Source organism: Kitasatospora sp. NPDC015120 (genome assembly GCF_043080305.1).
Taxonomy (GTDB): domain Bacteria; phylum Actinomycetota; class Actinomycetes; order Streptomycetales; family Streptomycetaceae; genus Kitasatospora.
Genome location: NZ_JBIBVJ010000007.1, coordinates 226,703 through 283,527, shown reverse-complemented (window position 1 = coordinate 283,527; position 56,825 = coordinate 226,703). Strand labels below are relative to the sequence as shown.

50 protein-coding genes and 1 pseudogene (2 of these 51 running past the window's edge) are annotated in these 56,825 nt (G+C 76.2%); 29 read left to right on the top strand and 22 right to left on the bottom strand.

The window, feature by feature from the left end; translation table 11 throughout:
• Positions 1 to 155 carry the start of an MFS transporter gene (locus ACF1AK_RS19470; RefSeq protein ID WP_391500014.1) on the bottom strand. It extends 1,144 nt beyond the left edge of the window, so the window shows 155 of its 1,299 coding nt (coding positions 1-155); it begins with the start codon at positions 153 to 155; its stop codon lies off the left edge, out of view.
• A 234-nt stretch (positions 156 to 389) separates the two neighbouring features.
• On the opposite strand from ACF1AK_RS19470, the gene ACF1AK_RS19465 reads away from it, so the two are divergent.
• From ACF1AK_RS19465 to ACF1AK_RS19425, 9 genes and pseudogenes are all read left to right on the top strand, one after another.
• A complete protein-coding gene (locus tag ACF1AK_RS19465) occupies positions 390 to 1,868 on the top strand; it encodes a D-alanyl-D-alanine carboxypeptidase family protein (protein ID WP_391500013.1) in 1,479 nt (492 codons plus the stop codon).
• 45 nt (positions 1,869 to 1,913) lie between these two features.
• The gene (locus tag ACF1AK_RS19460) at positions 1,914 to 2,351 is read left to right on the top strand and encodes a PPOX class F420-dependent oxidoreductase (protein ID WP_391500012.1); all 438 of its coding nucleotides are present in this window, start codon (positions 1,914 to 1,916) and stop codon (positions 2,349 to 2,351) included.
• A 174-nt stretch (positions 2,352 to 2,525) separates the two neighbouring features.
• A complete protein-coding gene (locus ACF1AK_RS19455; RefSeq protein WP_391500011.1) occupies positions 2,526 to 4,892 on the top strand; it encodes a lamin tail domain-containing protein in 2,367 nt (788 codons plus the stop codon).
• A gap of 101 nt (positions 4,893 to 4,993) precedes the next feature.
• Positions 4,994 to 5,410 (top strand): annotated as a pseudogene (locus ACF1AK_RS19450) (hypothetical protein); the annotation flags it as partial.
• A 191-nt stretch (positions 5,411 to 5,601) separates the two neighbouring features.
• Entirely contained in the window at positions 5,602 to 5,760 is a 159-nt protein-coding gene (locus tag ACF1AK_RS19445) for a hypothetical protein (RefSeq protein ID WP_380297930.1), read from the top strand.
• Positions 5,761 to 5,831: 71 nt separating this feature from the next.
• On the top strand, positions 5,832 to 8,159 hold the full coding sequence (locus ACF1AK_RS19440) for a heavy metal translocating P-type ATPase (RefSeq protein WP_391500113.1): 2,328 nt from the start codon (positions 5,832 to 5,834) through the stop codon (positions 8,157 to 8,159).
• A gap of 8 nt (positions 8,160 to 8,167) precedes the next feature.
• Positions 8,168 to 8,695, top strand: coding sequence for a copper chaperone PCu(A)C (locus ACF1AK_RS19435; RefSeq protein ID WP_391500010.1), 528 nt, complete (start codon positions 8,168 to 8,170; stop codon positions 8,693 to 8,695).
• A gap of 234 nt (positions 8,696 to 8,929) precedes the next feature.
• Positions 8,930 to 10,195 (top strand): hypothetical protein, encoded by a 1,266-nt coding sequence (locus tag ACF1AK_RS19430; protein ID WP_391500009.1) that lies wholly within the window; start codon positions 8,930 to 8,932, stop codon positions 10,193 to 10,195.
• A gap of 217 nt (positions 10,196 to 10,412) precedes the next feature.
• The gene (locus tag ACF1AK_RS19425) at positions 10,413 to 10,850 is read left to right on the top strand and encodes a hypothetical protein (RefSeq protein WP_391500008.1); all 438 of its coding nucleotides are present in this window, start codon (positions 10,413 to 10,415) and stop codon (positions 10,848 to 10,850) included.
• On the opposite strand, the gene ACF1AK_RS19420 is transcribed toward ACF1AK_RS19425, so the two are convergent.
• Entirely contained in the window at positions 10,847 to 11,884 is a 1,038-nt protein-coding gene (locus ACF1AK_RS19420; protein WP_391500007.1) for an Acg family FMN-binding oxidoreductase, read from the bottom strand. The genes ACF1AK_RS19425 and ACF1AK_RS19420 overlap by 4 nt on opposite strands.
• A 211-nt stretch (positions 11,885 to 12,095) precedes the next feature.
• Positions 12,096 to 13,052, bottom strand: coding sequence for a universal stress protein (locus ACF1AK_RS19415; protein ID WP_391500006.1), 957 nt, complete (start codon positions 13,050 to 13,052; stop codon positions 12,096 to 12,098).
• Between the two features lie 569 nt (positions 13,053 to 13,621).
• Here ACF1AK_RS19415 and ACF1AK_RS19410 point away from each other — a divergent pair.
• Positions 13,622 to 15,319: a GAF domain-containing protein gene (locus ACF1AK_RS19410; RefSeq protein ID WP_391500112.1), complete on the top strand. Its 1,698-nt coding sequence runs from the start codon at positions 13,622 to 13,624 to the stop codon at positions 15,317 to 15,319.
• 118 nt (positions 15,320 to 15,437) lie between these two features.
• Here the strand turns inward: ACF1AK_RS19410 and ACF1AK_RS19405 are convergent, their stop codons facing one another.
• From ACF1AK_RS19405 to ACF1AK_RS19380, 6 genes are all read right to left on the bottom strand, one after another.
• Complete coding sequence (locus ACF1AK_RS19405; protein ID WP_391500005.1) at positions 15,438 to 15,860, bottom strand: pyridoxamine 5'-phosphate oxidase family protein; 423 nt, start codon at positions 15,858 to 15,860, stop codon at positions 15,438 to 15,440.
• Positions 15,861 to 16,050: 190 nt separating this feature from the next.
• Complete coding sequence (locus tag ACF1AK_RS19400) at positions 16,051 to 16,785, bottom strand: response regulator (protein ID WP_391500004.1); 735 nt, start codon at positions 16,783 to 16,785, stop codon at positions 16,051 to 16,053.
• A 209-nt stretch (positions 16,786 to 16,994) separates the two neighbouring features.
• Positions 16,995 to 17,528 (bottom strand): hypothetical protein, encoded by a 534-nt coding sequence (locus tag ACF1AK_RS19395; RefSeq protein WP_391500003.1) that lies wholly within the window; start codon positions 17,526 to 17,528, stop codon positions 16,995 to 16,997.
• 102 nt (positions 17,529 to 17,630) lie between these two features.
• A complete protein-coding gene (ctaD, locus tag ACF1AK_RS19390; RefSeq protein ID WP_391500002.1) occupies positions 17,631 to 19,436 on the bottom strand; it encodes a cytochrome c oxidase subunit I in 1,806 nt (601 codons plus the stop codon).
• 384 nt (positions 19,437 to 19,820) lie between these two features.
• Entirely contained in the window at positions 19,821 to 20,309 is a 489-nt protein-coding gene (locus ACF1AK_RS19385) for a pyridoxamine 5'-phosphate oxidase family protein (protein WP_391500111.1), read from the bottom strand.
• Between the two features lie 113 nt (positions 20,310 to 20,422).
• Positions 20,423 to 21,238 (bottom strand): sigma 54 modulation/S30EA ribosomal C-terminal domain-containing protein, encoded by an 816-nt coding sequence (locus tag ACF1AK_RS19380; protein WP_391500001.1) that lies wholly within the window; start codon positions 21,236 to 21,238, stop codon positions 20,423 to 20,425.
• Positions 21,239 to 21,478: 240 nt separating this feature from the next.
• Here ACF1AK_RS19380 and ACF1AK_RS19375 point away from each other — a divergent pair, with 240 nt between their 5' ends.
• The 4 genes from ACF1AK_RS19375 to ACF1AK_RS19360 all read left to right on the top strand — a co-directional run bounded on the left by ACF1AK_RS19375 (position 21,479) and on the right by ACF1AK_RS19360 (position 29,234).
• Entirely contained in the window at positions 21,479 to 22,123 is a 645-nt protein-coding gene (locus ACF1AK_RS19375) for a class I SAM-dependent methyltransferase (RefSeq protein WP_391500000.1), read from the top strand.
• Positions 22,124 to 22,639: 516 nt separating this feature from the next.
• Complete coding sequence (locus ACF1AK_RS19370) at positions 22,640 to 25,594, top strand: type 2 lanthipeptide synthetase LanM family protein (protein ID WP_391499999.1); 2,955 nt, start codon at positions 22,640 to 22,642, stop codon at positions 25,592 to 25,594.
• A gap of 191 nt (positions 25,595 to 25,785) precedes the next feature.
• Positions 25,786 to 25,977, top strand: a complete 192-nt coding sequence (locus ACF1AK_RS19365) for a hypothetical protein (protein WP_391499998.1) — start codon at positions 25,786 to 25,788, stop codon at positions 25,975 to 25,977.
• A gap of 266 nt (positions 25,978 to 26,243) precedes the next feature.
• Complete coding sequence (locus ACF1AK_RS19360; RefSeq protein WP_391499997.1) at positions 26,244 to 29,234, top strand: AAA family ATPase; 2,991 nt, start codon at positions 26,244 to 26,246, stop codon at positions 29,232 to 29,234.
• A gap of 127 nt (positions 29,235 to 29,361) precedes the next feature.
• Here the strand turns inward: ACF1AK_RS19360 and ACF1AK_RS19355 are convergent, their stop codons facing one another.
• The 8 genes from ACF1AK_RS19355 to ACF1AK_RS19320 form a co-directional block, all read right to left on the bottom strand.
• Positions 29,362 to 30,237 (bottom strand): virginiamycin B lyase, encoded by an 876-nt coding sequence (locus tag ACF1AK_RS19355; RefSeq protein WP_391499996.1) that lies wholly within the window; start codon positions 30,235 to 30,237, stop codon positions 29,362 to 29,364.
• A 164-nt stretch (positions 30,238 to 30,401) separates the two neighbouring features.
• Positions 30,402 to 31,541: an AI-2E family transporter gene (locus tag ACF1AK_RS19350; protein WP_391499995.1), complete on the bottom strand. Its 1,140-nt coding sequence runs from the start codon at positions 31,539 to 31,541 to the stop codon at positions 30,402 to 30,404.
• A 140-nt stretch (positions 31,542 to 31,681) separates the two neighbouring features.
• Positions 31,682 to 32,113: a hypothetical protein gene (locus ACF1AK_RS19345; RefSeq protein ID WP_391499994.1), complete on the bottom strand. Its 432-nt coding sequence runs from the start codon at positions 32,111 to 32,113 to the stop codon at positions 31,682 to 31,684.
• Positions 32,114 to 32,239: 126 nt separating this feature from the next.
• Entirely contained in the window at positions 32,240 to 33,364 is a 1,125-nt protein-coding gene (locus ACF1AK_RS19340) for a winged helix DNA-binding domain-containing protein (protein ID WP_391499993.1), read from the bottom strand.
• Entirely contained in the window at positions 33,361 to 34,089 is a 729-nt protein-coding gene (locus ACF1AK_RS19335; protein ID WP_391499992.1) for a glycerophosphodiester phosphodiesterase, read from the bottom strand. The genes ACF1AK_RS19340 and ACF1AK_RS19335 overlap by 4 nt, the downstream gene beginning before the upstream one ends.
• 99 nt (positions 34,090 to 34,188) lie before the next feature.
• Entirely contained in the window at positions 34,189 to 34,638 is a 450-nt protein-coding gene (locus ACF1AK_RS19330) for a hypothetical protein (protein ID WP_391499991.1), read from the bottom strand.
• Positions 34,639 to 34,729: 91 nt separating this feature from the next.
• Complete coding sequence (locus ACF1AK_RS19325) at positions 34,730 to 35,146, bottom strand: molybdopterin-binding protein (protein ID WP_391499990.1); 417 nt, start codon at positions 35,144 to 35,146, stop codon at positions 34,730 to 34,732.
• A gap of 119 nt (positions 35,147 to 35,265) precedes the next feature.
• Positions 35,266 to 36,474, bottom strand: a complete 1,209-nt coding sequence (locus tag ACF1AK_RS19320) for an ROK family transcriptional regulator (protein ID WP_391499989.1) — start codon at positions 36,472 to 36,474, stop codon at positions 35,266 to 35,268.
• A 153-nt stretch (positions 36,475 to 36,627) separates the two neighbouring features.
• Here ACF1AK_RS19320 and ACF1AK_RS19315 point away from each other — a divergent pair, with 153 nt between their 5' ends.
• From ACF1AK_RS19315 to ACF1AK_RS19270, 10 genes are all read left to right on the top strand, one after another.
• Positions 36,628 to 37,887, top strand: coding sequence for an MFS transporter (locus ACF1AK_RS19315; RefSeq protein ID WP_391499988.1), 1,260 nt, complete (start codon positions 36,628 to 36,630; stop codon positions 37,885 to 37,887).
• 90 nt (positions 37,888 to 37,977) lie between these two features.
• Positions 37,978 to 38,775, top strand: coding sequence for a dienelactone hydrolase family protein (locus tag ACF1AK_RS19310; RefSeq protein ID WP_391499987.1), 798 nt, complete (start codon positions 37,978 to 37,980; stop codon positions 38,773 to 38,775).
• Positions 38,772 to 39,332 (top strand): RICIN domain-containing protein, encoded by a 561-nt coding sequence (locus ACF1AK_RS19305; protein ID WP_391499986.1) that lies wholly within the window; start codon positions 38,772 to 38,774, stop codon positions 39,330 to 39,332. Before ACF1AK_RS19310 ends, ACF1AK_RS19305 begins: the two co-directional genes overlap by 4 nt.
• A gap of 69 nt (positions 39,333 to 39,401) precedes the next feature.
• Complete coding sequence (locus tag ACF1AK_RS19300; RefSeq protein ID WP_391499985.1) at positions 39,402 to 39,947, top strand: RICIN domain-containing protein; 546 nt, start codon at positions 39,402 to 39,404, stop codon at positions 39,945 to 39,947.
• A 65-nt stretch (positions 39,948 to 40,012) separates the two neighbouring features.
• Complete coding sequence (locus ACF1AK_RS19295) at positions 40,013 to 40,552, top strand: RICIN domain-containing protein (RefSeq protein WP_391499984.1); 540 nt, start codon at positions 40,013 to 40,015, stop codon at positions 40,550 to 40,552.
• Entirely contained in the window at positions 40,519 to 40,776 is a 258-nt protein-coding gene (locus ACF1AK_RS19290) for an RICIN domain-containing protein (protein WP_391499983.1), read from the top strand. Before ACF1AK_RS19295 ends, ACF1AK_RS19290 begins: the two co-directional genes overlap by 34 nt.
• A gap of 67 nt (positions 40,777 to 40,843) precedes the next feature.
• Positions 40,844 to 41,557, top strand: a complete 714-nt coding sequence (locus ACF1AK_RS19285; protein WP_391499982.1) for a TVP38/TMEM64 family protein — start codon at positions 40,844 to 40,846, stop codon at positions 41,555 to 41,557.
• A 352-nt stretch (positions 41,558 to 41,909) separates the two neighbouring features.
• On the top strand, positions 41,910 to 42,302 hold the full coding sequence (locus tag ACF1AK_RS19280) for a cell division protein SepF (protein ID WP_380291666.1): 393 nt from the start codon (positions 41,910 to 41,912) through the stop codon (positions 42,300 to 42,302).
• Positions 42,303 to 42,456: 154 nt separating this feature from the next.
• Positions 42,457 to 43,011 (top strand): TetR/AcrR family transcriptional regulator, encoded by a 555-nt coding sequence (locus ACF1AK_RS19275; RefSeq protein WP_391499981.1) that lies wholly within the window; start codon positions 42,457 to 42,459, stop codon positions 43,009 to 43,011.
• A 52-nt stretch (positions 43,012 to 43,063) separates the two neighbouring features.
• On the top strand, positions 43,064 to 44,644 hold the full coding sequence (locus ACF1AK_RS19270; RefSeq protein WP_391499980.1) for an MFS transporter: 1,581 nt from the start codon (positions 43,064 to 43,066) through the stop codon (positions 44,642 to 44,644).
• Positions 44,645 to 44,713: 69 nt separating this feature from the next.
• Here ACF1AK_RS19270 and ACF1AK_RS19265 read toward each other — a convergent pair whose 3' ends face one another.
• The 3 genes from ACF1AK_RS19265 to ACF1AK_RS19255 all read right to left on the bottom strand — a co-directional run bounded on the left by ACF1AK_RS19265 (position 44,714) and on the right by ACF1AK_RS19255 (position 49,636).
• On the bottom strand, positions 44,714 to 47,179 hold the full coding sequence (locus ACF1AK_RS19265; RefSeq protein WP_391499979.1) for a SpoIIE family protein phosphatase: 2,466 nt from the start codon (positions 47,177 to 47,179) through the stop codon (positions 44,714 to 44,716).
• A gap of 198 nt (positions 47,180 to 47,377) precedes the next feature.
• On the bottom strand, positions 47,378 to 48,028 hold the full coding sequence (locus ACF1AK_RS19260) for a TetR/AcrR family transcriptional regulator (protein WP_391499978.1): 651 nt from the start codon (positions 48,026 to 48,028) through the stop codon (positions 47,378 to 47,380).
• A gap of 21 nt (positions 48,029 to 48,049) precedes the next feature.
• Positions 48,050 to 49,636, bottom strand: coding sequence for a 4-coumarate--CoA ligase family protein (locus tag ACF1AK_RS19255; RefSeq protein WP_391500110.1), 1,587 nt, complete (start codon positions 49,634 to 49,636; stop codon positions 48,050 to 48,052).
• Positions 49,637 to 50,209: 573 nt separating this feature from the next.
• Here ACF1AK_RS19255 and ACF1AK_RS19250 point away from each other — a divergent pair.
• Together ACF1AK_RS19250 and ACF1AK_RS19245 are read left to right on the top strand one after the other, a co-directional pair.
• Complete coding sequence (locus tag ACF1AK_RS19250; protein ID WP_391499977.1) at positions 50,210 to 50,974, top strand: SOS response-associated peptidase; 765 nt, start codon at positions 50,210 to 50,212, stop codon at positions 50,972 to 50,974.
• A 75-nt stretch (positions 50,975 to 51,049) separates the two neighbouring features.
• Positions 51,050 to 52,117: a hypothetical protein gene (locus ACF1AK_RS19245; protein WP_391499976.1), complete on the top strand. Its 1,068-nt coding sequence runs from the start codon at positions 51,050 to 51,052 to the stop codon at positions 52,115 to 52,117.
• Between the two features lie 45 nt (positions 52,118 to 52,162).
• Here the strand turns inward: ACF1AK_RS19245 and ACF1AK_RS19240 are convergent, their stop codons facing one another.
• Positions 52,163 to 52,672, bottom strand: coding sequence for a GNAT family N-acetyltransferase (locus ACF1AK_RS19240; RefSeq protein WP_391499975.1), 510 nt, complete (start codon positions 52,670 to 52,672; stop codon positions 52,163 to 52,165).
• Positions 52,673 to 52,819: 147 nt separating this feature from the next.
• Between ACF1AK_RS19240 and ACF1AK_RS19235 the strand changes: the two genes are divergently transcribed.
• A complete protein-coding gene (locus tag ACF1AK_RS19235) occupies positions 52,820 to 53,821 on the top strand; it encodes an aldo/keto reductase (RefSeq protein ID WP_391499974.1) in 1,002 nt (333 codons plus the stop codon).
• A gap of 114 nt (positions 53,822 to 53,935) precedes the next feature.
• Here ACF1AK_RS19235 and ACF1AK_RS19230 read toward each other — a convergent pair whose 3' ends face one another.
• The gene (locus ACF1AK_RS19230) at positions 53,936 to 54,745 is read right to left on the bottom strand and encodes a class I SAM-dependent methyltransferase (RefSeq protein ID WP_391499973.1); all 810 of its coding nucleotides are present in this window, start codon (positions 54,743 to 54,745) and stop codon (positions 53,936 to 53,938) included.
• Between the two features lie 372 nt (positions 54,746 to 55,117).
• Between ACF1AK_RS19230 and ddaH the strand changes: the two genes are divergently transcribed.
• Together ddaH and ACF1AK_RS19220 are read left to right on the top strand one after the other, a co-directional pair.
• Positions 55,118 to 55,936, top strand: coding sequence for a dimethylargininase (gene ddaH, locus ACF1AK_RS19225; protein ID WP_391499972.1), 819 nt, complete (start codon positions 55,118 to 55,120; stop codon positions 55,934 to 55,936).
• Positions 55,937 to 56,123: 187 nt separating this feature from the next.
• On the top strand, positions 56,124 to 56,825 hold the start of the coding sequence (locus ACF1AK_RS19220) for a hypothetical protein (protein ID WP_391499971.1). The gene runs 747 nt beyond the window's last position; 702 of the gene's 1,449 nt are visible here — the first part of the coding sequence; its start codon is at positions 56,124 to 56,126; its stop codon lies off the right edge, out of view.

Here is a 56,825-nt window from a genome sequence, read left to right as displayed (position 1 = left end):
ACGGCGAGCAGCAGGGCGAGCGGCACCACGCCGTAGGAGAGCCGGCCGAGCAGTGCGGCGCCGAAGGTGCGGGCGGCGTACGGGGCGCCGAGCACGGCGCGGTAGCCGGGGCGCGCGGCGGAGGCGTGCGGGGGCACGGGGGCGGAGGAGGGCATGGGTACGTTCCTCGGTGAGGACCGGCGGCGGGCGCGCGGGGCCCGGCGGCACCGGAGGCGTGCGGGGACACCGGAGGACCGCGCCGACGGCAACGGTCGGGGCGCGGTCGCGACGGGTCGCACTACACACCGGGAACGAACATGCCAGGTACCGTACCAGGCCCCGCCCGGCGCCGGGGCCCGGACGGAGCAGCGGGCAGGGCGGGGCGGCGGCGGCCCGGGTACGTTCGCGGTGTGCAGCAGAGGCCGTCCCACGTCAGCGGCCGCCGCCGGGCCGGGAGCCCGGCGGCGGCCGGCGCCCTCGCCGTGCTGCTGCTCGCCGCCGGTGCGCCCGTCGCCCGGGCCGGCCCCGCCGACGCCCCGCCCGGGGCGAGCGCCGCCCCCGCCGCGGCCGGGGCGGCGCAGGAGGCGGGCACCGTGGTCGGCGGCGAGCGGCTGGGCCGCCCGACCGTCCAGGTGGCGCCCCGGCCCGGGGCGCCGGAGCTCCCCGCGGGGCTGACCGGGCGGTCCTGGCTGGTCGCCGACGCCACGAGCGGCGAGGTGCTGGCGGCCCGCAACGCGCACCTCCCGCTGCCGCCCGCCAGCACGCTCAAGATGCTGTTCGCCGACACCGTGCTGCCCAAGTTCGACCGCTCCCTGGAGCACCGGGTGACCCCGGCCGAGCTGGCCGGGGTGGGCGCGGGCAGCAGTCTGGTCGGGATCAAGGAAAACCTCCCCTACCGGGTCGAGGACCTCTGGCGCGGGGTCTTCCTCGCCTCCGGCAACGACGCCGTGCACGTCCTGTCCCACATGAACGGCGGGCTGGCCGCGACGGTCGAGCAGATGCAGGAGCGGGCGGAGGCCCTCCAGGCCCGGGACACCCGGGTGGTCACCCCGGACGGCTACGACCAGGACGGCCAGGTCTCCTCGGCGTACGACCTCACGCTGTTCGCCCGGGCCGGGCTGCGCAACCCGGACTTCCGCGCCTACTGCGCGACCCGCACCGCGCGCTTCCCCGGCGGCCTCGACCTGACGACCGGGCAGCGCACCGCCTTCGACATCGCCAACACCGACCGGCTGCTGGGCGCGTACCCGGGCCTGATCGGGGTGAAGAACGGCTACACCACCAACGCGGGCGCCACCTTCACCGGCGCGGCCGAACGCGGCGGCCGGACCCTGCTGGTGACGGTGATGCACCCGGAGCAGCAGTCCAAGGTGTACGACGAGGCGGCGGCGCTGCTGGACTGGGGCTTCGCGGCGGCCGGCACGGTCGAACCGGTCGGCGCCCTGGTGGAGGAGGAGGGCGAGCCGGCCCCGGACGGCGCGGCCGGGGACCCGGACGCCGGGGTGCTGCCGAACGCCGCCCGGGAGGCCGACGGCGCCGGCCGGCAGGCCGGCCACGCGCCCGGCCCGGCCGGCTGGACGGCGGCCGCCCTGTGCGGGGCGCTGGCGCTCTGGGCGGCGGCCCGGATCCGGGTGCGGCGGCGGGTGCGGCCGCGCGCCGCCGGAGCCGGCCGCCCGCCGGTGGCGCCCGGCGCCGTCGCGGCCTACCGCGACCCCGCCGCGTACGGCAGCGCCGTCCCCTGCGGCGCCCCCGCCCCGCGCGGCGCCACCGCGGTCGGCGGGTCGACGGCGGTGGGCGGCCGCGGCCGGCGCCGGCTGGCGCGCCGGGCCCGGGGCCTGGCCCGCAGCGCCCGTGCCCGGCTGACGCCGCCCGGCCCGCGGCGGCGGTGACGGCGGCGCCCGGAGGCGCTCCTGCCGGGCCCTAGAATGCCCGGCATGAGCGCCCCCACCCCCGATCCCGACCCGCACCGGCAGGAGCGGCTCGAACGCCTCGTCGGCCTCTCCTCCGGAAGCTATCTGCTGGTCACCACCTTCAAGAAGGACGGCACCGCCGTGCCGACCCCGGTGTGGGTGGTGCGCGACGGCGAGGCGCTCGGCATCTGGACCGTCGCCGACTCCTGGAAGGTCAAGCGGATCCGCAACCGCCCGGACGTCCTGGTCGGCCCGTGCGACGTGCGCGGCCGTCCGACCGGCGGGTCCTTCCCGGCGACCGCCGAGATCCTCGGCCCCGAGCGCACCGCGGCCTACCGGACGCTGCTGCGCCAGAAGTACGGCCTGGTCGGCGTCCTCACCCTGCTCGGCAGCCGGCTGCGGCGCGGCGAGCGCGGCACCGTCGGCATCCGCCTCACCCTCACCGGGCCCGCCGACGACTGACCTCCCGTCTCCCCCGCCCCTTCCGTCACGGGCGGCTCGTCCGGTTCATGCCAGGCAAAACGTTCTTCCGTTGTACGCCTGGCCGTCCGCCGGAGCGCGCGGTATGGCAACGGTGGCGCTGCTACAACACACAGCGCCCCACCATCATCCGTTCGCGCGTCAGGAGGTCGCCCCATGCGGCGAACCGATCGAGTCCGGCTCCGTGTGCTGGCGGTGGCATCGGCCGCCGCCGTCGTGGGAGCGCTGACAGCCCTTCCGGCCGGCACCGCGCACGCCGTGTCGCCGGACATCGTGATCAGCCAGGTGTTCGGCGGCGGCGGCAACTCCGGTGCCCCGTACGCCAATGACTTCATCGAGCTGTACAACCGCGGCACCGCTCCGGTCTCCGTCACCGGCTGGACGGTCCAGTACGCCTCGGCGGCCGGCTCCTCGTGGTCGAAGACCACCCTGTCGGGCACCATCGCCCCCGGGAAGTACTACCTGGTGCAGGAGGCGGCCGGGGCCGGCACCGGCGCCGCCCTGCCCGCGCCCGACGCCACCGGCACCCTCGCCCTGGGCGCCAACGCCGGGAAGGTCGCGCTGGTCACCAACGCCACCGCGCTCACCTGCTCCGCCGGCTGCGCCACCCAGCCCGGGGTGAAGGACTTCGTCGGCTACGGCACGACCGCGAGCTCGGCCGAGGGCTCGCCGACCGGCAACCTCGCCAACACCACCGCCGCGCTGCGGGCGGGCGGCGGCGCCACCGACACCGACAACAACGCGGCCGACTTCGCCGTCACCGCGCCCGTCCCGCGCAACTCCTCCTCCACCGGCGGCGGGACCGGCGGCACCCGGATCCACGACGTCCAGGGCGCGGCCCGCACCTCCCCGCTGGCCGGCCAGGCGGTCAGCGCCGTCCCGGGCGTGGTCACGGCGGCCGGCCCGAGCGGCTACTGGTTCCAGGACCCGCAGCCCGACGCCGACCCGGCCACCAGCGAGGCGGTCTACGTCTACACCGCGGGCGCGCCGGGCGTGGCCGTCGGCGACTCGGTCAAGGTCGGCGGCACGGTGAGCGAGTTCCGCCCGGGCGGCACCGGCGGCACCACCAACCTCACCACCACCGAGATCACCGCTCCGGTCACCACCGTCCTCGCCCACAACGTCGCGCTGCCCGCCGCCACCGTGGTCGGCGCGGGCGGCCGGATACCCCCGGCCGCGGTGATCTCCAGCGTCACCACCGGCGACGTCGAGACGGCCGGCGGCTTCCAGCCGGCCACCGACGGCCTGGACTTCTGGGAGTCCCTGGAGGGCATGCGGGTCCAGCTGAACAACGCCGCCGTGGTCGGCCCGAGCAGCTCCTTCGGGGAGATCCCGGTCGTCCCGCAGGGCTCGGCCACCCGCACCAACCGCGGCGGCATCCTGCTGCAGGCCACCGACGGCAACCCCGAGCGGGTCCTGCTGGACGACGTGCTCGCCCCGACGCCCGCCGCCAACGTGGGCGACACCCTCTCCGGCGCCACCGTCGGCGTCCTGGACTACTCCTTCGGCAACTTCAAGCTGCTGGTCACCGCGACCCCGGCGGTGACGCCCGGCGGTCTCGCCGCCGAGACCACCGCCGCCCCGGCCGCCGGCGAGCTCGCCACCGCGACCTTCAACGTCGAGAACCTCGCCCCGGGTGACCCGCAGAGCAAGTTCGACGGCCTCGCCGCCGCCATCGTCAACAACCTCCGCTCGCCCGACCTGGTCGCCCTGGAGGAGATCCAGGACAACTCCGGCGCGACCGACAACGGCGTCACCGCCGCCGACCAGACCGTGGACAAGCTGGTCGCCGCGATCGGCGCGGCCGGCGGCCCGGCCTACTCCTACCGCCAGATCAACCCGGTGAACGACCAGGACGGCGGCCAGCCCGGCGGCAACATCCGCCAGGTCTTCCTCTACCGCACCGACCGCGGCCTGACCTTCACCGACCGCCCCGGCGCCGGCTCCACCACCGCCGACTCGGTGGTCAACAACGCCGGCACGCCCGCCCTCGCCTACTCCCCCGGCCGCATCGACCCGGCCAACTCCGCGTTCAACGCCAGCCGCAAGCCGCTCGCCGGCGAGTTCCGCTGGAACGGCCGGCCGGTGTTCGTGATCGCCAACCACTTCAACTCCAAGGGCGGCGACCAGCCCCTCTTCGGCCGCTACCAGCAGCCGTCCCGCCCCTCCGAGACCCAGCGGCACGCGCAGGCCACCGTGGTGAAGAACTTCACCGACCAGATCCTCGCCGTCGACCCGAACGCCGCGGTCATCGTCCTCGGCGACCTCAACGACTTCGAGTTCTCCGCGACCGCCGACCTCCTCACCGCCGGCGGCTCCCTGGTCGACCTCCCCCGCACCCTCCCCCTCGCCGAGCGCTACACCTACGTCTACGAGGGCAACTCCCAGGTCCTGGACCACATCCTCGTCTCCCCCGCCCTCGCCGCCAAGCCGTACAGCTACGACATCGTCCACCTCAACAGCGAGTTCGCCACCCAACTGAGCGACCACGACCCGCAGGTCGTCCGCATCCCGCTCCCGTAGCCCTCCCCCGCTGCCCCGGCGTCACCCCCGGCGCCGGGGCAGCGCCGTACCCCGGGGCCCGGACGGTCCGATTGCGCGCGTACACTCACCTCGCAATCCGGGAGATCCGGATCGAGGGCACCGTCGGCACCCTCGCGATCGCCGCCGACCTGCGGGTCGGCAAGCTGCGGACCTCCACCGAGGTCCCGGCGCCCGAGCAGGGCTACCCGTTGAGCTGGGTCAAGCGGCTGGTCCGTCAGCTCGGCGAGGCCCCGGCCGACCTGCACGTGGAGACGCTCACCGACGGCGGAGCGGCCGGCCCCCGGGGCACCCTGGAGAAGCTGCGGCCCGAGCCGGGCGACCTGCTGCCGAAGGACTCCTCGCGGCTCACCGGGTTCCGGCTCTCGCTGTCCAAGAGCATGGGGAGCACCCGGGGCAACGCCGAGAGCGGCTTCATCCGCAGTGTCGACGCCGCCGTCGAGCGGTTCCACTCGGGCGTCCTGGTCCACCTCGACCAGCGGCCGGGCGGCCGGGCGTAGCCGGACGGAACGGCGAGGGGCCGGGGCGCGTGCGGGAGACCGTGCGCGCCCCGGCCCCTCGCCGTGTCCGGGGCGGGGCGGCGGCACGGGGCGGGGGTATGTGATTCGGGTCATTCGGGGTGTTCGGGAACTCGGCGGGGTGGTGGGACGACTGGTGGGGGGTGAGCGGGATGTCGCCGGGTGGCCGGCCGTTGAGTGTGCTGGCGGGGTTCGCCCTGCTGCTGGTGGTGGTGTTCGTCGTGGCGTTCGCGGTGGGGCGCGGTGCCGGGCCGGTGACGCCCGGGCTGACGCCCGGCGGCGGGGGCGGCGGCAAGCCCGGGACGGGCCATGAGATGGGGGCGGGCCGGTGACGTCCGTGACGGAGAGCGCGGGGAGCGGGGACACCGGCGCGCTGGTGAGCACCGATCTGGCGGTCGGCGGGATGACCTGCGCGGCCTGTGTGAGCCGGGTGGAGAAGCGGCTGGCCCGGATCGAGGGCGTGACCGCCGGGGTGAACCTGGCCACCGGGCGGGCGCGGGTGCTGCACCCGGCCGCGGTGGGCGTCGAGGCGCTGGTCGCGGCGGTCGAACGCGCCGGGTACACCGCCGAGTTGGCCCCTGCCGGGGTACCGGCGGCCGGTCCGGCGGAGGAGGAGGCCGGGGACCGGTGGCGGCTGGTGGTGACGGCGCTGCTGGCGGTGCCGGTGGTGGTGCTGTCGATGGTGCCCTCGTTGCAGTTCCCGGCCTGGCAGTGGGTCTGCTTCGGGCTGGCGCTGCCGGTGGTGAGCTGGGGCTCGGCCGGGTTCCACCGCCGGGCCCGGCAGGGTCTGCGGCACGCCGCGGCGACCATGGACACCCTGGTGAGCCTCGGTGTGGTCGCGTCCTTCGGCTGGTCCGCGTACGCGCTGCTGTTCGGCGGGGCGGGCGAGGTCGGCATGCGGATGCCGTTCTCGCTGACCGCGGACGGCGGCGGCACCGCGCACGTCTACCTGGAGGCGGCCGTCGGGGTGCCGCTGTTCGTGCTGGCCGGGCGGCTGCTGGAGGGGCGGGTGCGGCGGCGCAGCGGTTCGGCGCTGCGGGCGCTGGCCGAACTCGGCGCCAAGGAGGTCTGCGTCCGCGATCCGCGGAGCGGCGAGGAGCGGCTGCTGCCGATCGAACGGCTGCTGCCGGGGCAGGAGTTCGTCGTCCGGCCGGGCGAGCGGGTGGCCACCGACGGGGTGGTGGTGGAGGGCGGTTCGGCACTCGACCTGAGCCTGCTGACCGGTGAGTCGGTGCCGGTGGAGGTCGGGCCGGGCGACCGGGTCGCGGGCGCCACGGTGAACGTCGGCGGGGCGCTGGTGGTGCGCGCGACGGCGGTCGGCGCGGACACCCAACTGGCCCGGATCACCGCGCTGGTGGCGGACGCCCAGGCGGGCAAGGCGAAGGCGCAGCGGCTCGCGGACACCGTCGCCGGGGTGTTCGTGCCCTGTGTGCTGACGGTGGCGGTCTGCGTGCTGGGCTTCTGGCTGGGTGCGGGCGCCGACCCGCAGGCGGCGGTGACGGCGGCGGTCGCCGTGCTGGTGGTCGCCTGCCCGTGCGCGCTGGGCCTGGCCACGCCGACCGCGCTGCTCGCGGCGACCGGGCGCGGCGCCGAACTGGGCGTGCTGGTGCGCGGCCCCGAGGTGCTGGAGAGCCTGCGCCGGGTGGACACCGTGGTGCTGGACAAGACGGGCACGCTGACCACCGGCCGGATGGAGCTCGCCGCGGTGACCGTGGCCGCCGGCGCGGGGGTCGACGAGGACCGGGTGCTGCGGCTCGCGGGAGCCGTCGAGCACCGGTCGGAGCACCCCGTCGGGCGGGCTGTCGTGGGGGCGGCCCGCGCCCGGTGCGGCTCCGAGCCCCTTCCGGCGGTGGCCGGCTTCACGGCCGCCGCCGGAGTGGGGGTGTCCGGCGAGGTGGAGGGCCGTCGGGTGCGGGTGGTCCGCCCGGACGCGGCGGACGGGCCGCTGCCGCCGGAGCTGGCGCGGGCGCTGGCGGACGCCTCGGCGGCGGGCCGCACGCCGGTGCTGGTGGAGCTGGACGGGCGCCCGGCGGCCGTCCTGGCGGTCGGTGACACGCTGCGCTCGGGCAGCTGGCGCGCGCTGCACCGGTTGCGCGGCATGGGCCTGGAGCCGGTGCTGCTGACCGGGGACGGGCCGGGCGCGGCGCGGGCCGTCGCGGCGGAGCTGGGCATCGAGCGGGTGCACCACTCGGCCTCGCCGGAGCGCAAGGCCGAGGTGGTCGCGGAGCTGAAGGCCGCCGGGCGGACCACGGCGGTGGTCGGCGACGGGGTCAACGACGCCGTCGCGCTGGCCTCGGCGGACCTCGGGGTGGCGCTCGCCTCAGGCAGCGACGCGGCGATCGGCGCGGCCGGGCTGACGCTGGTGCGCGGGGACATCGAGGCGGTGGTGGACGCCGTCCGGCTGGCCCGGCGCACCCTGGCCACGATCCGGGTCAATCTGCTGTGGGCGTTCGGGTACAACGTGGTGCTCATCCCGCTGGCGGCGGTGGGGCTGCTGAATCCGATGCTGGCGGCGGTGGCGATGTCGCTGAGCTCGCTGCTGGTGGTGGGCAACAGCCTGCGGCTGCGGACCTGGCGTCCCGGGCGGGGCGTCATGGACGGGCGCGGCGGGCCCGGGGACGGCGGACCGGGCGCCGGCGGACCGGGCGTCGGCGGCCCCGGCATCGGCGGTCGGGCGGGCGCCGCGCGGCGGCCGGCCCGGGCGCGGCGGTCGGCGGGTGCGGCGTGGTGAGGGGGCCGGTGAGCGGGGTGGCGGGTGCGGTGACGGGCGGCCGGTCCCGGGCGGCCGAGCGGCTGCGGGTGGCCGGGCCGCCGGTGGCGGCCGCCACGGTGGCGCTCGCGCTGCTCTCCGGGTGGACGGCGATCGGCGGGGCCGGGACGGCGCGGCCGGTCGAGGCGGGGCCGGGCTGGCTGCTGCTGCCCACGGCGGGCGGGGTGCCGGCCACCGCCGCCTTCTTCACGGTCCGCAACCCCGGCGACATCCCCGACGAGCTCACCGGCGCCGACTGGGAGTTCGGCGGCCGGGTGACGCTGAAGCGGCATCTGCACCAGGGCGCCGCGGGCCGGTGGGAGCCGGTCGCGGCGCTGCCGGTGCCGGAGCGCGGCGAGCTGGCGATGTCCCCGGAGGACGCCGATCTGATGATCATCGATCCGCCTCCGCTGAAGGTCGGACAGTGGGTGGAGTTCACGCTCAGCTTCCGCCACAGTCCCCAACTGCGGGTCAAGGCGGAGGTCCGGCCGCCCGGCGGACGGCGCGGCAGCCGCTGAGGCGGACCGCCCCGCGCCGGCCCCCCGGACGCCCGGGGGTCCGCGCGGGACTGTCGGCCCCGTCCGGTAGTTTGTGCCCGTCCTGAGGAGGGCGCCGGGAAATCGGGTGTCCGAACCAGGGTTCCTGTGCTTGTCTGTGTCAGGCCGTCATACCGGCGGGTCGTACACGGACACACACCCGTACCCGCCGCACCGGCACCCGCCGACCGCACCCAGGAGCACCCCATCAACACCGTGATACGCCGGTCCGCCCGCACCACTCTGGTCGCGGCCGCCTGCAGCGCCGTCCTCGCCACCGGGCTCGCCGCGTGCGGCACCGTGCAGCAGCTCAGCGCCGCCGACAAGGTGTCGACGGCCTTCGACAAGCTCGGCCGGAGCAAGTCCCTGAGCGCCAAGGTGTCGGTCGACGCCACCGTCGAGCAGATCGAGGCGTTCGGCGCGGCCACCGGCGCGAAGATCGACAAGGAGAGCGCCTCCGCGCTGGCCGCCGTGAGCCTGTCCGTCGCGTTCAGCGCGGACAAGCCGCTGAAGGACGTCCAGCCGTCCAAGGGCGCCGGCAACGGCGAGGCCCCGAAGCCGGACGCCTCGCTCTCCTCGTCCGTCGCGCTCACCGGCAAGGACGGCGCGTCGCTGGTCGAGCTGCGCCAGGTCGGCGAGCGGGCCTTCGCCCGGGCCGACCTCGCCGCCTTCGGCAGCCTCTTCGGCGAGGACCCCGCCGAACTCGACGCCTTCACCAAGGACCTGCCCGCCGCCCTGCAGGGCGCGCTGAAGGGCAAGTGGATCGGCTTCGACGCCAAGGACCTCACGGAGACCGGCGGGCCGGCCGGCGCCGGGGCCTCCCCCGCCCCGACGCTCGCCCCCGGGGTCGAGGACGGCCTGGCCGCGTCGCTGAAGGACATCCTCACCCATGACCTGTCCTTCGAGGACAAGGGGAAGCAGGACGGCAAGGAGCGGATCACCGTCACCGCCCCGGCCCGCAAGGTGGCGGACGACCTGCTGAAGGCCTTCGAGCCGCTCACCAAGGACATCCCGAACCTCGGCAAGCTGCCGAAGTCGGCCCCGTCGGACGTGCCGGACCGCAACCTGTCCCTGGACGTCCTCCTCGACGGCGGCGCGCTGTCCGCGGTGACCTTCGACCTCGCCCAGCTGGACGCCAAGGCCGGCACGGCGACCCCCCTGCCGCTGCGGATCGCGTTCGCCAAGGACGCCCCGGCCGTCCAGGCCCCGGCCGACGCCGCCACGATCAGCGCGGAGGAGCTCGGCAGCGCCTTCGGCGACTTCGCCACCGGGTTCACCGAGGGCCTGCTGGGCTCCGGGGCCGAGGGCGCGGGCGCCTCGGACGGCTCCGACGGCCCGGGCGGGGCGGGCGCCCCGCTCACCGATGCCCAGGTGAAGGAGCTGACCGCCGGCGGCGCCCTGAACGAGGAGCAGGTCCGGCTCTACAACAAGCTGGGCATGAGCTACCAGGACATCAAGGACCTCGCCGCCATGGGGTCCTGACCCCGCGCTCCGCGCACCGTGCGGGCCGTACACCGGGCCGGCCGTACACCGTGCGGGCCGTCCGGCGCACGACATCCGCCCCGCCGTGCCCGAAGGGGCGCCGCGGGGCGGACGTGTCGTCCACGGGTGAACCCGCCGGCTCCGGACTCCCGTGTCCCCGGGCGAGGGGCCGCCCGGCCGGCGGGCGGTCCCGGTCGGGACCGACTGAGGAGTGTCCGTGCAGAAGATCAAGACGGCGGTGGCCGCCGCCGTTCTCGCCGGTGCCGCGATGACCGCGGCGCCCTCCACCGCCTCGGCGGCGACCGCCGTGGCGGCCCAGCCGATGCACTGCGTCAGCCCGGTCTGGGGCGGGGAGTACCTCTGCGGCGGCGAGTACGGCGACCCCGGCCTCGCCGAGTACGACTACCGGGACGGCCGGCGGCAGGTGTTCGTCATCGGCACCGACCACGCCGTGTGGACGCGTTCGAGCAGCGCGTCCGGCAAGAAGGGCTCCTGGTCGTCCCTGGGCGGCTACCTGACCGGCGGGGTCGGCATCACCGCCTCCGACACGGGCGGCGGCCGGTTCGAGATCGCCGCCCGGGGCACCGACGGCAACCTGTGGGCCCGGCGCCACGGCACGGACGGCAGCTGGACCGCCTGGGCCCGGATCTCCTAGCGCCCCGCCCCCGCCCGCCGCTCCGCCGTCGGCGGATCCAGGACGTCCTCCACCGGGCGGCGCGGCGTGGCGGCTCCGGGCGGGCCGTAACCGGCCCGCAGGACCAGCTGGACGTGCCCGGGCCCCTCCGCGGGGTCGCGCAGCCGCCAGCGGAGGTCGGGCCACTCGACCGCCTGGTGCCACACCGTCAGCCGCAGCCCGTGCAGGGTGGCCAGCAGCCAGACCCGCTCCAGCGCCTGCCCGGTGCGCAGCCAGTCCGCGGGGCCGTCGCCCGCGGTCGCGAGGGTGCACAGCTGGGGCAGTGCCTCGAAGCGCCGGGACGGCTGCGGCGGCCCCTCGTGGTGCGGCGGACGCCCGGCGAACTCGCGCATCGGCACCCGGGCGTCGTGGTCCTGCGGGCCGAGCACGGCGTACGGCAGGCCGTCGGTGGCGGCGGTGCCCCCGTCCGGCCGCAGCCAGGAGCGGGTCTCGGCCTGCCGGGCGGCGTCGTGGGCGATCCGGTCCTCGGCCTCGGCGGTGACCTCCAGCACCCGGCGCACCCCGGCTTCCTCCAGCACCGCGAGGGCCACGCCCTCGTCCCGGGCGGCCTCGGTCAGCTCGGCGGCGACCGCCTCGGGGACGTCCCGGTTGGTGAAGGGCAGACGGCTGGAACGGCGCTCGGCGATCGCCGGGTAGAGGTCCCGTCCGAACGGCCCGCCCGTCGGGGAGTCCTCGGCGGCGGGGACGGAGAGGTCCAGGACGGCGAGCAGCCGCGGGTCGGCCGGGTCCGGGAGCAGCCGGACGGCGGCCTCCCGGCCCAGCCGGGCGGCGGCGACCCGGAGGTTGAACAGCGCGGCGCCGGCCGCGATGTGCGCGGCGGCACCGCCGGAGTCCGCGAGCGGGACGGAGCGCTCCGGGTCGGCGAGCACCTCCACCCCGCCCCCGTCCGGGGTGGGGCGGAACCGCCAGGGCTGGCTGTTGTGCAGCGAGGGCGCCGCGCCGCCGGCGGCGGCGAGCAGCCGCAGGCCGGCCGGAGTGAGGGCTGACCGGGTCATGGTGATCCTCTCCTTGCCTCGACGCTCCGGAGCCGGTCGCCACGGCCGGCCCGGCCACGTGTCCCGCTACTCCCGAGGGTGCGCCGGGCCGGTCACCGCCGACAGGGTCCAACGGCCCGGATGCCGGTCGGCGGCGGTCCCGGCGCCTCCTGGCAGCCCTCCCGGCAGCCGTCCCGGTGGCCGGCGGCGGGAGGTCACCGGCCACGGGCGGTCAGTCGTGCGGGACGACCGCCACCGGGGCCTGGGCGTGGTGCAGCACGGCGTGGGCGATCCGGCCCAGCCGGGGTCCGAGGTCGTGCGGGCGGCGACGGCGGCCGACCACGACCAGGTCGGCGCCCGCGGAGTCCTCGACCAGCGTGCGGGCGGCGCCGAGGCGGGCCTGCTCGACGACCTCGGTGCCGGGGTGGCGCTCGCGGTGGGCGGCCAGGGCGGCCGCGAGGGCCTTCTCCTCCGCCGCCTGGAGCTGGGCCACCTCGGTGCCGGAGGGCAGGAAGCCGACGACCGCGAAGGCGGGCGGCAGGTCCCAGCCGTGGACGGCTCGGATCCGGGCGCCGCGCAGCGCGGCCTCGTGGAAGGCGAAGTCGAGCACCGCGTCGTCGGGGGCGGTGGCGTCCACGCCGACCACCACCTCGGGCACCGCGGGCCGCCCGGCCGTCCCGTCGGCCGGCTCGTCCACCGGCTCGTCCACCGGCCCGTCCACCGGCCCGTCCACCGGCCCGTCCACCGGCCCGTGCGAAGGCTCCTCGACCGGTTCCGCCGGCCGGACGACCACCACGGGCACGGGCGCGCGCCCGGCCACCGCCATGCTCACCGAGCCCACCAGCAGCCCCTTGAAGCCACCCAGGCCGCGCGAGCCGAGGACCAGCAGGCCCGCGTCCCCGGCGGCGGCGACCAGGCCGTCCACCGCGGCGTCCAGCACCGCGTCGGTCTCGACGCTCAGGCCGGGGTGGCGGGCCCGGACGTCCTCGGCCGCGGCGGCCAGCATCCGCTGGGCGGCGGCCGGGAGGTCCTGGGTGTCGGCGAACGCGGCGCGGCCGTCGGTCAGCCAGGGCCAGGCGTGCACCAGCCGCAGCGGGGCCCCGCGCCGCAGTGCCTCCTCGGCGGCCCAGTGGGCGGCGGCGGTGCTCTCGGGCGATCCGTCGACTCCGGCCAGGACTGCGGGGGTCATGGGCGTTTCCTTCCGCTGCGGGCCCGCCGCGCGGGGGCGGGTCTCGGGGTGGCTCTCCGGTGGGGCGCCCGGTGCGCGCTGACGCTCCGTCGGCCCCGGTTCCCACCCTGGTCCCGGGCCGGTCCGCCCGCCAGAGGCCGCAGGGCCCCCCGGCCGGGGGCCGTTGGTCCCGTGGGCCGTCCGCGCGCGTGGCGCGAACAGCGCGCTGTCGGCGCGCGAGTGGCCGCTTGCGCACCGTCCGCCGCGTGCATGACCGACCCCGGCGTTCCGCGCACATGCCAGCGGCACTAACGTGAATCAGGCAATCCGCCCGGTCTCCCGACCGGGGCACGGACCCGGACCAGCAGCATGTGAACACGAGGAGGACGCCGGTGGGCGGCGCGGAGGACACGCGGGCGGGCACCGGCGGAGACCAGCGCGAACGGGCGGACGACGCACCGCCGCCGGGCTGCCCCGCCCACGCGGCAGCGCCCCGGGCGACCCCGGCCCCGGCCGCGCCGGCGCGCTCCCCCGGCGGCCCCGCCGCCCCGCCCGCCCCGCCCTCCTCGGCCGCCCCCGGCGGTCCGCGGATCCCTCAGCTGCGGCTGGACGAGCTGCTGGAGGAGCTCCAGTGGCGGATCGACGCGGCGCGCGGCACCCGGGACCGGGTGCACAGCCTGCTGGAGGCGGTGCTCGCGGTCGGCCGCGAGCTGGACCTCTCCCAGGCCCTGCACCGCATCGTGGAGGCCGCCGCCGACCTGGTCGACGCCCGCTACGCGGCGCTCGGCGTGATCGGCGCGGACGGCCACACCCTCGCGCAGTTCCTGACCGTCGGCCTCACCCAGGAGGAGACCGACGCGATCGGACCGCAGCCGACCGGCCGCGGCATCCTCGGCGAGCTGATCCGCGACCCGCAGCCGCTGCGCTGCCCGGTGCTCTCCGAACACCCCGCCTCGGTGGGCTTCCCGCCGAACCACCCCCCGATGCACACCTTCCTCGGGGTGCCGGTGCGGGTGCGCGGCGAGGTGTTCGGCAACCTCTACCTGACCGACAAGCGCAGCGGCCTGGACTTCGACGCCGACGACGAGGCGGTCATCTCGACCCTGGCGGTGGCCGCCGGGGTCGCGATCGACAACGCCCGGCTGTACGAGGAGGCGCACCGACAGCAGCGGTGGCTGCGGGCGAGCGCGGAGATCACCCGCAGCCTGCTGTCGGGCGCGCCCCGGCTGGAGGTCGTGGAGCTGATCGCGCGCCGGGCCCGGGAGATCGCGGGCGCCGAGCTGGCCGACGTGTCGGTGGCGCTGGCCGAGCCGGGCGAGCGGGCCGCCGAGCTGACCGTGGAGGTGGCGCTGGGCGGGCGGCCGGAGGCCCGGCTCGGCGTGACGGTGCCGGTGGACGGCACGCTGTCCGGCGCCGCGTACGCCGCGGGCTCGCCGGCGACCAGCGACGAGCTGGAGCGCGACGCCCGCTTCCCCGCCGGTCCGCCCGGGCGGTTCACCGGGCTGGGGCCGGCCGTGGCGGTGCCGCTGGGCACCGGTGAGGGCTTCGGGCGCGGCGTGCTGCTGCTGGCCCGGGAGAGCGGGCGCCCGCCGTTCACGGCCGAGGAGACGGGCCCCCTGCTGGGCTTCGCCGATCAGGCCGCACTCGCCCTGGAGCTCGCCGAACGGCGCCGGGACGCCGAGCAGTTGACGCTCCTGGAGGACCGAGACCGGATCGCCCGGGACCTCCATGACCTGGCCATCCAGCGGCTGTTCGCGACCGGCATGACGCTGCAGAGCGCGGGCCGGCTGATCGAGAGCCAGAGCGCCGCCGACCGGGTCAGCCGGGCCGTCGCGGACCTGGACGAGACCATCAAGATCATCCGCTCGACCATCTTCGGCCTGCGCGCCCACAGCGAGCCGGACCGGGGGCTGCGGGCCCGCGCCACCCGGGTCGTCGGCGAGGCGCAGGCCACCCTCGGCTTCGCGCCGCGGCTCAGCATGGAGGGCCTGCTGGACACCGACGTGCCGCAGGAGCTGGCCGAGCACGTGATGGCCGTGCTCGGCGAGGCGCTCAGCAACGCCGCCCGGCACGCCCGCGCGAGCCGCGTCGAGGTGGCGCTGCGCGCGGCCGGGGGCACCGTCACGCTCACCGTGACCGACGACGGCGTGGGCGTCCCGGCCGGCGGCCGCCGCAGCGGCCTGCGCAACCTCGCCGAACGCGCCGAGCGGGCGGGCGGCACCTTCGAGCTGCTCCCGGCCGACGGCGGCGGCACCCGCCTGGTGTGGCAGGCCCCGCTGGGCGTGTGACCCGGAGCGGGGCCCGGGGGGCCCGACGCGACCCGCCGGCCGGTGGTCCACCGGCCGGCGGGTCCGCCTCAGGACGGTTCCGCCCCAGGACGGGCCGGGCCCCAGGACGGGCCGGGCCTCAGGGCAGGTCGGGCGTCAGCTCGCGGCCGACGACCAGTTCGGGTGCGATGCGGATCTCGACCCGGGCGCCGGGGGCCGGGGACGGCCGGCGGACCTCCGCGCGGCCGAGGACGGTGACGCACCAGCCGGTGCCGTCGGTGCCGTCCACCTCGTCCGCCTCGAAGGCGATCACCGCGTTGTCGACGGCGCGGGCCAGTTCGGAGCCGGCCTCCGCGGAGAGCAGGACGCCGCCGAGCGCGTCCAGCCGGAAGCGCAGCGGGAGGACGGCGGGCAGCGCGCCGACGGTGTAGACCACGCGGCCCACCCCGGCACGGCCCAGCAGCTCCAGCGCCCTGGTCTCGTCGAGTTCCCGCGTGCGGCGGGGCTGCGGCCGGACCCGTGGCTCGACCTGCACGGACGCGGCTTCAGGATCGGCGTTCATGGCACCGATCGTCGCCCGCGGGGCCGGGCCGGGGCGAGGGCCGATGGTCCCGCCGAGGGGCCCGGCAGGCCTACGGCGAACGTCCCGGGGGCGAACGGGAGGTGCCGGTCGGCGCCGGCGCGCGGACGGCGAGCGGCCCCGGTCGCCGCAGGCGGGCGGGCGACCGGGGCCGGCTGAGGGGTCGGCGGCGTCAGCCGCGCGGGCCGTGGCCGAGGATGCGCGGGTGGTGGGCCGAGCGGTCGGCGGCGGCCGACTGGCGCAGCTCGGTGGCGATCAGCGCCGCCTGCACCCGCCGTTCCACGCCGAGCTTGGCGAGCAGCCGGGAGACGTGGTTCTTGACGGTCTTCTCGGCGAGGAAGAGCCGCTCACCGATCTGCCGGTTGGTCAGGCCCTCGCCGATCAGCGCGAGCACCTCCTGCTCGCGCGTGGTCAGCTCCGGGCCGCCGCCGCTCGGCTGCTGGGGCTCGGCCTCGCTGCGCAGCCGGTTGAGCAGGCGGGTCGCGGCGCCGGGGTCGAGCATCGAGCGGCCGGAGGCGACCGTCCGCACGGCGGCGATCAGGTCGGTGCCGCTGATCTGCTTGAGCACATAGCCGGCGGCGCCCGCCATCACGGCGTCGAGCAGGGCCTCCTCGTCGTCGAAGGAGGTGAGCATCAGGCAGGCGAGGTCGGGCATCCGGGAGCGCAGCTCGCGGCAGACGGCCACGCCGTCGCCGTCGCCGAGGCGCACGTCCAGGACGGCGACGTCCGGGCGCAGCGCGGGGATCCGGACCAGGGCCTGCTCGGCGGTGCCGGCCTCGCCGACCACCTCCAGGTCGGGCTCGCCGTCCAGCAGGTCGTGCACGCCGCGGCGCACCACCTCGTGGTCGTCCAGCAGGAACACCCGGACCGGTGCCGGTGTCCCGCTCCCGGTCGTCTCGCTCGCCATGTCGTGGCTCCACCCTCTTCTCGCCCGGCACACCGCACGCCGGGTCCCTGGCATCATGCCGCACCACCCGGCCTCCGCCCAGGGCCGAACGGCCCCATTCCGGCCCGGCCGCGGGGTCCGCCGGCAGGCCCGCGCCGGCGGCCCGCGTCGTCCGCCCGCGTCGTCCGCCCGGGGAGGGCGGGGCCGGGTGGCGCCCCCGCGCGGGCGCGTCAGGCGCGGTGCCGGCGGGCGTTGCCGAGGCCGATGAGCAGGAAGGCGGTGGAGACCGCGACCGCGCTGCCCGCGGCGGCGGCCAGGCGTGGGGCGAGCGGGCCGCCGCCGGAGAGCAGGATGGAGGCGGCGCCGAGCGAGGCGACCGCCAGGCCGACGAGCAGCCAGCCGAGCAGGGCGCGCGGCGAGGGGCGCGCCGGCAGGGGCGCGGGGGCCGGGTCGATGAGCGCCCAGCCGACGGCCGCCTCGCGCCGTTCGGTCCGGCCCTGGAGGTGGGCGCGGAGCCGCAGCAGGACCCCGGCGACCAGCCCGGCCAGCGCGATCTGGGCGGCGGGCTGCCAGGCGGGGACGGTCAGCAGCAGGCCGCCGGCCAGGGCCAGGCAGGCCCACCAGGTCACGCAGGCGGCCGCGGCGGTGCGGGCCGAGCGGGGGCGGTCGTCGCCGGCCTGGAGGTCGGCGATGGCGGGCAGGTACCAGACGCAGCCGGACGCGGTGATCGCGGCGGTGCCGATGGCCAGGACGATGTGGGACATGGTGCCGTGCACTCCTCAAGCCCGGTGCGGTTCGGAAGGGAGCCGCTCCCGCCCGCCCGGGGGCGACGCGCGGGCGGGAGCGGCGTTCTGGGGGCCGGGCCGTCAGCCGTCGCCGTCCGGACGGCCGGAGCCGGCGCCGCCGTCGAGCGCGCGGGCGCGGCGCGGCGCGGGCACGTCGTACGCGGCGGGGGTGACGCCGGCCAGGTGCTTGGCGGGCACGCCGTTGTGCTCCAGGTAGTCGCGGGCGGCGATCTCCGGGTGGTGCAGGTCGAACGCCGGGGACTCGGTGCGGATCCGCGGCAGGGTGACGAAGTTGTGGCGCGGCGGCGGGCAGGAGGTGGCCCACTCCAGGGAGCGGCCCCAGCCCCACGGGTCGTCGACGGTGACCTTCTCGCCGTACTTGGCGGTCTTCCAGACGTTGTAGAGGAACGGCAGGAGCGACAGGCCCAGCAGGAAGGAGCCGATGGTGGACACCGTGTTGAGGGTGGTGAAGCCGTCGGAGGCCAGGTAGTCGGCGTAGCGGCGGGGCATGCCCTCGGCGCCGAGCCAGTGCTGCACCAGGAAGGTGGTGTGGAAGCCCACGGTGAGCGTCCAGAAGCAGATCCGGCCGAGCCGCTCGTCGAGCATCTTGCCGGTCATCTTGGGCCACCAGAAGTGGAAGCCGGCGAACATCGCGTACACCACGGTGCCGAACAGGGTGTAGTGGAAGTGCGCGACGACGAAGTAGGAGTCGGAGACGTGGAAGTCGATCGGCGGGGCCGCGAGCAGCACGCCGGTCAGGCCGCCGAACAGGAAGGTGACCAGGAAGCCGACGGTCCACAGCATCGGGGTCTCGAAGCTCAGTGAGCCCTTCCACATGGTGCCGACCCAGTTGAAGAACTTCACGCCGGTGGGCACGGCGATGAGGAAGGTCATGAAGGAGAAGAACGGCAGCAGCACTTGTCCGGTGACGTACATGTGGTGCGCCCACACCGTGACCGAGAGTCCGGCGATGGCGACGGTCGCCGCGATCAGGCCGCCGTAGCCGAACATCGGCTTGCGGCTGAAGACCGGGATGACCTCGGAGACGATGCCGAAGAACGGCAGCGCCAGGATGTACACCTCGGGATGGCCGAAGAACCAGAACAGGTGTTGCCAGAGCATCGCCCCGCCGGAGGCCGGGTCGAAGACGTGCGAGCCGAACTTGCGGTCGCACTCCAGGGCCAGCAGCGCGGCGGCCAGCACCGGGAAGACCAGCAGCACCAGGACCGAGGTGAGCAGCACGTTCCAGCAGAAGATGGACATCCGGAACATGGTCAGGCCCGGGGCCCGCATGCAGATGATCGTGGTGATGAAGTTGACCGCGCCGAGGATGGACCCGAAGCCGGAGAGCGTCACGCCCATGATCCACATGTCGGCGCCGACGCCGGGCGAGTGGATCGCGTCGGACAGCGGCGCGTAGAGGAACCAGCCGAAGTCGGCGGCGCCCTGCGGGGTGGCGAAGCCGGCGGCCGCGATCAGCGAGCCGAACATGAACAGCCAGTAGGCCAGCATGTTCAGGCGCGGGAAGGCGACGTCGGGGGCGCCGATCTGCAGCGGCATGATCCAGTTGGCGAAGCCGGTGAACAGCGGCATCGCGAAGAGCAGCAGCATCACCGAACCGTGCATGGTGAAGGCCTGGTTGAACTGCTCGTTGGAGAGGATCTGCGTCCCCGGCCGGGCGAGTTCGGCGCGCATGACCAGGGCGAGGATGCCGCCGATCAGGAAGAAACCGAACGACGACACCAGGTACATGGTGCCGATCGTCTTGTGGTCGGTGGTCGTCAGCAGCCGGACCAGGGACGAGCCGGGTCGCTTGACCCGTGCCTGTCCCGGTCGGGCGGCCGACGGCGGCAGCGCGCTGTCGCCCTGTGCCTCGATGGCGCTCAAGGACGCACTCCTTCGAAAACTTCTGCGGATGGATGGCGATCCATGATCGGAACGCACCACCCGTGCGCCCTAGGGCCGTTGGACCCAGCGGCCCCGGGCCGGTGGGCCTCGGATCCGGGCCCCCGGACGGGACCACTGTCCGCCGGGCCGCCCGGAGCGGCTCGCCGGCTCCGGGGAACGACGAAAAACCGGCGCGGCCAGGAGAGTTGACGCTCTCCCGGCCGCGCCGGCGGGGCGCGGAAGGGTCCTTCCGCGCCGGGGTTCCGGCCTGCCGGACGTCCCGCCCGGGAAGGGGGCGTACGGCGCTGCCGGGACCGGGCCGGGGCCCGCGTCGGGGCGGATCGCGGACCCCGGGTCCAGGGGTCCGGGGCCTGGGCCCCGGGGTCAGGAGGCGGCGGCGTCCTCGCCCGCGACGAGCCGGTAGCCGGCCACCAGGTCGGGCTGGATGGCCACCGTGTGGTCCATCGAGGCGTCCACCCAGGGGCTCAACAGGGCGCGGTAGCGCGCCAGTCGGACGGGGTCGGTGACGGGGCGGGCGAAGCCGGTGACGACCACGCTCCAGCCGAGCCTGGTCACCGGGTCGATCGCGTCCGCCTCGTAGGCGACCACCACACCGGCCTCCTCGCTGCCCAGCGCCGCGCTCAGCGCGGCACCGTCGTGCGTGCGGATCACGATAGTGTCGTCGACCAGGAGGTGGTTGACCGGGCGGATCGCCGGCAGCGCCCGGACCGTGAACACGATCCGGCCGAACGGGGCGCCGCCCAGCAGCCGCAGCGCCTCGGCCCGGTCCAGCGGCACGAGTTCGCGCGGCGGGGCGGGCGGGCGCCGCGCCGGCTCGGCGGGCGCCTGCGCACGCTGCGCCGGTTCGCGCAACGGCGGCTCGACGGGCGTGCGGGGGCGGACCACCGACGCGGAGCGGCGGGCCTGCGGCTGCGACCCGCGGGAGCGGCGCCGCTCGCGCAGCCGGCGGCGCACGGAGTCGTCGCTCACGAGGCGGCCGCTATCAGGCCGAGGCCGCCGTCGAAGCGCCGGTAGAGCACCCGGCCGCGGCCCGAGCCGGGCTGGGCGAAGAACAGGTAGGGCAGTTCGGCGGCGGCCAGCCGGCCGACGGCCTGATCCTCCGTCAGCTCGGGTGCGCCGCAGGGGCTCAGGGTCAGCGGGACGGCCGGGCGGGTGGGCGGTCCGGCCGCCACCGTGCGGGCCAGCCGGTAGCCGGTCGGACCGACCCGGTAGACCACCGCGTCGGTCTCGGTGGCCGGGTCGGTGAACAGGTGGATGTCGTAGTCCATCGCGTCCATGGTGCGGGCCGCGGCGTCCGGCGAGCACCACACCAGCTGGGCCTGCTTGCGCCGGACGATGCGCGGCGGCCGGGCCGGGTACGGGAGTCCGGCACGCGCGACGGCGGCGGGCCGCCGGTCCTCCGGCAGCCCGGGCCCGCCGGCCGTCGGCAGGGCGCGGGTGCGGACCCGGCGCGGCCACGGCCGCGGCGCCCAGCCCGCGGTGACGGCGGTCATCCGGGCCCGCAGTCCGTCGGCGAGCCGGTCCAGCGCCTCGCCGAGGTCGGCGGCGGCCTCCTGGACGCGGATCCGCCGGCCGTCCACCTCGGCGTTGACCTGGGCCAGGACACCCGTGCGGTCCGCCCCGTCCGGGCAGCCCGGCGCGCCGATGGTCCCGACCCGGACCCGCAACGATTCCACCAGGGCGTCCGCCCCGCCCACCACGGCGGCGATCCGGGCCCGCGCATCGGCCGCGAAGCCCCGCGAAATCCCCTCGCACACCCGTACCGTGACCAACTCGACCACCTCAGGCCTCTTCCCGTTCCACCGCGCTCCGTTCCTGCCGCGCCGATCCGCCCCGGCGGCCCCCCGCACTGCGGCGCGGCGATCACCCTCCCGCCGCCGCCCTCCGCTCACAAGGGCCGAACGGCCCCATCGGCCCGCGCCCACCGGCCCCTTCGTCCCCGGAACACCCCGGAACACCCCGGTCCGCCCCGGCGCACCCCGGGCGCACGGCCCCGTGTTCACCCGTGGCATCATCGGCCCATGCCGGCCTCTGACGACCAGTCCGCGTACTGGAGTTCCACCGGAACCACCAAGACCTTCGGTCACCCCCTGCACGCCGCCTGGACGGACCGCCTCCCCCGGGACGCCGCCCTGCTCGACTACGGCTGCGGCTACGGGCGCCTCGCCGGGGAGCTCACCGCACTCGGGTTCACCGACGTCGAGGGGGTGGACGTCTCACCCGAGCTGATCGCCCGCGCCCGCGCCGAACAGCCCGCCGCCCGCTTCACCGTGCTGGACCGCCCGCCGCGGCTCGACCGGCCGGACGGCGCCTGTGCTGCGGCCTTCCTGTTCGCCGTACTCACCTGCGTCCCGGGCGACGCGGCGCAGCGGGCCCTGGTCGCCGAACTGCACCGGGTGCTGCGCCCGGGCGGCCTGCTCCAGGTCAGCGACTACCTGCTCCAGCCCGACGCGCGCAACCAGGAGCGCTACCGGCGCTCCGAGGAGCGCCACGGCCGGTTCGGGGTGTTCACGACGAGCGACGGCGCGGTCTGCCGCCATCACACCCGGGAGTGGCTGGACGAGCTGTTCGCCGGGTTCGAGCCGGCCGGTGAACGCGAGCTCGCGGTGCGCACCATGAACGGGCGTCCCGCGGTGGCGACACAGCTGCTGCTCGCGCGGCGGTAGTCCTGCGGTACCGGACCGACCCCGCCGATGGGCGGGGGCGCGGCGGATCGTGCGGGCCCGCCGTCACAAAGATGGGGGCCCGTCCCCCATGCCCCGACGGCCACCGCGGCGACAGGATCAGCAGCGAGGGCGGCGCCTTCGACGGCAGCGCCGCCCTCTCCCGGCATCGGAGGTGCGGTGGTGGCAGAGGTGGACGCCGTGTGCAGCACGCGCCTCGACGGGGGCGCCGGACCGGTTCAGGGCCCGGTCGCAGCGGCGGTCCCCTCGGCCACACCGTTCCCGCACACTCCGATGCCCGGCGACTTCCCCGTACCACCGACCGCAGGAGGGACCGCAGCACCGGTCGCGTCACCCGCACAGACTCCCCGCTCCCACCCCGGTCGGCTCCGGTCCCCCCGTGCCGGAGGCCCCCCATGGTGGGAGCGGGGCCTGACGCCGGGCCGCCCGGTCCCGGCCGCCCGCCCGGACTGGGCCGCCTTCACCGAGGCCGCGGTGGCCGCCGCTCCGGTGCGCCCGATGGTGCCGCGTGCGGCCTACCCGGGCCTGAGCGGCTTCGCGCTCGTCCTGCAGCCCTTCGCCGAACGCGCGCAGGTGCGGCTGCTGACCTCGCTGTCCCCCGCCGTGCGCGCCGCCGACCAGCTGGGCCGCATCGATCTGGCCGCCCTGCGCGCCGAGTTCACCGCCCGGCTGACCGAACGGCTGGCCCGGACCGCCGCGCGCACCCTGGTCCTGGAGCTCCACACCGCCCGCGCCGCCGGGCGGCTGGCCGGCGGCACCCCGCAGGAGCGGTTCCGCTCGTTCCTCGCGCTGACCGCCCGCCGTGAGGGCCTGGCCGCGCTGCTGCGCACGTACCCGGTGCTGGCCCGGCTGCTCGCCCGGGCCTGCCTGGACGCCGCCGACGCCCAGGCGGAACTGCTCGACCGGTTCACCACCGACCGGGCGCTGCTGGTCGCCGGGCTGCTGCGCGGCCGCGACCCGGGCACGCTGGTCGCCGTCACCGCCGACGCGGGCGACCGCCACCGGCGCGGGCGGGCCGTCGCCGTGCTGCACTTCGCCAACGGCACCGCCGTGGTCCACCGGCCCCGGCCGCCCGCCGCGCACCGGCACTTCAACGCACTGCTCGGCTGGTACAGCGGGCGACCCGGGGTGCCCCGGCTGCGCGCGCTGGGCCTGCTCGACCGGGGCTCGCACGGCTGGACCGAGTACGCCGAGGCCCGCCCCTGCCTGACGCGCTACGACGTCGAGCGCTTCTACCGGCGCCAGGGCGCGCTGCTCGCCCTGCTGCACGTCCTGGACGGCACCGACCTGCACTTCGAGAACCTGGTCGCCTGCGGGGACCACCCGGTGCTGGTGGACGTCGAGACGCTGTTCCATCCGCCGGCCGGCGATTCCGGCACCGGTCCCGCCTCCGGCGCCGGTGCCGCCGAGGACCCGGCGGCCCGCGCGCTCGCCGAGTCCGTCCACCGGGTCGGCCTGCTGCCGCAGTTGCTGATCGGCGACGACGGTGCCGTGGACGTCTCCGGCATCGGCGGCGGCTGCACCGGCCGGCGGCTGTCCCCCGTCGACGGGGTGGACTGGGCCGCCGCCGGCACCGACGAGATGCGCCTGGTGCGCCGCCCCCGCCCGTTCGGCGAGGCGCACAACCGGCCCCGGCTGGGCGGCGCGCCCGTCGACCCCGCCGAGCACACCGGGGCACTGGTGGACGGCTTCCGCGCCGGGTACGCCGCGCTCGCCGCCGGCCGCGACGAACTCACCGGCCCGCGCGGGCTGCTGCGCTGCTTCGCGGACGCCGAGGTGCGGGTGGTGCCCCGGGCCACCCGGGTCTACGCCCGGCTGCTCGACGAGTCCACCCACCCGGACGTACTGCGCGAGGCGGGCGCCCGGCAGGCGGTCCTGGACCTGCTGCGCACCGACGCGGTCGACGACCCGGGCCGCCCCGGGCTGGCCGGCCACGAGGTCGCCGACCTGTGGACCGGCGACATCCCGTTCTTCACCGCCCGCCCCGGCTCGCGCGACCTGTGGACCTCCGACGGCCGCCGGCTGCCCGGCGAACTCGCCGCCACCGGACTGGCCCGGGCCGAGGCCAAGCTCGCCGCGCTCGGCTCCGTCGACCGCAAGGACCAGGAGTGGATCGTCCGCGCGGCCATGGCGGGCGCCGCCGGCACCCCCGCCCACCGGCCCGGCCGCCCGGTCCCCGAGAACGTCTGGGCCACCGCCCCCGAGCCCGAACAGCTGCTGGCCGCCGCCCGGGGCCTCGGCGACCAGCTCGTCGCCGCCGCCTACCAGGGCCGCTCCCGCACCAACTGGCTCGGGCTGGAACTGCTCGCCGACCGCTACTGGCGGGTGCGGCCGCTCGGCGCGGACCTGGCCGGCGGCTACACCGGCACGGCGCTGTTCCTCGCCCAGCTCGCCGCGCTCACCGGAACCGACCGCTACGCCGAGGTCGCCCGCCGGTCGCTGACGCCCGTCCCCGGGCTGCTCGACTCGCTCGCCGCCCACCCCGGCCACCCGGCCGCCGTCGGCTCCGGAGCCTTCGCCGGCCTCGGCGGGATCGCCTACGCACTCGCCGAACTCGCCCGGCTGCTCGGCGATCCGCTGGTCGCGGCCTGGACCGGCCCGGCGGTGGCGCTCACCGCGGCCGCGGCCGCGGGCGAGGACGACCCCGGCGTGCACAGCGGCACCGCCGGCGGACTCGCCGCGCTGCTCGCCGTGCACGCGGCGGACGCCGCCGGGCCCGCGTCCGCCGCCGCCCTGGCCGCCGCCGGCCGCTGCGCCGAGCGGCTCGCCGCCCGGCCCGCCCCCGCCGCCGCCGGGTTCGCGCACGGCTCGGCCGGCGTCGGCTGGGCCCTGCTGCGCTACGCGGAGGCCGTCGGCGAGCCCGCCACGGGCCCCCACCACCGGGCCGGCCTGGCCGCCCTGCACACCGCCACCGCCGTCCGCTCCCGCGAGGGCTCCTGGTGCCGGGGGCGCCCGGGCGTCGCGCTCGCCGTGGTGGACAGCCCGCTCGCGCTCGCCGACCGCCGGCTCGCCGACTGGGCCCAGCGCGCCGTACGGAACACCGCCCGCGCCGCGCCGCTCGGCGACCACAGTCTCTGCCACGGCGAACTGGGCGTGCTGGAACTGCTCGGCCGGCACGGCCCCGCCGCCGGCCGCACCCCGTGGGTCCGGCGGGCCGGGGCGCTGCTGGCCGCCGTCGACCAGGACGGGCCGCGCTCCGGCACCCCCGACCACGTCGCCCACCCCGGGCTGCTCACCGGTCTCGCCGGGATCGGCCACGGACTGCTCCGCCTCGGCTTCCCCGAGCAGGTGCCGCCCGCCCTGCTGCTGCGCCCCCGGGTGCCGGCGGCGTCCCGCTCCGCCCCGCGCGCGGGAGCCGGGCCGCACACCGCCACCGCAGCGCATGCCGCCGGACCACTCGCAGGAGCCGGACCGCACGCCGCCGGACCGCGCAGCCCGGCCGCGCTCGGCTGACCGCCCGAGCCGACCCGCCCGCCCCCACGCCCCCACGCACCACGGCCCGCGCCCCCACACGCGGCCCGCACCACCCGTCCCTGTCGTCCCGACCGAACCGGCGCCACCCGTGCGGCGTCCTCGTCAGCGGACATCCGCACGGTCCGCACCATCCGCACCGACGTCCACGACCCGAAACGGAGCGAAGACCCATGCACGACCACGACGAGCGGCTCACCCCGCCGCAATCCGCCGCCCGCCCCGGCGAGACGGCCGAGCACCCGGCGGGCGAGATCCGCCTGCGCACGGGGAGCGGCCTGGGCCTGCGTTCGCGTCTGCTCGCCGGCACCGGCGGGGCCATCCCGCCGATCGTCGAGTTCCCGACGATGACCACGCCCTTCTGAGAACGGCCCGCACCACCCCGGCCGCGACCAGCCGGACCTCCGCCGCCGAGGAACGGGCAGCCCCTCGGCGGCGGACCCGCCCGACGACCGGCCGAGCCGGACGCCCGACCGCCTCACGGACCTCACGAAGGACCCCGCCGACGCCGCCCGCGAGGCCCGCGCTCCGCATGTGGTCGTACGGCAACCACCCGGTGGTGGTGCCGTGTCCGCTCCGTGTCCGACCCACCACTCTTCAGAACCGATACCCTGTCAAGTAGCCTGCGGCCATGCGGACCACGTCGTCGATCACCGTCGGCCGTGCCACCGAGCTGGCCATGCTCGGCGGCGCGCTGGCCACCGCCCGGCAGCAGGGCGGCGGGGCGGTCTTCCTGCTCGGCGAGGCCGGCATCGGAAAGAGCCGGCTCGCCGGCGAATGCGCCTACCAGGCGTACGGGCTGGGCCTCCCGGTGCTGCGCGGGCGGGGCAGCTCCACCGGCACGGTGACGCCGTTCCGGCCGCTGATCGAGGCACTCTCCTCCCGGTTCCGGGCCGCCGGCCCGCCCACCGACCCCGAACTCGCCCCCTACCGCCCGGCGCTGGCCCGGCTGGTCCCCGAGTGGCGGGACAGCGCGGCGGCACCCGGCGCGGGCGGCTACCCGGAGACGGTGGTCGAGCTCGCCGAGGCGCTGCTGCGGCTGCTCGCGGTGCTCGGCCGCGAACAGGGCTGCGTGCTGCTCCTGGAGGACCTGCACGACACCGACGCGGAGACCGTCGCCGTCCTGGAGTACCTGGTCGACAACCTGGCCGGCCTGCCGGTGCTGCTGCTCGCCACCCTGCGCGCCGAACCGGGCCCGGCGCTGGAGCTGGTGCGGGCCGCCGAGCGCCGCCGCGCCGCCACCGTCACCGAACTGCGGCCGCTGCCGCCCGCCGAGGTCGCCGCGCTGGCCGCCGCGATCCTGGAGGGCGAGCGCGCCGATCTGCCGGCCGCGCTGGTCGAGCACCTCACCGAACGCGGCGACGGCTGCCCGTACCTGGTCGAGGAACTGCTCGCCGACCTGCTGGACTCGGGCGCGCTGCGCCGGGCCGAGGACGGCCGCTGGGCGCTCGCCGACGGCTCGCGCCCCGGCGTGCCCAGCACCATCGTCCGCAGCTGGGGCCACCGGATCGGCCAACTCGACCCGCAGGTGCGGGACCTGCTGCTGACCGCGGCCACCCTGGGCAGCCGCTTCTCGGTGACCACCGTGCAGCTGATCACCGGCTACGACGACCGCACCCTGTTCAGCCATCTGCGCTCGGCCTCCGAGGCCAATGTGATCGTGCCGGACGGCGCCGCCCCGGACCGCTACGCCTTCCGGCACGCGCTGACCGCCGACGCGGTGACGGCCGCCCTGGCCCCCGCCGAACGCGCCGCGCTGGCCCGCCGGGCGGCCCGCGCCATCCTCCGCGCCGATCCCGAACTCGCCGACGAACGCCGCCAGCTGGTCGCCTCGCTGCTGCTGGCCGGCGGCGACCGGGCGGGCGCGGCGGTGCACTTCGCGGAGGCCGGCCGACGGGTGCTGGAGGCGGGCGCGGCCGGGTCCGCGGTGGTGCTGCTGGAGCGCGCGCACGAACTCGCCGGGGACGCCGAACGGGCCGGCATCACCGAGCGGCTGCTGCCCGCCCTGGCCGAGTCCGGGCAGCTGGACCGCGCCTTCGACCTGGTCCGCACCCTGCCGCCGGTCGCGCCCGCGCCCGCCGGCGGTGCTCCGGCCGTCGAGCGCCGGATCGAGCTGCACACCCGGCTCGCCTGGGCGGCCGTGATGGCCGAACGCTCCGCCGACGCGGCCGCCCAGGTGGCCGCCGTGCGCACGCTCACCGCCGGGCGGCCCCGCCCCGAGCAGGACGCCGCGCTGGCCGTCGTCGAGGGACACCTCGCCCTGCTGCCGGACCACGCTCCGCCGGCCCCCGACGGCGGCCCGGACGGCGAGCCGAACGCCCCGGACGCCGCCGCCCGGCTCGCCGGGGCCGAACACCGCGCCCGCCGCGCCGCCGAGGTGGCCGAACGCGCCGGCCTCCCGGTGGTCGCCTGCCAGGCCTGGCAGCTGCTCGCCCTGCTCGCCCGCGAACGCGGCTTCGACGCCGCCGACGCCTGCCTGGAACGGATGCTGGCCGTCGCCGAGGCGCACGCCCTGCCGGTCTGGCGGGTCGAGGCGATGCTGCGGCTGGGCGCCAACGCCTTCATGCGCACCGGCGACGGCACCCGCCTGGAGCGGGCCAGGGAGGCCGCGGCCGGGCTCGGCGCGATCGTGCTCACCCAGACCCTCGACGGCCTGCTCGCGATGAACGCGGTGATGCGCGGCGAGTGGCAGACCGCCCGCACCACCGTCGACCGCTGCCTGGACGCCACCGCCCGGCTGCACAACCTCGCCACCCACCGCTATCTGCTGCTCACCTCCGCCACCCTCGCCGCCCACCTCGGCCGCACCCGGGAGATGGAGCGCGAACTGACCCGGTTCCGCCGGGCCGGGGGCGAGGAGTCCTTCCTGACGCCGCTGCGCTACGGGCTCTGCCGGGCGGTCGGCGCGCTGCTCGCCGAGGACCGCACCGCCGCCCGCGCCGAACTGGACGCGGGGCTGGCCTGGGAGGAGGAGCACCCCAGCGTGTTCTACCTGGCCGGGCGCCACGGCCTGCACCCGCTGCTGGAGGTGGTCGAGGGCCGCTGGGGCCGCGCCGAACTGGACCGGGCCGCGGCCGTGCCCGCCGCCGAACTGGCCTGGAACCGCCAGTTCCTGCGCTTCGCCGACGCGGTGCTGCTGGGCCGCGAGGGCCGCCCGGAGCAGGCCGCCCGCGCCCTCGCCGGGGCCCGGCCGGGCGCCGCGGCCTTCCCGCTCGCGCACCACCTGGCGCTGCGGCTCGCCGCCGAGGCCGCGCTCACCGACGGCTGGGGCGAGCCGGTGGCCTGGCTGCGCACCGCCGAGGAGTACTTCCACCAGCTGGAGGTCCAGCCGGTGGCCGCCGCCTGCCGCACCCTGCTGCGCCGGGCGGGCGCGAGCGTCGCCCAGCACCGCGGCGGCCGCGACGCCCTGCCGGCGGGCCTGCGCACCTGCGGGGTGACGGTCCGCGAGTACGAGGTGCTGGTCCTGCTCGCCGACCGCCCGGGCAACCAGGAGCTGGCCCGCAAGCTGTCCATCTCCCCCCGCACGGTGGAGAAGCACCTCGCCAACCTCCTCGCCAAGACCGGCCGCCCCGACCGCGCCGCCCTGTGCGCCCTCGCCACCGAACTCTGCGCCGCCCCGTGACCGCCCCGCCCCGGGGCGCACGCTCACACGCTGCGCCGTACAGCGTCCGCGGCGTCGGCGGCGTCCGCGGCGGGTCCGGTGGCCGCGCGGGCGGCCAGGGTGCGGACCCGCCCACCACCGGTGGGTGTCAGGCGACCAGGCGGACGATCTCGCCGGTCTCCAGCGCCGCGTGCACGGTGCCGTCGGCCGTGACGGCGATGCCGTGCGGCTCGGCGCTCCCGGCCGGCAGCGGGTGGCCGGTGTAGCCGCCGTCGGGCGTGAGGCAGCCGATCCGGCCGGCCGCCCACTCGGTGAACCAGAGCCTCCCGTCCGGGCCGGCGGCCACGGCGTGCGGGCGGGCGTCGCGATCGGGCAGCGGATGCTCCGTCACTTCGCCGTCCACCGTGATGCGCCCGATCCGGCCGGCGCCGATCTCGGCGAACCAGAGCGCCCCGCCGCCCCGGGCGATGCCGACGGGGGCGGCGCCCCGGGTGGGCAGCGGGTGCAGCGCGACCTCGCCGTCGACCGTGATCCGGCCGATCGCGTGGGCCTGGTTGAGGGTGAACCAGAGGGCGCCGTCCGGCCCGGCCGTGATCATCGACGGGTAGCCGCCGTCGACCGGCAGCGGGTACTCGCTCACCTCGCCCTCCACGGTGATCCGCCCGATCCGGCCGGCGTTCAGCTCGGTGAACCAGAGGGCGCCGTCGGGGCCCGCCGCGATGCCGTACGGCCCGCAGTCCCCGGTCGGCAGGGCGAAGGAACCGGCCTCGCCGTCGACGGTGATCCGCCCGATCCGGTGATCACGCATCCGGGTGAACCAGAGCGCGCCGTCGGGGCCGGGCGTGATCACCGCGGGCCCGCACCCGGGCGCGCCGAGCCCGTACCGGGTGACGCTCCCGTCGGCCGCCAGCCGCCCGGCCTCCCCGGCGTGCACCAGGGTGAACCAGAGGCCGCCGTCCGGTCCCACGGTGATCCCGTACGGCCCGGCCGCCGCGTCCGCCACCACGATCCGTTCCATCGTCATGTTCGGTTCCGCCCCTCTCCGCACCAGCGGCACTCTCCCCCACCCGCCCCGTCCGGGCAACCGGGTTTCCCCGGCCGGTGGACGCAGGAGCTGGACGTCGCCTTCGGCACCGCGCTCCTCCTGCGCGCCGCGGAGTACGCGCTGCGGCGCGGCCGCCCGCTGACCTACTGCCGAGCCGCCTCCGCGAGACCGGCGTCCCCGCCGGCGTCGTGGTCGGCGCGCCGCCGCCGGCCGGGGTCTCCGCGCAGCACGGAGACGACCCCGAGCCCGGCGGCGCAGACCGGGACGGCCAGCAGTGCGCCGATGATCCCGGCGATTCCGGAGCCGGCCACCACCGCGACCATGATGGTGGCCGGGTGGAGCTCGACCGTCCGGCTCTGGATCAGCGGCTGGAGGATGTTGCCCTCGACGACCTGGACGGCGACCACCACGCCGAGCGCCCAGAGGGCCGTGCCCAGGCCGCCGTCGGCGAGGGCGACCAGCACGGCGACGGTGCCGGACAGGAAGGCGCCGACGAACGGGATGTAGGCCCCCATGAAGACCAGCGCACCGAGGCCGGGCGCACCGGGGACACCGAGCACGAGCAGTCCGACGGTGATGAAGAAGGCGTCGATCAGGGCGATCAGGGTGGTGCCGCGCATGAACCCGGCCATCGCCTCGAAGGCCCGCTCCCCGCAGGCCACCACCGTCTCGGCGGTGCGTTCGGGCAGGTAGGAGCGGATGACGTCGCCGGTGCGGTGCCCGTCGCGCAGGAAGAAGAAGACCAGGGCGAGGGCCAGCACGCCGCCGGTGGCGATCTGGGTGGCGAGGCCGAGACCGGAGAGCACGCTGTCGGTGAGGGTGGTGACGAGCGTGTTGGTCTCGCCCTGGGCGTTGTCCAGCACGTGCCGGATCTTCTCGCCGAACGGGCCGAGCCATTCGGCGAGCCGGTCCCCGGCCTCCTGGAGCGCGGCGGCGATCTGCGGGGCGCTGTGCACCAGGGAGTTGACCAGCAGGGCGATGACCACGCCGACGGCGGCCACCAGCACGGCGCAGGTGAGGCCGGCGGCCGTCGACCGGCTGACGCCGCGTCGGACCATCCACGGCATCACCGGCTGGAGCAGCGAGGTGCCGAGCAGGGCCAGGATCACCGGGACGGTGGCGGCCCGCAGTTCGACCAGAGCGAAGACGACCAGCGAGGCGACGGTGATGAGCAGCACCAGGGCCGCGGACCAGGCGGCGGCGGCCCGGACCGGGGCGGGCAGCATGAGGTAGGGGCGGCGGTGGTCGGCGGGCCGCCGTTCGGGCGGAGTCTGACCCGGCATCCGTTCCTCCGTCCGGTCGATCGGTCCTGATCTGCCCCATCTCAGCAGACAATACGATCATGTGCACACTATGTGCACCTTTGGGCGCGTCCCGCCCCGGCGCTCGCGGCACCACCGGGCCGGGGCGGGCGCGCCGTCACTCACTCGTGGGCCTCGAACAGCCAGGCCTGTCGCTGGTCGCGGACCTCCAGCGGTCGCAGCGCGGTGCGCTGCGGGAAGATGTCGAGCACGCTCAGGTCCAGCGCCAGTTCCTGGCCGCCGACCGGGCCTCCGGGCAGGACGACGTGGAAGGAGGACGGTTCGGCGGCCTGGTAGAGCGCCCACTCGAACGCCTCGTCGGTGCCCCGGACCTGCTGGTTCTCCTCCGGCGGACCGTCCAGGCCGACGTAGTCGCCGTGCCGGAGGTTCCTGATGACGACGTTTCCGTTGTCGAGGCCGCTCACCTCCCATTCCTGCTCCCCGGGCTCGCCGGTCGGGGGCAGGACGACCACGAACTCCTTGGACGCCTGGAGGGTGAGCAGTTGCTCATCGGGCTTGGTGATCGCGTAGACACCGCTCTTGACAGGGGCCACAGCCGACTCCACTTCAGTAGGGGTGGGTCGATTCAAGCCAGCCGTGGCGGTACGGACACGGAGCATCGCCGTGGGGCCACCCCAAGGAGTCACGGCGCCCGCACGCCCGTGCGGGCGCCGAACGCGCTACCGGTCCGCCTCGAAGCGGACCTCGCCGCCCCCGCCCGCGAAGGCGAGCACCCGTTCGGCCTCGGCCCGCGCCGCGTCGCGGTCGGCCCGGCCGAGCGGGGCGAACGGGCGGACCGTCACCGACGGCGCCCCGGTGCCCTCGCCGGCCAGCTGCCAGCTCCCCGCGACCAGGCCGTCGACCAGCACACTGCCGAGCACGATGCCGTTCCGGGTCATCACCCGCGGCCGGTACTCCTCGGGCAGCACCCGGGTGCGGTCGGCGTGCGAGAGCAGCAGGTTGTCGAACGGCGCGACCAGCCGGACCGGCGCTGGGGTGTCCGGGTCGGGCCGGGGCGCGTCGGGCAGGTCGTGGAGCAGCCGGCCCTGCTCGTCGCGGAAGGCGACCAGCCGCGGGGCGAGCCGTTGCAGCACCGGGGCGAGCCGGCTGAGGCCGCACCACTTCTGCAGGTCGGCGGCGGTGGCCGGGCCGAAGGCGGCGAGGTAGCGCAGCACCAGGCCGTCGGGCGTCGGCGCCGGGTCGAGCGGCCGGCCGAGCCAGGCCTCGGCGGTGGTGTGCGCGGCCGGGCCGCTGCGTCCCCACAGGCCGCGCGGCGGGACCTGCACCAGCGGCAGCAGGCAGCGGGCCGCCTGGGCGAGCGCGGCCGGGTCGCGGTCGGGGCGGGTGGCGGCCAGCTCGGCGCCCAGCCGCTGGAAGGTGCGCGGCTGCGCCTCCACGAGGGCGCGGGCCTCGGCGGCGAGCGCGTCGAGGTCGAGGCCGGCCAGCCGCTTGCCGAAGGTGGTGCGCAGCTGCTGGTCCAGCAGCGGCTGCACCAGGGGCCGCAGGGTCAGGCAGTCCTCGGCGGTGACCAGGTGGATGGTGCCGCGCTGGAGGGCGATCCGCACGGCGCGCCGGCTCTCGATCAGCTCGGTGAGCGCCTCGGGGGTGAAGCCGTCGAGCCGGGAGAGCAGGCCGAGGTAGGGCGGCTGCGGGGCGGCCTGGGCCTGGAGGCCGCCGAGGTGCCCGATCATCGCGGCCGGAGCGGCGTCACTGCGCTCCAGCAGGTGCTGACGGGCCAGCAGCGCACGGCCGAGCGCCCGCGGGCCCAGCACCCCGGCGTCGTCCCCCCGCGGGCCGCCGGTCACCGGCGGCCGTCCAGGACGGCGCGCAGCAGGGCGATCCGGTTGCTGGTGATCGAGTCCACGCCGGCCTCGCTCAGCTTGCGCATGGTGCGGCGCAGGTCGGCGGTCCAGGTGGAGACGGACAGCCCGGCCTGGTGGGCGGCGGCGGTGAAGGCGGGGGTGGCCAGGCCGAACGGCGGGTTGATGTAGGCCGGGCGCAGGTCGTCGAGCAGGGCGCGCACGGGCAGCCGGGGCTGCTTCCAGGTGAGGGCGATCTCGGCCTCGGGGGCGAGCGCGCGCACGGCCAGCATGGCGGAGGCGGGGCCGCAGAAGCCGACCCGCTGCTCGGCTCCGAGGCCGGTGACGACCTCCCAGGCGGCGGCGGCCGGGCCGGCGTCGTCGAGGTCGATCAGGAGGGTGGCGCCGGGCGCGGCGGCGGCGGTGGCCTTGAGCGCCTCGGCGAGGGTGGGGACGCGGTGCCGGCCGTCGTCGAGGGCGTCGAGCTGCTCGGAGGTGAGCCGGGAGAGCGGGCGGGGGTCGCCCCAGAGGCGTTCGAGGGTTGCGTCGTGCAGCAGGACCGGGACCCGGTCGCGGGTCAGCCGGACGTCCACCTCGACGGCGTCGGCGCCGGCGGCGAACGCGGACTCGACGGAGGGCAGGGTGTTCTCGCGGTACCGGTACGGGTCGCCGCGGTGGGCGACGGCGAGGACGGGGCGGCGGGCGGCGGAGGCGGTCATCGGTCCGTTCATCGGTCCGTTCATCGGTCCGTTCATCGGTCGGAGCGGCAGGTTCGGCGGAGACGGCGTGCACGGCGGACTTCTGCGGGCGGCCGGGCGGACGGCCCGGGGTCAGCGGATCCGGCCGGCCAGCCACGGGGTCAGGGTGTACAGGGTCACGGCCTCACGGTAGCTCCGCTCTCCCGGCACGGTAACGATCATGGTGCAGGAGGGCGGGAAGACCCGTTGCCTGAGGTGGACCAGGCCGGTCCAGACGGAGTTCAGGAACGCCGGGACGCTGTCGCGCGGCACGTCGAAGGCGATGGCGTCGACGGTGACCACGGCCTCGTCGTGGACGAAGAGGCGGACGGTCACCTCGGGCGGGCCGGAGATCTCGATCAGCGCCTCGTGCGGTATCGCGGCGAGTTCGTCCCGGTCGCCGCCGTCGGTGCCGACCAGGCCGGCGAAGGTCCGGTCGGCCCCGATGTCGTGGCTGGTGCGCACCGAGCGGCCGTGCCGGGCGGCCATCGCCTCGACGGCGAAGACGGCGCTCTGGGTGGACGGCAGTGGGTCGTGGGGCATCGGGCGTCCTCTCCTCGGCGCTCGGCCGGTGCGGCCGGCTGGTCGGGTGGGGCGGCTGGGCAGCGGGGCGGGGTGGTCGGCCGGGCGGCGCTCAGCGTCGTTCGATCATCACATTGGTCGACTTGATGACGGCCGTGGCGGGTGCCCCGGGCACCAGTTCCAGCTCCTCCGCCGACTCCCGGCTGATCAGCGAGACCACCCGGAACGGCCCGGCCTGGATCTCCACCTGGGCGGCGACGTCACCGAGCACCACGTCGGTGACGATGCCCGGGAAGCGGTTGCGCGCCGAGGAGGGGCGGCCCTCGGCGGCGGCGGTCTCGGGGCGGGCCAGTTCCCGCGCGAACGCGGCCAGCTCGGCGCCGGCGATGATCCGGTGGCCGTTCTCGTCGCGCTCGGCGGCGATCCGGCCGGCGTCCACCCAGCGCCGCATGGTGTCGGCGCTCACGCCGAGCAGCGCCGCGGCCTCGCCGATGCGGTACGGGTTGGCCGGTGCCCCGGGCTGGCCCATGGTTGCGACTCCTGACGGTGGTGCGGACGGTCGGCCGGGAGACGGCCGCGGTTCGCCCCCGCCCGGCCCCGGCTCCGCGGCCCATCCTGCCGTACCGGCCGACGGCCGGCGCACAGGGCCTACGGTTCCCCGAAGAGGTCCCGGCGCACGGCGTCGCCGGCGGTGAGCACAGCGCCGGCGAGCACCGCGCCGCCGCCGGCCTCGCCGGGGCGGACCTCGGTGCGCAGCGGGGAGAGCCCGGCGAGCCGCCGTTCCACCCGGGCCGCGAGTTCGGCGCCGCCGGCCCGGCCGATCTCGCCGCCGAGCACGACGCAGCCGGGGTCGAGGACCACGCAGACCGCGGAGGCGCCGAGGGCGATCCGCCCGGCCAGCTCGTCCAGGAACGGCCCGCCGGGCTGCCCGTCGCCGAGCGCGTCCAGGGCGGCCCGGACGGCGGCCTCGGCGGCGGGGGCGTCGTCGGCCGGACCGACGGGCAGCCCGTGGGCACGGGCCAGCCCGCAGACGGCGGCGCTGCCGGCCAGACTGTGGAAGCCGCCCTCGCAGCTGGTGTCGGTCGGCAGCGCGACGGTGCCGGGGACGGGCAGGAAGCAGATCTCGCCGGTGCCTCCGGTGGCGCCGCGGCGCAGTCGGCCGCCGAGGACGACGGCGGCGCCGACGCTGTGGCCGAGCCAGACGAGGACGAAGTCGTCGCGGCCGCGGGCGGCGCCGATCCGGTGCTCGGCCCGCCCGGCGAGGTTGACCTCGTTCTCCAGGATCACGTCGGTGCCCGGCAGGTCGTGCAGGGCGGTGAGGAGTTCGGCGTGCCAGGCGGGCAGCTCGCCGGTGGACTGGAGCCGGCCGGTGGCGGGGTCGACCAGGCCGGGGGCGCCGACGGCCACGGTGTGCAGGTGCTCGACCCCGGCCCGGCGGGCGGTGTCGAGCAGGGTGCGGACGATCCGCCCGGCGGCGGCGCGGTGGGCGGCGGCGTCGGTGCCGATTCCGGCCACGGCGATCTCGGTGCCGCCCAGGGTCTGCCCGGCCAGGTCGGCGACGACCAGGGTGACGCCGCCGGAGCGGACGTCGACGGCGGCGAGGTGGGCGCGGGAGGCGACCAGCGCGTAGAGCCGGGCGTTGGGGCCGCGCCGCTGCTCGCCGCGTTCGCCGACGACGGCGACCAGGCCGGTCCGCTGGAGCCGGTCGAGCAGGTCGGCGACCGTGGGCCGGGACAGGCCGGTGAGGTCACGCAGCTCGGTCGCCGTCAGCGGCCCCCGGTCGAGCAGGAGGTTGAGCGCCAACCGGTCGTTGATCGCCCGGGCGGTGCTCGGCGTGGCCGTACGCGCGGTGGTCATGGCCGGACATCCTTCCAGAGTGTTTCTATCAGGGTCCCTTCCTGATAATTTATCGAACCGACGCCGCACTGCCACGTCGACGGGCACCACCCCACCCACCACACCACCCCCAGGGCACCGCCGCACCGACCGCGACGGGGAGGGAAGAGCCGGATGACCACCAGCCTCACCCCAGCAGGACCACCCTTCGGCCGCACGGGCGGCGCGGGGCGCGCACGCCTCGCCGTCGCGCTCGTCTTCGCCGTGCACGGCGCCGTCGGCGGCACCTTCGTCAGCCGGATCCCGTGGATCAAGGACCACCTCGGCCTCTCCCCCGGCCAGCTCGGCCTGGCCCTGGTGATGCCGGCGATCGGCTCCTCCCTCGCGATGCCGCTGGCCGGGCGGGTGGTCCACCGCTACGGCGGACGGGCGTCGGTCGCCGGGCTGCTGTCGCTGTGCTGCCTGGCCCTGGCCCTGCCGGTGCTCGCCCCCTCGCTGCCGGTGCTCTGCCTGTTCCTGCTGGCGTACGGCGCGACGGCGGGCATGTCGGACGTGGCGATGAACGCCCAGGGCGTGGAGATCGAGCAGCGGCTCGGCCGCTCCATCATGTCGAGCCTGCACGGGATGTGGAGCGCGGGCGGACTGGTCGCGGCCGGGATCGGCATCCTGGCGGTCCATCAGGACGTCGACCCCCGGATCCAGATCGGTGTCACCGCCTTCGTCCTGCTGCTCATCGCCCAGCCGGTCTGCGGCGCGCTGCCGGACGTCCGCGCGGCCGAGCACGCCGAGGCACCGCCGCGCTTCGCGCTGCCGCCGCGCAGCTCGCTGGTGATCGGCCTGGTCGGCTTCTGCGCGGTGTTCGCCGAGGGCGCCTCGATGGACTGGAGCGGCGTCTACCTGCGCGAGGTCACCGGCGCCTCGCCCGCCGTGGCGGCGGCCGCCTACACCGCGTTCTCCCTCACCATGGCGATCAGCCGACTGGCCGGCGACGTGGTGATCCGCCGGCTCGGCGCGGTCCGGGCCGCCCGGCTGAGCGGGGCGATCGCCACCGGCGGCGGGCTGCTGGTGGTCGCCGCCGACCGCCCGGCGCTCGCCGTCCCCGGGTTCGCGCTGATCGGGGTCGGCGTCGCGGTGGTGGTCCCGCTGGCCTTCGCCGCGGCGGGCCGGATCGGCAGCAACCCCAGCCAGGCCATCGCCGGTGTCGCCACCGTCACCTACACCTCGGGGCTGATCGCCCCGGCGATCATCGGCGGCCTCGCCCAGGCCACGTCGCTCACCGTCTCCTTCGGCGTGGTCACCGCGCTCGCCGCGGCCCTGATGCTGAGCGCGGGGGCGCTGCGCCGGGCCGAGGACCACGCGCCCGGCACGGAGCCGGTGAACGTGATCACTCCGGAATCGAAGAAGCCTTTCGAAAAAAACACCCCTGCGATATGATGGGAAATTCTCCGGGGAATTCTCGCTAGCATTCCGGAACGCCGGGCGCACACCGCGCGCCCGGCGTTCCGCTGTCGCGAAGGAATTCCCGTGTGCTATGAGGCCGATGCCGCCCCGCCCGTCTTCACCCCCGCCACCCACGCCCTCGCCGAGGCCGCCGACCTCACCCTGACCTCGGTCGACGGCACCGCGTTCGGCGCCTTCCTGGCCCGCCCGGCCCACCCCGCGGGGCCAGGTGTGCTCGTCCTGCCGGACAACAAGGGCCTTTCCGGATTCTACCGGCAGACCGCCGTCCGGCTCGCCGGACAGGGATTCCCGGCGCTCGTCCTCGACTATTACGGCCGCACGGCCGGCGCCGTCCCGCAGGACCGCGCGGCGGAATTCGGCGAGCTGCCGGACCTGCTGCCGCACCTGCTCGCCCTCACCCCCGAGGGCCTGGACGCCGACCTCACCGCGGGCATCCGCCACCTGCGCGCGCTCGGTGCCGCGGAGGTCGTCGCGCTCGGCTTCTGCTTCGGCGGCCGCCAGGCCTTCCGCGCCGCCGCACCGCGCTTCGGCCTGGCCGGTGTGGTCGGCTTCTACGGCTACCCCGACACCATCAACGGCGCCCCCGGGCCGACCCAGCTCGCCGCCGGCCTGAGCGCTCCGGTCCTCGCCTTCTGGGGCGGCGCCGACGAGCACATCCCGCCGAGCGCGGTCGCCGCCTTCGACGCCGCACTGACCGAAGCGGGCTGTGCGCACGAGTTCATGACTTTTCCTCAGGCTCCGCACAACTATTTCGCATGCACGGCCGTCCAACACCGCGACGCCGCAAGGGAGTCGTGGTTCCGACTCCTCGGCTTCCTGTCCGAGCGCACCACCCGTCGCCCCTCAGGAGGACATCCGTGACCCCCACCGCCCCCGCCCGAAGAGGCCGGCTCGGCGCCGCCCTGGGCGCAGCCCTCACCACCGCGGCAGCCGTCCTGGCCGCACCCGGCACCGCCCATGCCGGATACGTCATCGGATACACACCCGCCTTCGAACTCCGCAACACCGCCACGGGCAAGTGCCTGGAGGTCGCCGACTGGCGCACCGACGTCGGCGCCCCCGTCCGGCAGTGGACCTGCACCGGAGGCGCCAACCAGCAGTGGAAGGCCAGCAACAGCGGCTTCATGGTCAACCAGCACAGCCAGCTGTGCCTGGACGTCCCCGGCGCAAGCACCGCGTGGGGCACCCAGCCGATCCAGTACACGTGCAGCACCGGCTGGCCGGCCAACCAGCGGTGGCAGGTGCCCGGCGCCAGCAGGCCCTCGACCGGTCCCATGACCAGCTTCCTCGGGACGGTCCTCGACGTGTACGGCTTCGACCCCTCCGACGGTGCTCCGGTCGTCACCTGGGGCGCCAACGGCGGCGACAACCAGATCTGGACCGGGCCCGTGCCCCAGGTCTCCCTGCCCCCCTTCTGACAGCCGGCCACCGGTGCCGGGACGCCCGCCGTCCCGGCCCCGGGACCCGATCACCCACGAGGAGTCCCCATGTCCCTGCGCCCCGCCGCCGCGCTGCTCGCCCTCACCGCGGCCCTCGCCCTCACCGCCCCGGCCGCACACGCCGCGACCGGTGCCCCCGACCCGCTGAGCAAGCCCTTCAGCATCACCAACCTCGGCTCCGAGAAGTGCCTGGAGGTCGCCGACTGGCGCACCGACGACGGCGCCCCCGTCCGGCAGTGGACCTGCACCGGCGGCGCCAACCAGCAGTGGTACTGGGCCGCCGACCGTGTCCTGGTCAACGCCCACAGCGGGACGTGCCTGGACGTCCCGGGGTTCAGCACCGCGCCCGGCACCCGGCCCGTGGTGTGGACCTGCAACCGCGGCACCAACCAGCAGTGGACCGAGCAGCCGATGCACTCGGGGACCCGTCGCTACGCCAACGTGAACAGCGCGCTCGTCCTCGACGTCGCCTTCGCCAACACGGCCGACGGCGCGCCCGTGATCCAGTGGAACCCGATCGACACGCCCGTCGCCTACAACCAGATCTGGTTCCCCTCGGACTTCACCCCGGGCCCGACCGGCCCGGCCTCCTGATCCCCCGCTCCCGGCCGGCTGACCGCGCAGCGGGCCTCCCGCCCGTACGCATCGAGGGGAACCCCATGACCCGTCGTCGCCCCACCCGCCGCCGCGTCGCCGCGGCCGCGGTCCTCACCGCGGCCGCAGCGCTCGGCCTCGTCTCCCCCGCCGCCGCGCAGGCCGGCCCCGGCCGGCCGTTCGCGCTCATCACCGTCAACACGTCCCCGGTCCAGCAGTGCCTGGACGTCACCGACCGGCGCACCGACGACGGCGCACCCGTCGAACAGTGGCCCTGCAACGACGGCGACAACCAGGGCTGGTACTGGACCGACGCCCACGAGCTGGTCGGCGTCGGAAGCGGCAAGTGCCTGGACATCCCCTTCGGCAGCACCGAGGAGGGCGTGCGGGCCATCATCTGGCCGTGCCACGGCGGCGCCAACCAGCAGTGGACCGCCGAGCTGGTGCACCACGTCGGGCTGTACACCCTGACCAACGTCAACAGCGGGCTCCTGCTGGACGTCCGCGGCGAGGACCCGACGCCCGGCACCCCGGTGATCCAGTGGCACGCGGATCACGGGTTCAACCAGAAGTGGCTCTACTCGTCCAGGTCGGCCGGCCCCTAGGCATCCAGGAGTTCACCGAGCCCGGCACCCCGATCGTCCAGTGGACCTGCAACCGGGGCCTCAACCAGGCGTGGCAGACGCTGCACCACACCTGGCACGCGGAGTGGACGGGGGTGAACCGGAGCAACGGGCTCGTCCTGGACGTGTTCGAGGCCGGCCCGGCCGACGGCACGCCGGTGATCCAGTGGCGAGGGGGCTTCGCGTACAACCAGCGCTGGTCCTGAGTCCGCCCGCCCGCTCCGCCCGGCACCCGTGTGCCGGGCGGAGCGGGCGCCCGGTTAGGCTCGGGCCGTGCCCGGACCCGTGACCTCCCCGCCCCCGCCCGGCCCCGCTCCGGCCGACCGGCCGGAGCGTTCGCCGTGGCCGCGGTTCGCCCTGCTGGTGGTGATCCTCGCCGCGGTGACCGGCGCGCTGCTGGTGTGGAACCCGACCGCCCTGTTCGACGGCAGCCTGTTCACCGGCACGCCCTGGTACTGGCGCGCCCCGCTGTTCACCGCCGTGTACGCGCTCGGCACCGTCGCGTTCTTCCCCCGCCCGGCCCTGAACGCGGCCGCCGGGCTGCTGCTGGGCGTGCAGCAGGGGCTGCTGCTGGCCGTGCTGGGCACGACGGTCGGGGCGGCGGCCGCCTTCGGGCTGGCCCGCTGGCTGGGCCGGGACGCGCTGCGGCACTTCCTGCGCGGACGGGTGCTGCTGGCGATGGACCGGCGCCTCACCGACCAGGGGTTCCGCAGCATCCTGCTGCTGCGGCTCCTCCCCGGCCTGCCGTTCCAGGCGGCCACCTACGGCGCGGCGGTCTCCGGGGTCCGGTTCCCGCCGTTCATCCTCGCCACCGCGCTCGGCGTGATCCCGGTCACCGCGGTCTACGTCGCGGCGGCGGCCACCGCGCGCGAGCCGGGGTCGACGGGCTTCCTGCTCTCGGCCGGACTGATCGGGGTGATCGCCCTCACGAGCCTGGTCCCGCTGGTGCGGGCGGCGCTCCGGCGACGGCGCGCGGTCCAGGCCTGAGCGCCGGGCGCCCGGGCGGCACGCCGGGCGCGGGACACGCCGATGCGCTCGGCCGACCGGGGGCGTTGTCGGTGGCGTGTGAAATCGTTCCCGCATTGTTGACAGAAGGTCAATTGCGCGGCGACCGCGACCGATATCTTCTACGCGCGCAACCGCACGTCCCTCTGCCGCGTCGCTCCTGATGCCCGGGTCCGCCCGGGCCGTCGGCGCGGCGCGACTCGTACGGACGGCGCGAGCGGGCACGAGACCGGTGATCAGTGCGATACTCGGACAGTTCCGACGAGTGGATGACGTGTCAAAAGGGCACGCGCACCGGGGGACCTGTATCGGAACAGAGGCAGGGAGGCGCGGCATGGGAGCACTTCGCGACGAGCACCACAACGGGTGGCTGATGCCCTCCGGGAGCTACCCGGCCGCGGTGTACGAGGACGAGTGGGTCGAGCAGGAGACGGTACCGTCCTCCCCCGCTCCCGCGAAGATCGTCTCCCTGCGGCCGACCGGATTCGAGGCGGCCCGCACGGTCGGCGAGCACATCCGGGCGGCCACCCCGGTGGTCATGGACCTCACCGAGATGGAGGAGGCCGAGGCCAAGCGGATGGTGGACTTCGCCTCCGGTCTGATCTTCGGCACCCGCGGCGGCATCGAGCGGATCGCCCGCCGGGTGTTCCTGCTCACCCCGGCGGACGTCGAGGTGATGGTCATCGACCGCCCGCTCGACGACACCGGCTTCTACAACCAGAGCTGACCGGCCACGACCGGCCGGCAGGAGGACGGAGAACCGGGGACGGCAACCGCCGCCCCCGGTTTTTTGCCGCCCGGGCGCCGGGCGGCCGCGCCTCGGGTGAGACGCCCGGATCAATTCTGAGACATCCACGTCTCAGGTGACGTACACTCGTCCCATGGCCACCGACCGTGACTCCGTGCTCGAAGCCGCCGTCGGCGTGCTCTCCCGCCGCCCGACCGCCCACCTCGACGAGATCGCCCGCGCCGCGGGCATCAGCCGCGCCACCCTGCACCGGCTCTTCCCGGGCCGGGACGCACTGATCCGCGAGGTCGGCATGCTCGCGCTCCAGCGGCTGGCCGCCGCACTGGACACCGCCGCGGTCGAGGAGGGGGACGCGCACGCCGCGCTGCGCCGGCTGATCGACGAGATCGTCCCGGACGCCATGCTGTGCGCCTACCTGACCGGCGAGAGCCAGCTCTACGACGACGAGGCGGTCAACGACCTCTGGGAGGCCCAGATGGCCCGGCTGCACGCGCTCTTCCTGCGCGGGCAGCAGCAGGGGGTCTTCCGCATCGAGCTCTCCGCGGCCTGGCTCAGCGAGGCGTTCTTCGACCTGCTCGCCGGGATCGGCTGGGCCGTCCAGGACGGCCGGCTGGCCCCGCGCGACGCGGCCTTCTCGCTCGCCGAGCTCCTCCTCGGCGGCGCCCTGCGCACCCCGCGCCCGCACTGACCCCGACTCCCCCACCCGTCGCACCCGGACCGGAAACCGGACACCGATACCCATGAGCAGCACCGTCCACCTCCAGCCCCGCCTGCGCTGGACCGGCCTCGCCGTCCTCGTGCTGGCCGTCACCCTGGTCGCCGTCGACGCGACCGTCCTGTCCCTGGCCATCCCCTCGATCAGCGAGACCCTGCGCCCCAGCGGCACCCAGCTGCTGTGGATCGGTGACGCCTACTCCTTCGTGCTGGCCGGCCTGCTGGTCTCGATGGGTTCGCTCAGCGACCGGATCGGCCGCAAACGACTGCTGCTGGCCGGTTCCACCGCGTTCGGCGCCGCCTCGCTGCTCGCCGCGTACGCGCCCACCGCCGGCTGGCTGATCCTGGCCCGCGTGCTGCTCGGCGTGGCCGGGGCGACCATCATGCCCTCCACCCTCTCGCTGATCCGCACGCTCTTCCCGGACGACCGCGAGCGGGCCACCGCGATCGGTGTCTGGGGCGCCGCCGCGTCCGCCGGTGCCGCGCTCGGCCCGGTGGTCGGCGGTGTGCTGCTGGAGCACTTCTGGTGGGGTTCGGTGTTCCTGCTGAACATCCCGGTGCTCCTGCTGCTGCTGGTCTTCGGCGCCTGGCTGCTGCCGGAGTCCAGGGACCCGGAGCCGGGCCGCTGGGACGTGCTGAGCGTGCTGCTGTCGCTGGCCGGCGTGATCGGCGTGGTCTACGCGATCAAGGAGGCCGCGGCGCACGGCGTCGCCCGCTGGGACGTGCCGGCCGCGGGCCTGCTGGGCGCGCTGGCGCTGATCGTCTTCGTCCGCCGCCAGCTGCGCCTGGAGACCCCGCTGCTGGACGTCCGGCTCTTCGGCGACCGCCGCTTCACCGCCGCCGTGCTGGCCTCGCTGATCGCGCTGATCGGGCTCTCCGGCATCGTCTTCGTCACCTCGCAGTACCTCCAGCTGGTCCGCGGCTACCCGCCGCTGAAGGCCGGGCTGGCCGAGCTGCCGGCCTTCGCCGGCGCGATGGCCGGTGGCCTGCTGACCGCCCGGCTGGTGCGCCGCACCGGCGCCCGGACGGCGCTCACCCTCGGGCTGCTGGCGATGGGCGCCGGGATCGGCCTGCTCGGCTGGATCCAGCAGGACACCACCTACCTGGTGCTGGCCGCCGCCTTCCTGCTGGTCGGCACGGCGGAGGGCGTGGTCTACACGCTCGGTGCGGACCTGGTGCTGAAGGCCGCGCCCGGCGACAAGGCCGGCGCCGCCTCGGCGGTCTCCGAGACGGCCTACGAGCTGGGCACCGCGCTCGGCATCGCCCTGGTCGGCTCGGTGGTCGGCTCGCTGTACGCCGGCCGGCTGGCCGTCCCGGGCGGCACCGGCCCGGCGGCGGCCGCGCAGGCCGGCGAGTCGCTGGGCGGCGCGGTGGAGGCGGCCCACGGCCTGCCGGACGCCCTGGCCGGGCCGCTGCTGGCGAGCGCCAAGGACGCGTTCGTGCACGGCGTGAACGTGGCCGGAATGCTGGCGGCGGCGCTGCTGCTGGGCGCGGCGGTGCTGGCCTGGCGGCTGCTGCGGGGGGCGGGCCACGGGACCGACCGACCGGCCCGTGCACCGGAGCAGGAGCCGGAGCAGGAGCGCACGCCCGAGAAGGCGCACGTCTGAGACCGCGGTTCCCCGTCCCCCTGGCCGCCGGGGGGACGGGGAACGCTGGTGTGCGGCGGGCCCGGAGGGTCAGACCGTGCCGAAGGGCAGTTCCAGCTCCGCCCAGACCACCTTGCCGTCCCGGGTCAGCCGGCTGCCCCAGCGCTGGGCGAGCTCACTGACCAGGAACATCCCCCGGCCGCCCTCGTCCTGCTCGGCGAAGGGCCGCAGCTGGGGCGTCTGGCCGCCCGCGTCGGCGACCTCGACGGTGAGCACCCGGTCGCGGAAGAGCCGCAGCCGGCGCGGGGCGTCGGCGTGCAGCAGGGCGTTCGTGACCAGCTCGCTGACCAGCAGCTCGGCGTAGTCGGAGAGCGCGCCCAGGCCCCAGGCGTCCAGCGTGGCGCGGGTGAAGCGGCGGGCCTTGCCGGGCAGCCGTCCGCCGCCGGTGAGCGGAAGGGTGGCGACCCGGTCGGCGGGCAGCGGCAGCACCCGGGCCATGATCATCGCGATGTCGTCGTCGCTGCCGCCGCTGACCAGCGCGCCGAGAACGGCGTCGCAGCTCTCCTCCAGGGTCCGGCCGGGGCCGGACAGGGTGCGGGCGAGCAGGTCGATGCCGTCGTCGAGGTCCTGGCCGCGCCGCTCCACCAGGCCGTCGGTGTAGAGGGCCACCATGCCGCCCTCGGGCAGCGTGAACTCGACCGACTCGAAGCCCACCCCGCCGACGCCCAGCGGCACCCCGGGCGGCATCTCGACCCGCCGGGGCGTGCCGTCGGGGGCGACCCAGACCGGCGGGAGGTGTCCCGCCGAGGCGACCTGGAGGGTGCGCTCCAGCGGGTCGTAGACGGCGCAGATGCAGGTGGCGAACTGGCCCTCGCCGATTCCGGAGGCGGTCTCGTCGAGCCGGGTGAGCACCTGCTCGGGCGGCATGTCGAGGGTGGCCAGGGTGCGGGCGACGGTGCGCAGCTGGCCCATCGTGGCGGCGGCCCGGATGCCGTGGCCCATCACGTCGCCGACGACCAGCGCGACCCGCCCGCAGGAGAGCGGGACGACGTCGAACCAGTCGCCGCCGACCTCGCTGGTGACGCTGGACGGCAGGTAGCGGTAGGCGATCTCCAGGCCGAGGGTGCGGTGGATCTCCTGGGGCAGCAGGCTGCGCTGGAGGGTGAGCGCGGTCTCCCGCTCACGCCGGTAGAGGCGGGCGTTGTCGATCGCCAGGGCGGTGCGGGCGACGAGTTCCTCCGCCAGCGCGACGTCGGAGGCGGTGAACGGCTCGGGGTTGCGCATCCGGATGAACTCGGCGCCGCCGAGGACCATGCCCCGGGCGATGACCGGCAGCATCAGGTAGGAGTGGATGCCGGCCGCGAGACCGGGGGCGACCCGGTCCGGACTGGCGACCAGGCCGCGCAGCACCTCCGCGTCGACATGGGCGCGCAGCAGCGGGCGCCCACTGCGCAGGCACTGGGTGTAGCTGCGCCCGGGGGCGTACTCGGAGACCTCGCCGACGACGTCGACGGCGCTCGCCAGACCGGTCTCGTAGGCCTCGCCGACCGCGACGGCGCGCAGCAGCGCGCCGCGGTCCTCCGGGATGGGGGTGGGTTCGGCGCCGCGCAGCACGGTTTCCAGCAGGTCGACGGTGGCGAAGTCGGCGAACCGGGGGACGACGGCCTCGATCAGCTCCTCGGCGGTGCGCTGGAGGTCGAGGGTGGTGCCGATCCGGGCGGTGGCCTCGGCGATGGTGGCCAGCCGTTCCTGGGCACGGGCGGCCCGGGCCTCGGCCTGGAAGCGCTCGGTGACGTCGATGATCGAGGAACAGACCCCGAAGACCCGGCCGGTGGAGTCCTCCAGCCGGAAGTAGGAGGCGGACCAGGCGCGGTCGCGGCGCGGGTCGCCGGGGACGCGGCCGTGCGAGCGGGCGTCGACCACGGGTCTGCCGGTGGCCAGCACCTGCTTCATGATCTGTTCTATCTCGGTGCTGTTGATGCCCGGCAGGATGCTGCTGATCCGCCGTCCGAGGTGGTCGGCGACGGGCAGGCCGTTCATCCGGGCCAGCGACTCGTTGAGCCGGACGTACCGCAGGTCGGTGTCGTAGACGGCCATGCCGATCGGGGACTGGCCGAAGATGCCGTCGAGGACGGCGAGGTCGGCCTCGACCCGGTGCAGGGCGGCGAGGTCGGAGGCGGTGGCGAGCAGCAGCAGGGTGCCGCCGGGGCCGGCGATCGGGTAGGTGCGGAACTCCAGCTCGACGGTGTGGCCGTCGCGGTGGCGGACCGGGTGGACCCCGGACCAGCCCTTGCCGCCGAGGATCCGCTCGAAGAGTTCGAGGACCTCGGGCCGGTCGCTGTCGTCGGTGAGCAGCCGGGCGGCGTGGCTGCCGACGGCCTCCTCGGCGGTCCAGCCGAGCAGGGCCTCGGCGTCCTCACTCCAGTGCAGGATCAGACCGTCGTCCTGGAGCAGGGCGGTGGCGAGCGGGACCAGGCGATGGCCGTCCAGGCGGGCGGGGCCGGCGTCGGCTCCGGGGCCGGTGGCGTTCGTGGCGTCCCACTCGTCTCTCCGCATGATCAGACTGCACCCCGGTTCGGCTTCGTGCCCGGCCGGGCGGTCCTCGTGGTTCCTGCGGCCGGGGTTCTTCTCCAGACTGCACGGACATCGGCCGCCCGGCGACCCCTTGGTGAGGGGCAGCGGTCGTCCAGGTGTACGGGCGTCATGGGCCTACCGGCCGCAGCGTACTCTCCAGAAGGCGCGCCCACTGCCGGATCACCCCGGATCGCCGGGCGCCGTCGCCGGTGAGCAGGTCGGCGGGGCCGGGGCCGCGGGCCATGCCGAGGGTGGCCTGCACGGTTCGCGTACGCCGGGCCGGGTCCCGTCGGCGCCGAGGAACTCGACGGCGGCGCGGTGCGCCTGGCGGCCGGCGTGGCCCTCCAGGCCGGTGATCCGCTCGCGCGGCGGTTCCTCGGTGACGGTGGCGGCCCACAGGTGGAGGGCGGCGCGGAGGAGCGGGCCGGTGCAGCGGCGGACGACCCTGTCGAGGACGGCCTCGGGGCGGGCGGGGCCGGCGTCCGGCAACGCGTCCGCGTGGGCCCGCACGGCGCTCGGCCGCTCGGCGGTGAGGTCGACGGCGGCGGTGTCCTCGCGGGTCGGGACGTGGTGCCGGGCGGTGCCCCGGGAGACGCCGGCCCGTCCGGCGACGACGGCGCCGGTCGAGCCGTTCCAGCCGAGTGCGGCGAGGCGGCCGACCGCCGCCGCGGGCAGCCGGGCCCGGGTGGCGCGGCTGCGGTCCTGCTGGGGGTGCGGGCGGCCGGGTGGGTGGTCATCGGCGGCGGCGGTCCTGTCCGGGCGGGGCCGGCGGCGGGAAGGTCCTCGCGGACGGCGGCGGGGGCGGTGCGGCCGGTCGGGGGGCGGCCGCACCGGTGGACGGCGGCGGCCGGTTCAGCGGGCGGCGGCCTCGCGCTCGCGCAGCTCGCGGCGGAGGATCTTGCCCGCCGGGGACTTCGGGACGGCGTCCAGGAACTCCACCGCACGTACCTTCTTGTACGGCGCGACCTGGCCGGCCACGAAGGCGGCGACCTCCTGCTCGGTCAGCGCGCTGCCCGGGGCGCGGACCACGAAGGCCTTGGGGCACTCGGTGCCCTCGGCGTCGCAGACCCCGATCACGGCGGCGTCGGCGATCTGCGGGTGGCTGAGCAGCAGCGCCTCCAGCTCGGCGGGGGCGACCTGGTAGCCCTTGTACTTGATCAGTTCCTTGACCCGGTCGACGATGTGCAGGTAGCCGCGCTCGTCGACGAAGCCGATGTCGCCGGTGTGCAGCCAGCCGTCGGCGTCGACGATGGCGGCGGTGTCGGAGGGGCGGCCGAAGTAGCCCTTCATCACCTGCGGCCCGCGGATCAGCAGTTCTCCGCGCTCGCCGGGGCCGAGGTCGCCGCCGGTGCCGTCGAGGGCGGTGACCCGCAGCTCGGTGGAGGGCACCATCCGGCCGACCGAGCCCGGGGAGGGGTCCGGGTCGGTGGGGTCCATCACATGGCTGACCGGGGAGAGCTCGGTCATGCCGTAGCCCTGGAGGATGTGCGGCAGGCCGAGCCGGCGGGCGCAGGCCTCGGCGAGTTCGGGGTCCAGCGGGGCGGCGGCGCACAGCAGGTACTCCACCGAGGAGAGGTCGTACTGCTCGACGACCGGGTGCTTGGCGAGGGCGAGGACGATCGGGGGGGCCGCGAGCACGGACTGCACCCGCTGGTCCTGGACGGTGCGGCAGAACTGCTCCAGGTCGAAGCGGGGCAGCACGACGACGGTGGCGCCGCAGCGCAGGGGCTGGTGGAGCAGCGCGGCCAGACCGTAGATGTGGAAGAAGGGCAGCACGGCGAGGACGCGCTCGCCGGGCTTGGGGCGGAAGACGGCGTCGGTCTGGGCCAGGTTGGTGGCGATCGAGCGGTGGGTGAGCATCACGCCCTTGGGCAGCCCGGTGGTGCCGCTGGAGTAGGGCAGCACGGCGATGGCCTCGGCCGGGTCGAGCGCGATCTCGGGCGCGGGGCCGGTGGCGGCGAGCAGGTCGGCGAGCGAGAGGTGGCCCTCGGCGCCGTCCAGGACGACGGTCCCGGCGAGCGGGCGGCCCTCGGCGGCGAGCTTGTCGGCGGCGGCGCGGGCGGTGGGCAGGAACGGCGAGACGGTGATCAGCCAGCGGGCGCCGCTGTCGGCGAGCTGGCCGGCGAGTTCGGCCGCGGTGGTGAGCGAGGGCACCGGGGTGACGGTGGCGCCGGCCCGGGTCGCGCCGAAGAAGGCCATCGGGTAGCGGATGCTGTTGGGGCTGAACAGGGCCGCCACGTCCCCCTGCCGGACGCCCGCCTCGGCGAGGCCGGCGGCCACCCGCTGGACGGCATGGGCGAGTTGCGCATAGCTGACGGTCTCGCCGGTGATCCCGTCGATCAGGGCGGGCCGGTCGCCGTGGCGCTCGGCCTCGCCGAGGACGGCGTCGTGCAGGGCGAGGTCGACGATGCCGACGTCCGGGAACTCGCTGTGGAACACCAAGGCGTGCCTCCTGTGCGGTTGTTGGCGCGGGGCGGGACGGCCGGCTGGAGGTCGTGGCGACCGGCCGTGCGGCGTGCGGGACAGGAGCATACGGACAGTGGGCGCCCGGTGCGCCCCAGTGACGGACGTTTGGCGGAGCGCGCGGGGCGCAGGGGTGGCGCGGGCTGGCGAATTCCGAGGTGGGGAGGGGTCGGTGAGGTCCCCGGCCGGGGGACCCGGTCAGATGTCAGAACGATGATGCGACGATCCGTTCGAGGTCGGAGCGGCCGTCGGGGTTCCGCGGGACTCCGGCAGGATTCGCTCACGGGCGCTGCCGTGTCCCGGCACCCGCGTGCCGGTCGGGAGCCGGTTCCTCGCCGTCCTCGGTCCGGCGGGTGCCGGCACCACCGGCCTCCAGAAGCCGCTCCGGGCCCCCGATCCGGGGACGGGCACCAACGGCGGTGCCTGCCGCGGGCCGTCCTGGACCAGGTGTCTCCCGTGCACGTGCTCGACGCCGTCCTTCCTCCGCCGTGCCCGCAGGTTCCGTGAGGTGCGTGACGGGCGGCGGGGCGGGCGGGCAGGATGGGGCGCATGTGCGGTCGCTTCGTCTCCACCACCACCCCGTCCGATCTGGCCGACCTGCTGCGCGCCACCGTGTGGCCGGTGGCGGAGGCGTTGGCGCCGTCCTGGAACGTGGCGCCGACGGATCCGGTGGCGAGCGTGCTGGAACGGGTCGACCGCGAGACCGGGGAGCTCACCCGGCAGGTGCGGTCGCTGCGGTGGGGGCTGGTGCCGTCCTGGGCCAAGGGCCCGGGCTCCGGGGCGCGGATGATCAACGCCCGGGTGGAGACCGCGCACGAGAAGCCCGCGTTCCGCAAGGCGTTCAAGGAACGGCGGTGCGTCGTCCCGGCGGACGGGTACTTCGAGTGGCGGACGGTCCCGGCGGCCGACGGGCGCAAGGCGTACAAGCAGCCGTACTACCTGCACCGGCCCGACGGCGGACTGCTGCTCATGGCCGGGCTGTACGAGTTCTGGCGCGACCGCTCGGTGGAGCACGACGACGACCCGGCCGCGTGGCTGGTCACCTGCACCGTGCTGACCACCGCGGCCACGGACGCCGCCGGGCGGATCCACGACCGGATGCCGGTCACCCTCGCCCCCGACGCCCTGGACGCCTGGCTGGACCCCGCCACCACCGACCCCGGCGAGGTGCGCGGCCTGCTGCACGCCCCGGCCGGCGAACTGCTGGTGCGGCCGGTGGCCACCACGGTCAACAGCGTCCGCAACGACGGCCCGCACCTGCTGGACCCCGTCGAGGACCCGCTGCCGGAGGTCACCGGGGGCCACTACACCTGAGCCGGCGGGGGCCGCCTCCTCCTCGTACGCCGGCGGACGGGCTGGTTGTCAGTGCCGTGCGCTACGTTTCGGGGCATGTCGATCACCGCACACCTGCGCGCCTCGGTGCAACTGCCGGGTGGCGCCGCCCTGGTCAGCGGCTTCGCCCTGGAGCGGCGCGGGGACGGCTCGCACCGCGCACTGCTCCGGCGCGGGCACGGGCTGGAGGTCCACGAGCTGGACGAGCTCCTCGCCGGGGAGCGCGCACCCGCCGCCGTCTTCCCGCTGCCCCGGCCGGGCGGGCAGCACGGCGGCCGGTCGGTGAGCCCCGACGGCGAGTTCGCGGTGTTCGCCGGCCCGCGCGCCGTCCGGGCCGTGGCGCAGGACGGGACGACGCGGTGGGAGTACCCGCACGGGTGCTGGGGGTGCGGACAGAGCCGTCCGCACGGCGCCGACGGACAGCAGGGGTGCGACGGACCGGTGAGCGGCTCGTGCCGGGTCTCCGACGACGGCCGCCTCGTCTGGGCGCACGTCGCCTCCGTGTCGGCGGCGCAGCACCGCGGGGAGCACTGGGCCGTCCTGGACGCCCGGGACGGCCGGGAGTTGGCCCGGCTTCCGCTCAAGCACCCGGACAGCGCGGGCTCGCGCCAGCTCGCCCACCCGGACGGCGCGCACATCGGCCTCAGCATCGGCATGGGCCAGGACGGCGTCCTGCTCCACTGGGCGCGCTGGGACGGCGCCGAGCTCAGCAGCTGGGGCGTCGACCGGGGCCTGGACCGCATCCTGGCCGACGTCCACCCCGGCCACCCGGGCTTCCTGACGGTGGAGCACGGCGGCGAGGACCTCCAGTTGCACGCGCTGGACGGCACCGTGCTCGCCCGGCGCGAGCCCCAGCAGGGCGAGGACGAGGACCCGCCCTGCTGGGACCACGACTGCGGCTTCGTCGACGCCGACACCGTCCTCGCCTCGACGATCGACGCCGACGGCGATCCGGAGCTCGGACGGCACTGGCTGCTGGACGCCCGCACCCTGGAGATCCGCGGCACGGTCGGCTATCCCGGCGGCCCCGTCGACAGCTACGCGCGCCCGCTCGGGGACGGCACCTGGCTGACCTACGACGACGCCGACGGGACGCTCAACCGCTGGAGCGTGGCCGGGAGGTGAGCACGGTGGAGAGGTGAGCACGGCCGAGAGGCGAGCCCGGCCGGGTCAGGCCAGCGGGAGGACCATCTCCAGCTCGCGGGCGGCCGGGTCGAGCGGGTACGGCTTCTCGCCGCCGGTGAAGGCGAAGCCGCGGCGCTGGTAGTAGGCGATGGCGCGGGCGTTGTCCTCGTGCACGGTGAGCACCACGTGCTGCGCCCCGGCCTCGTCGCGGGCCCAGGCCAGAACGGCGTCCAGCAGCGCGTCCGTCACCCCGCGCCCGCGGCCGCGGTGCTCCGGGGCGACCCAGACGCCGAGCAGCAGCACCGTCCCGGGCGCGGGCGTGAGGCCGACCATCGTCCCGACCCACTCCCCCGGCGTCCCGGTGACCGCGACCAGGCCGACGCTGCCGGGCTCGTTCACCCGGCGCACCCGGTCCTTCCACTCCGCGTCGTCGTGGGCGAGGGCCGTCTCGTACGTCTCCAGGAACGCCTTCGGGGCATCGAGCAGTTGAGCGAGGCGCACCTCACGAAGGCGCTCCCAGTCCTCCAGGCCGATCCGTTCGATCCGGTACGTCATCACCGTATCTCCCTGTTGTGGACACATCACTGCAACGACTCACCAACATAGGTCACGCCTCTCGGGCTTCGGCAGGGTACAAAAGGGGCGGGCACGCACCGCCTGCGCGCCCCGCCCGCACGCCCCCGCCACCCAAGGATCCCGACCGTGCCGACCGCCCCCGCCGCCGGAGCCGCCGAAGCCCCCGGACCGTCGATCGCACGGTTCGGGCTGGGCACCGCGGCCGTCGGCCGGCCGGGGTACATCACCCTCGGCCGCGACCTCGACCTGCCCGCCGAGCGCACCGCCGACGCCCTGCGCGAGCGCACCCACGCGCTGCTCGACGCCGCCTTCGCGGCCGGCGTGCGCTACGTCGACACCGCCCGCTCCTACGGGCGCGCGGAGGAGTTCCTCGGCGCCTGGCTCGCCGCCCGCCCGCGCGAGGCCGCGGAGGTGACGGTCGGCAGCAAGTGGGGCTACACCTACACCGCCGGCTGGCGGGTCTCCGGCGTACCGGTGCACGAGGTCAAGGAGCACTCGACGGAGGTGTTCGACCGCCAGCTGGAGGAGACCCGGGCGCTGCTCGGCGGGCTGCCGGACATCTACCTGGTGCACTCGGTCACGCCGGACAGCCCCGCGCTCACCGATCCCGCGCTGCACGCCCGGCTCGCCGCGCTGGCCGCCGAGGGCGTCCGGGTGGGACTGTCCACCAGCGGGCCCGAGCAGGCCGCGACGGTGCGGGCGGCCCTGGAGGTGACGGTCGACGGGCGGCCGCTGTTCGCCGCCGTGCAGTCCACCTGGAACCTGCTGGAGCCCTCGGCGGGGCCGGCCCTCGCCGAGGCCCACGAGGCCGGGTGGCGGGTGGTGGTCAAGGAGGGCATGGCCAACGGCCGGCTCGCCGACCGCAACGCCACCGGCCCGGACACCGCCGCGCTGCGGGCGCTCGCGGCCCGCACCGGCGCGACCTGCGACGCCCTCGCGCTGGCCGCCGTCGCCGCGCAGCCCTGGGCGGACGTGGTGCTCTCCGGCGCGGCCACCACCGCCCAGCTGGCCTCCAACCTGGAGGCCGTCGGGCTCGCCGTGGACGCCGACGCGTCGGCCGGACTCGCCGTGCTCGCCGAGCCGGCCGGGGAGTACTGGCGCACCCGCGCCGCCCTGCCCTGGGCCTGATCGCCCGGACCGGACCGGACCGGACTGGACTGCGCGGGCCGTGCCGGGGCGGGCCGCACCGGGGCAGGACCGGGCACGGGGCAGGGGCGCACCCGCCCCCGTGACCGGCCCGCGTCAGCGCGGCGACCGGCGGACCGTCAGCATGTCCTGGGTGTGCCCGATGGCGTAGCCGCCGTCCGGCCGGGCGAAGTGGCGCTCGACGTACGCGGCCAGCTCCGCGCGCTCGGGCAGCGGGTCCACGGTGGCCAGGTCGGCCACGTTGATCATGAACTCGGCGACGTCCACCGCCTCGTCCAGCCGGTCGGTCCGGTAGTGCAGGTCGAGGGCTTCGAGCGCGCAGGTGACCTGCGGGGCCGCCCGGTCCGGCCCCGGGGCGGCCAGCTGCCCGGCCAGCGGCCGCAGGTCGTAGCGCACGCCCGTGAAGTGCGCGGCCATCCGCATGCACGGGCTCTCCGGGTTCTGCAGCACCACCAGCAGCGTCCCGCCGGGCGCCACCCAGTCCAGCACCCGGCGCACGGTGCGCAGCCAGTCGGCCGGCGGCACGTAGTACAGCACGTGCGAGAGGTGGACCAGGTCCGCCGGGCCGGGCGGCTCGGCCGTGTCCACCGGTTCGGGCAGGACGAGCGCCTCGGGGCAGGCCAGCCGCAGCTTCTCGCGCATGGCCGCGCTGGGCTCGACGGCCACCGTCCGCTCGAAGTGCCGTGCCAGGTAGGCGGTGGTCCGTCCCTCCCCCGCGCCCACGTCCAGCAGCATCCGGCGGCGGTCCAGCCCGGCGACCACCTCGCCCAGCCGGGCGTGGGTGAGCGGCTTCTCGTCGGTGCCGGCGAGGAACAGCTCGAACGCCCGGCGGTACTCCGCGCCGGTGACGTCCAGCACCCGGACCGGACCGGCTCCGGGCGCCTTCGTCCCCGTCTCCGTCCCCATGCGACGACCTCCTCCTCGACGGCGTGCTCCGCCGGGCCAGTGCACCCCGGCGCGGTGCGGCGCCGGTGCAGGCACGTTCCTGCCCGCGTGTCGCCTCGCCCCCACGGGCCGCCCGCCCCGGAACCGGCCCCGTCCCGCGCCCCGGTGCCCCGGTGCCCCGGTCGTCCAATCGCCCGGCCGCCCGGCCGCCCGCACGCCCGCACGCCCGCGACGCCGCCGACCCTCGCTGGACCTCCGGCGTCCGACGGCCGTGCACGCCGCGGCCATGTCCACGATCGCCGCGCCCGGCACGCTCGGGGCAGCCGGCGCCACCGCGCCGAGCGCACCGCGCCGCCCCTCCGCACCACCCCGCCGGAAGGAAGACCACCGCCCGTGTCCCGTACCGCCCGTCCCCGCCACTACCTGATGTGCCGTCCGGAGCACTTCACGGTCGACTACTCGATCAATCCGTGGATGGAGCCGGAGAAGCCGACCGACGCCGCCCGCGCCCTCGCCCAGTGGGAGCAGCTGTACGCGCTGTTCCGGGAACTCGGCCACACCGTCGAGCTGATCGCACCGGTCCCCGGGCTGCCCGACATGGTGTTCGCGGCCAACGGCGCCACCGTCGTCGACGGCACCGCCCTGGTGGCCCGGTTCCGGCACCGCGAGCGCGCCGACGAGGCCGCGGCGTACCGGGAGTGGTTCGGCGCCCGCGGCTACCGGGCGGTGGTGCAGGCCGAGTACACCAACGAGGGCGAGGGCGACTACCTGCTCGTCGGCGGCCGGATCCTGGCCGGGACGGGCTTCCGCACCGACCGCCGGGCGCACGCCGAGACGCAGCGGGTGCTCGGCCGCCCGGTGGTGACCCTGGAGCTGGTCGACCCGCGCTACTACCACCTGGACACCGCGCTCGCGGTGCTCGGCGACGACGAGATCATGTACTACCCCGCCGCGTTCTCGCCGCAGAGCCGGGCCACCCTCGCCGCGCTGTACCCGGACGCCGTGCTCGCCTCCGACGAGGACGCCGCCGTCTTCGGCCTCAACGCCGTCTCGGACGGCCTGCGGGTGGTCCTGCCGGAGGCGGCGGCCGGGCTGGCGGCGCAGCTGCGCGCACGCGGCTTCGAGCCGGTCGGGATCGACGTCACCGAGCTGCTCAAGGCGGGCGGCAGCGTGAAGTGCTGCACCCTGGAACTGCGCGGCGCACCCGCCTGACCTGCTGTTCCGCCGGACCGCGGGGAAACCGGATGCGCTCCCGCGGCCGGCCGGTGCTACGCTCGCCCGGCCGGCCGCGGGACTCCGGTGCGACTTCCGGATAGTGCCCCTACCGCAATGATTCGCAGTTCGTGCCCCCATTCCCCGGCCGGCCCCGGGACATGACGCGTGCGGAGGGGGCGGGCCGGTGGAGACGTACGGGGACCTGGTCGCCGCCGAGGACGTGCTGCTGTTCGTCAACGCCGCGATCACCGGCACCGGCCAGCGCGAGTTCCACACCGGGGCGGCCGAGCAGCAGCTCTCGCTGGACTTCCTGCACACCTACATGTGCGTCAACTACCGCGGACCGTACGCCGCCGCGCTCGCGCTGGACATCAACGACCACAACGCCGCCCTGATCGTCCGCCGGCTGCTGGAGACCTCCCGCGACGCCACCGGCGAGCAGCGCCGCACCGAGGGGCGGCTGATCGCCCGCCGGCTGGAGCTGCTGCCGCCGCAGCGGGTCTACCGGCTGTTCGGCGAGCTGCGCCGCGCCAAGGTCAACAACCGCCGCACCCGCGCCATCCTGCGCGACTGGCTGGCCGCGCGCCCCGACCAGACCCTGGACGCCGTGAAGTACCGCGCCGGGCTGAAGCGGGCGCTGCGCCACGCCCATCTGCGCCCGGCCGAGGCGGAGACCGGCGACTTCCTGTACGCCCCCGCCCGGCGCGCGAAGTACCGGGCGCCGCTGCTGGACGCCTGGCGGCGCGCCCACCACCAGCAGGCCGCCGTCTTCGAACTCCCCTACACCGTCGCGGAGTCCTTCGCCCGGCGGCACGGCATCCCGCGGGCCGCCTTCCTGGAGCGCATCGCTCCCCGGCTGACCGCCCTGGAGCGGCTGCGGCTGCAG

Excerpts from the sequence above, each read along its gene's own strand:
- ACF1AK_RS19460 (WP_391500012.1), top strand. The coding sequence starts at position 1,914 with ATGAGCGCCCCCACCCCCGATCCCGACCCGCACCGGCAGGAGCGGCTC.
- ACF1AK_RS19455 (WP_391500011.1), top strand. The coding sequence starts at position 2,526 with ATGCGGCGAACCGATCGAGTCCGGCTCCGTGTGCTGGCGGTGGCATCG.
- ACF1AK_RS19440 (WP_391500113.1), top strand. The coding sequence starts at position 5,832 with ATGACCTGCGCGGCCTGTGTGAGCCGGGTGGAGAAGCGGCTGGCCCGG.
- ACF1AK_RS19420 (WP_391500007.1), bottom strand. The coding sequence starts at position 11,884 with ATGACCCGGTCAGCCCTCACTCCGGCCGGCCTGCGGCTGCTCGCCGCC.
- ACF1AK_RS19415 (WP_391500006.1), bottom strand. The coding sequence starts at position 13,052 with ATGACCCCCGCAGTCCTGGCCGGAGTCGACGGATCGCCCGAGAGCACC.
- ACF1AK_RS19405 (WP_391500005.1), bottom strand. The coding sequence starts at position 15,860 with ATGAACGCCGATCCTGAAGCCGCGTCCGTGCAGGTCGAGCCACGGGTC.
- ACF1AK_RS19400 (WP_391500004.1), bottom strand. The coding sequence starts at position 16,785 with ATGGCGAGCGAGACGACCGGGAGCGGGACACCGGCACCGGTCCGGGTG.
- ACF1AK_RS19395 (WP_391500003.1), bottom strand. The coding sequence starts at position 17,528 with ATGTCCCACATCGTCCTGGCCATCGGCACCGCCGCGATCACCGCGTCC.
- ACF1AK_RS19375 (WP_391500000.1), top strand. The coding sequence starts at position 21,479 with ATGCCGGCCTCTGACGACCAGTCCGCGTACTGGAGTTCCACCGGAACC.
- ACF1AK_RS19370 (WP_391499999.1), top strand. The coding sequence starts at position 22,640 with ATGGTGCCGCGTGCGGCCTACCCGGGCCTGAGCGGCTTCGCGCTCGTC.
- ACF1AK_RS19365 (WP_391499998.1), top strand. The coding sequence starts at position 25,786 with ATGCACGACCACGACGAGCGGCTCACCCCGCCGCAATCCGCCGCCCGC.
- ACF1AK_RS19360 (WP_391499997.1), top strand. The coding sequence starts at position 26,244 with ATGCGGACCACGTCGTCGATCACCGTCGGCCGTGCCACCGAGCTGGCC.
- ACF1AK_RS19355 (WP_391499996.1), bottom strand. The coding sequence starts at position 30,237 with ATGACGATGGAACGGATCGTGGTGGCGGACGCGGCGGCCGGGCCGTAC.
- ACF1AK_RS19350 (WP_391499995.1), bottom strand. The coding sequence starts at position 31,541 with ATGCCGGGTCAGACTCCGCCCGAACGGCGGCCCGCCGACCACCGCCGC.
- ACF1AK_RS19335 (WP_391499992.1), bottom strand. The coding sequence starts at position 34,089 with ATGAACGGACCGATGACCGCCTCCGCCGCCCGCCGCCCCGTCCTCGCC.
- ACF1AK_RS19330 (WP_391499991.1), bottom strand. The coding sequence starts at position 34,638 with ATGCCCCACGACCCACTGCCGTCCACCCAGAGCGCCGTCTTCGCCGTC.
- ACF1AK_RS19325 (WP_391499990.1), bottom strand. The coding sequence starts at position 35,146 with ATGGGCCAGCCCGGGGCACCGGCCAACCCGTACCGCATCGGCGAGGCC.
- ACF1AK_RS19320 (WP_391499989.1), bottom strand. The coding sequence starts at position 36,474 with ATGACCACCGCGCGTACGGCCACGCCGAGCACCGCCCGGGCGATCAAC.
- ACF1AK_RS19315 (WP_391499988.1), top strand. The coding sequence starts at position 36,628 with ATGACCACCAGCCTCACCCCAGCAGGACCACCCTTCGGCCGCACGGGC.
- ACF1AK_RS19300 (WP_391499985.1), top strand. The coding sequence starts at position 39,402 with ATGTCCCTGCGCCCCGCCGCCGCGCTGCTCGCCCTCACCGCGGCCCTC.
- ACF1AK_RS19295 (WP_391499984.1), top strand. The coding sequence starts at position 40,013 with ATGACCCGTCGTCGCCCCACCCGCCGCCGCGTCGCCGCGGCCGCGGTC.
- ACF1AK_RS19280 (WP_380291666.1), top strand. The coding sequence starts at position 41,910 with ATGGGAGCACTTCGCGACGAGCACCACAACGGGTGGCTGATGCCCTCC.
- ACF1AK_RS19275 (WP_391499981.1), top strand. The coding sequence starts at position 42,457 with ATGGCCACCGACCGTGACTCCGTGCTCGAAGCCGCCGTCGGCGTGCTC.
- ACF1AK_RS19270 (WP_391499980.1), top strand. The coding sequence starts at position 43,064 with ATGAGCAGCACCGTCCACCTCCAGCCCCGCCTGCGCTGGACCGGCCTC.
- ACF1AK_RS19265 (WP_391499979.1), bottom strand. The coding sequence starts at position 47,179 with ATGCGGAGAGACGAGTGGGACGCCACGAACGCCACCGGCCCCGGAGCC.
- ACF1AK_RS19250 (WP_391499977.1), top strand. The coding sequence starts at position 50,210 with ATGTGCGGTCGCTTCGTCTCCACCACCACCCCGTCCGATCTGGCCGAC.
- ACF1AK_RS19245 (WP_391499976.1), top strand. The coding sequence starts at position 51,050 with ATGTCGATCACCGCACACCTGCGCGCCTCGGTGCAACTGCCGGGTGGC.
- ACF1AK_RS19240 (WP_391499975.1), bottom strand. The coding sequence starts at position 52,672 with ATGACGTACCGGATCGAACGGATCGGCCTGGAGGACTGGGAGCGCCTT.
- ACF1AK_RS19230 (WP_391499973.1), bottom strand. The coding sequence starts at position 54,745 with ATGGGGACGGAGACGGGGACGAAGGCGCCCGGAGCCGGTCCGGTCCGG.